Here is a 57,671-nt window from a genome sequence, read left to right as displayed (position 1 = left end):
GCTGCCGTCAGGTTTAATTATCTCAGAGGGCTTTTCATTCCAGGGTTTGGTACTGAAATTTTTAATGTCGAGTTTGTTTCGTAATTCCTGGGGCATTACCTCTTCTTTATTTTGTAATACTCCCGTCGCTTCAACAATGTAATTGTTAGGGAATGTCAGCTGAACATCGTAGTTTCCATAATCACCATAAAATTCATGATCCATATGCTGTTGCGTATCCCAGCCGAACTTGCGGTCGTACACCGAAATACGGGGATACCAATGTACCAGGTCGAAGTGTTTATACCCGAATGCATAAAATTGCTTCATCCTATTTCGGATACTTCCATTGTCGAAATAAGTTTTAAAGTCGATATTGAATGTAACAAACTGGTTGGGTTTTAAGGGCTGCGGGAGGTAAACTTTAAGGATCGTATTGTCGAGTTCAGTCTTCAGTTCCTGCCCGCCCGCACTTATTTTTGTAATATTAGTACCTAGTTCCTGCTGCTGGTATTTGCCGTACTTAACGGTATTGTTATTGTTCTTATAGAGGTCGGATAAATAAGAATTCTTCACCTGGGCGTTATTGTACAAATGAAAATATACGTAACTCAACTCATCCGGTGAATTATTCCAGTAAGTCAATTCTTCACTGCCATCAACAATGTTTGTTTTATCATCAACACTTGCTTTGATCTTATAGTAAACATCCTGCTGCCAATAGCCTTCAAAGGGTTTCCGGTTTTTCCAGTATTGAGGATTGTCAACGCTGCGAAACAGCTTAGAATTACTGTTTGAGTTTTCTGATTGGGCCATGACAGGTAGCACTCCCCTGCATAGAAGGGCTATCAATATTATAAACAGGTGCTTTTGCATGACAGTTAAATAGGGTAGTGAAAGTACAAAAATGTATCTAAACTCCGGAAATATTATGATAAGCGGTTTTTAGATATTTTCACCAATCCCGCAGTATCAAACAGCAGAATTAATTTAGGAGATGTGTGATCGTGTTTTTTTCGCAGAGTGTATACTTACATTCAGTTCGAAGCCCAGCAGCAGTACAATAGAATTAAAATAGATCCACAGCAGAACAATTATCAATGTTCCGATGGAGCCATATAGCTTGTTGTAAGTGCCAAAGTTATTGACGTAATAGGCGAATCCCAATGAAGTAAGTAATGCCAGTATGGTTGAAAAAGTTGAGCCGGCGGAAACGAATTTCCATCTTATTTTTTTTACGGGGCCCAGGTAATAAATAAATGAAATAATACAGAAAAACAAAAGAAAGACGATTGCAAAACGGCCAAACAGGATGAGATAATAGGAGGCCCGGCCCAGCGGAAATTTTACAAGTATTAACTGGCTGTATATGATCAATGCAATGGCAACAATAAGGAGGGTGGTAGTTATTAGCACAAGCGCTAATGCTATTAGCTGCTGCTTGATAGCACTCCGCGTCTCAATCTGATGATAAGTGTTGTTAAATCCTTCTATCATGGCGTTAAAACCATTCGTTGAAAAATATAATGCACTTATAAAGCCGATCGACAATAAACCGCCATGTTGATTTTTGATAATATCTACAATTGTCCCCTCTGCCGCCTCAAACGCGGCTTTGGGCATTACTTCCTTCAGTAATTCAAATAAGGTGACCTGGAAATTATCAATTGGTACGTAAGGGATAAGTGTAAAAAGGAAGATGATTGACGGGAATACTGCTAAAAAAAAATTGAAAGCCAATGAGGATGCACGTGTGGTTATTGCACCTTTCTGAAGTCCTTTAAAAAAGAACAGTAAAACATCATATAAGGGCAATCCTTCAAAGCCAGGTAAAATTATGCGTCGGCTGATTTTTATAAATGAAGCCACTAGCTTAGACTTAGCTATTTTATGCAGGAAGTTACCGGCCATTGATATAGATCATTTGGAAACTTGATTTTTATTACACAGAGTGCCACAGAGAAGACACAGAGGTTCACTGAGGTTAAAGTTTATACCTTTTGAGCCCATTTTTTAGTAATGTGACATTAAAATTAATAAGAAGGCCAATGCTTTTTTTGGAAAATTTCATATAGGTAAGTATCTGCGCCTCATGCACTGGATTGAAAGCATCCACCGTTTTCAATTCAATAACTACAATGTTTTCAACTAAAATGTCAATTCTGTACCCACAATCTAATTTTATTTCCTTAAAAACAACGGGTACAGCTTTCTGTCTTTCAATTGTCAAACCTGCATTTGTTAATTCAAAGGCAAGACATTCTTCATAAGCCGATTCCAATAGACCGGGACCAAGATATTTATGAACCTCAATAGCACATCCGATAATTTTTTCTGTGATTTGATTTAGTTCCATTTTTTTTCTCTGTGTGGCTCTGTGTCTTCTCTGTGAAACTCCGTGTAATTTTTTAATTGTTACGCATAAGATTTAAGACTCAGATCAAGACTTTTTACACTATGAGTCAAAGCACCGATTGAAATATAATCAACTCCGCAAAGTGCATAGTTGCGGATATTTTTTTCGGTAATACCTCCTGATGCTTCTGTTTCGTATTTTCTGTTTATTAATTTAACGGCTCTTTTCAGGTCGGAAATTGGAAAATTATCAAGCATGATACGCTGTACTTTCCCAGCTGTAAGTATTTGCTTTACCTCAGTCATGTTGCGGGCTTCAATCTCTATTTTAAGTTTTTTCTTTTTTTGATACTTGTTTGCAGCTTCAATAGCCTTTTCAATACCGCCTGCAAAATCTATATGATTGTCTTTTATTAAAATCATATCATAAAGGCCAAAACGGTGATTGCTTCCTCCTCCGATCTTTACGGCCCATTTTTCGAGGAAGCGAAGGCCGGGTGTTGTTTTTCGGGTATCAATAACTTTTGCTTTAGTTCCTTTGCAGAGTTGTACCAGTTTGTTTGTTTTGGTCGCGATGCCGCTCATACGCTGCATACAATTCAAGATAAGGCGTTCAGCTTTTAATATTGATCTCGCAGAGCCTTCAATTGTAAAAGCGACATCTCCCGGTTTTACCGTGGAACCATCTTTTATAAGTTGCCTGATCCGAAGATTCCGGTCAACTTTTTTTACAATAAACTTTGCCAGTTCAATGCCCGCAATAACACCATTTTCTTTTACCAGCAACCGGGCCTTTCCCTTTACTTTTGCAGGGATGCAGGCAATTGAGGTGTGGTCGCCGTCACCAACATCTTCACGCAGTGAATTTGCAATAAAATCATTAATGTATTTAAGGTTCTTGGGATTATTGAAAGTAAAGATATTTCTCTCTTTGTTTGTCCTGAGTGAAGTCAAAGGAAGAAGAGCAGGAGAGGCGCTTTCACTCATTTTCTGGTTCAATACGGAATTGTTGTATCTGGAGTTTTTCAGCCGATTTTTTCAAAAGAAAATAAATCCTGTATTTGCCGTTGGTGGTTTCCAATGTGCCAATGGCAAACTGCGAATCATTCTTAGAGCTTTTATGAGCTATACTGAACGATTTAACCGGGTGTTTTGTGAAAAAGTCTTTTACAATAAGTTCAGCCTGTGCTTTGCTGTATACATCTTCCTGATCGAGCACTTTCAAATCCACATTATCTGTAAACCAGGCCGCTATAGCCTTACTGTTTCCCGCTTTAATAGCATTTGCTATATCATCATTGATATCAAAGGCAAACGATGTTTTAAGCCCAATCAGCAAACAGGTTATGAATAATTTGAGGTTCATTTAATATGTTTTAACCAATTAATCAATAATTAAGCCAAAAATAATAGAATTAAGCGAAAATATGCTTTTTTTGTAGAGTATATTAACAGGTTGTTCACAATGAAGATCAGGCTTATTGTAATTTCTCCTACCGATTCCGCCTATTTAAAGGAAGGAATAAGCGGCTATATCAGCCGTCTAAAGCATTATGTAACCTTCGAGTATGTGGAGCTGCCAGCTGTAAAGCGATCGGGAAATTTTACATCTGCTGAGGTTAAAAAGAAAGAAGGGGAGGAATTGCTTAAACACGTTGATCCTTCATCAATACTTATACTTTTAGATGAGAAAGGCAAAGAATATACATCAACCGACTTTTCTAAGTTTATCCAGAAACAGATGAATTCGGGAGTTAAAACAATTGTATTTTTTGTGGGTGGTCCTTTTGGTTTCCCGGAAGAGGTTTATAAAAAGGCCAACTATAAATTAGCACTTTCACAAATGACCTTTTCACATCAAATGGTGAGGTTGTTTTTTGTGGAGCAGCTCTACAGAGCTTTCACTATTATTAAAGGTGAATCGTATCATCACGAATGATATTTATTTTTCTTTTAACAGATATTGTTCCCACTTCCAGGCCGTTTCCATCATGGATTCGATGGAATGTTTGGGTTTCCATTTCAGCAAATTCAGCGCCTTAGAGCTGTCAGAATAAATAGCGGCCACATCGCCTGCGCGGCGGCGAGCGATCTTGTAATTCAATTTTTGTTTTGAAATTTTTTCAAAGGCACTTATGGCTTCAAGTACGGTTATTCCGTTGCCTGTGCCCAGGTTAAATAATGAATAGTTTGCATCCTGCATTCCTTCATTCAGAAATTTCAATGCTTTCACATGCGCATCAGCAATATCACTTACATGAACGTAGTCCCGTATGCAGCTGCCATCGCGGGTTTTGTAATCATCACCATATACACTCATTTCTTTTATCTTGCCAATGGCGGTTTGTGTTATTATTGGCACAAGGTTATTTGGCCGGTTAGCCGGTATTTCTCCTATTTGTCCCGTTATGTGTGCTCCAACAGGGTTGAAGTAGCGGAGTGATGTGGCTTTTGCTTTCAGGTTGATCTTCAGAAAGTCCTGGATGATACGCTCTCCGACAATTTTGGTATAACCATAAGGAGATTCGATGATGCCGATAGGCGTATTTTCATTTACAGGTAATTTGTCGGAATTGCCATATACCGAGCAGGAAGAGGAGAAGATAAGATCACGCGTGTGAAACTCCTTCATGCATTCGAGAATATTAAGCAGGGAGTTGACATTGTTGCGGTAATAAAGCAGGGGTTGTTCAACAGATTCGGGAACTGATTTTAACGCGGCAAAATGAATGATACCTGTTATGGAGGGATTTTCGGTGAATATTTTTTTTGTCAGAGCAGAATCACACAGGTCAACTTTATAATGTTTGACATCAGCCCCCGTTATTTTTTTTATGCGTTCATATGTTTTTTCGGAGGAGTTGCTGTAATTGTCGGCAGAAATTACAGTATATCCTTCGTTGATCAGCTCAATTATAGTATGTGAGCCTATATAGCCGGCGCCGCCGGTGACGAGGATTGTATTCAACTTTTGCATTATTTTTTATTAAGAGATTATTTTTTGAAACAGTGCAAGATATTTTTCTTTATTTGCATTAACCGAATATTTTTCTAAAACCGTTTTTCTGCCGGCCTGCCCAAGTTTTTTGCGGAGTTCAGGTGATTCGATCAATCGGGAAATTTTTTCTACCCATTCATCTTCTGTGCGGGCAAGAAATCCATTAATACCATCTTGTATTATTTCTGTATTTACACCAACAGGCGACATGATTGTTGGTATTTCAATCGACATGTATTGCAATCCTTTTAAGCCGCATTTACCTTTGGACCATTTATCGTCAGGTAATGGCATAATTCCAATGTCAAACGTATTTAACTCATCAACTTCATTTTCTTTATTCCAGGCAATGCCCACTACTGACAGATCAGTATTAACATAGTTTTTATCACCTATAACTTTAAATTTTACCTGGTCACCATATTTTTTTTTGATCCTTTTCAGTACAGGAATTGCATGATCATAATGTTTGATTGTTGTGATACTTCCGCTCCAGCCAATACAAATAACTCCTTCAGGTAATCTGGAATACGCTCTATACAGGTCAGTATCTATTGTAGTTGGCATTAATTCCACATTGTTGTTAAATCGCCTGGCATAATCGGCAAGGTATTCGTTGCCTGCAAAAATAACAGTTGAAAGGCTGATTATATTAGCAGTTTTACCTGGATTTTTCATCCAACTGAATTTTTTATTCGCATCTGAAACATCTAATAGCCATATGGAGTCATCAAAATCATAAATTATTTTTTTTCCAAGAAGTCTCCATATTTTTTCAAAAAAAACAGTGCCGGTAACAAAAGCCTCTCTTTGAATAAAAATAATTTCGTACCCGGAGGAGAGCAGAACATCCGACATTCTTTTAAAAAAAGATTTTACAAGTATCAGAAGTTTTGTCCCTATTTTTCCTTTGCTGTAAAAATGACTATCATCGCTTTCTGAGAGAAGAGGTGAGAAATGGTATGAAATGCCTTCCTTTTCCAGGAACTTCAAATACTGTTCGAACCTGAAACGTTGACTGGGAGATCTGTCCTGTCTGTGGGTGGCTACAAATAATATTTTTTTCATTATGTTATTCCAGCCAGACAGGAGGGAGTTTTTCTACGATCTCAATGTTGCTGAATTTTTGACTTTTCCGTGAACCTGATTTAACTGCCCATGCAGCCATTTTCTTTAAGCCCTCAGGTAAGCTTGTTTTTTTCTGGTTGCCAAATAGCTTGTCAGCTTTAGTGTGATCAGCGTAAATGTTTATCACTTCATTTCTCGCTTCGAGGTGCCTGATATTGCCGGTGATGTTCATAGATTTCATTACTTCGCGGGCAAGTTCATTTACCGTATAGCTGGAATCGGCACCGATGTTAATGATCTGGTTATAAGCGGCATTAATGTTTACTGAATTCGCAATTGGCACTGCCACATCGGCAATATAGCTGAATGCCCGTGTTTGATTGCCATCTCCGAAAACAGTAAGTGGAATTCCCTGCATTAACTGGTTCATGAAAATCCCTACAACGTTTCGATATTTGTCACCAATATTCTGGTATTCTCCATAAACATTATGCGGACGGAAAATAATATAGTTCAATCCGAACATTTCATGCGTTACTTTAAGATCCATTTCAATAGCATACTTTGCTATTCCATACGGATCTTCAGGTAAGGGCGTATTGTTTTCAGTTACCGGCGATTTTTGATTTCCATATACGGCAATTGAGGAGGTAAATACAAAACATTTGACCTTATGTTTTACCGATTCATTGATCAGATTTATACTTCCAACAACATTATTCGTATAATTAAAACGTTTTATAAAATGACTCAGCCCTTCGGCTGCGTATGCAGCCAGGTGATATACATAATCAAACCTGTTTTCAGAAAAAATTTCAGAGATGAGTACATGGTCAGTAACAGAGCCCTTAATAAATTCAGCTTTCGGGTTAATGTTTTCAATAAAGCCACCACTAAGGTCATCCAGCACTATGACTTTGTGACCTTGTTTTAACAATTCATTAACTACATGAGCGCCTATGAACCCGGCCCCTCCGGTGACTAGTGAAGTTGGTTGCATGCGAATGCTTTGTAAGATAAAAGTAATAATAATTATTGCAGCATAGGGCTCTGTGACGGATAATTGTTAGATTTATGTATCGGAGGATAAAATAAAGAATGCGGGACTATTATGATATAACGTCGATCTGGGATTTGGTATTAACCCCCTTCTATCTCATTGTCATTTTTATTGTTATCAGGGTGGTCAGGATAAATAAGGGCAATAAGGGGCATTGGAGTTATTTTTCATCAGGTTTATGGGTAAAGGTATTGGGTGCTCTGGCCTTCGGGCTGGTATATGCATTCTACTATTCGGGCAAAACGGCAGATACCCATTATTATTATCACTGTTCATCGATCATGAAGGATCTTTTGTTCAAAAATCCTTCCGGTTTTTTTTCAATAATGTTTGACTGGGATATTACAGATGAGGATATTGTTAACTCCTTTTCAAATACCGATGAAGTTCCTGATTTTATAAACGACTCCTATGCCTTTAATGCAACCAGGTTATACGTGTTAGTCAATATTTTGTCTCTTGACCTGTTTTTTCCAATGTGTATATTAACAGCATTGTTTACCTATTCGGGGATTTGGAAGGCTTATGAAGTATTTGTGAGCGAATTCCCCAATTCTTATAAGAATCTTTCCTGGTCGTTCTTTTTTATTCCATCTGTGTTTTTTTGGGGATCGGGGGTGTTAAAAGATTCCATTACAATTAGTGCTTTAGGATGGTATGTTTATGCTTTTTATTTTGCATTAATAAAAAGGAAGTTCGTTTTTTCAAATAGCATCAAGTTGTTTCTGGCATCTTTTATTTTGGTTATTATAAAGCCTTATATATTGGCTGCAGCACTGCCGGGTTCATTCCTTTGGTTATTTTATGATTACCTGGCCTCCATGAGGAGTAAATTAGCAAAATTTATTTTTTTACCAATAATATCTGTATTGATTTTTTCGGTTAGCTTTTTTGTGCTTGATCAATTGGGTAATGCTTTCGGACAATATTCATTGGATAATGTGTTGAAAAAAGCTGTTTCAACTCAAAATGATTTGAAAAAAGATTATTATGGGGGAAACCATTTTGATATAGGCGATTTTGACGGGACCCTGGGTAACCTTTTGGTAAAAGCTCCTGCCGCTATAAATGCTGCTCTGTTCAGGCCTTATATATGGGAAATTAAGAATTTTGTTATGCTGATTTCCGGGATTGAAAACTTGCTGATAATGGGAGTTGTTATATTTCTTCTTATTCGTCTCAGGTTTATTGGTTTTTTCAGATACATTGGGGCTCATCCACTGATATTGTTTTCGGTCTTTTTCTCTGTTTTCTTTGCATTATCAGTAGGAATATCCATATCAAATTTTGGGGCCCTGGTAAGGTTGAAAATACCGTGTTTGCCTTTTTTGGTTGCCAGTCTTACTCTCATGCTGGGATTCTCTTTAAAGAATAGAATGAAGACATAGCGTGTATATGTTCACTGGAAATTTTTAACCCGCGTAAATATATTTTTTAAAAAATTTAGCCATGAGCTTGTTGCTGTTTGGTGGATATATTATGATCGCTTTAATCAGGTAAATAATCGTTTTATACCAACTTGTCATCAAGTCTATCAAAATAAAACGCGGACTTGATGGCTTAGTTGGTATTATGCCCCGCGTATTTGGCATTCTTGTTAGCGGCTTGGTATTAATTATATTGCCGCCAATAGACCACCATCCACCGGCTAATATTATATACATGTTCGAAAAGCATTTGTTTTTAAATAAATACGATTTGAATAATTTATTGTTTTCTGCTTTCCTGTACACATTATAGTGATCTTTTGAAACAACTCTCATGTCTTTACTCATGCTATTTGTTAACTGCCTGTATTTAAAAAGGGGGGCGGCAATTCGTTTGCCCTCATATCGTGCACTTAAATAGAAGCAGAAATCCTGATCTGCAGCTGTTGAAAACATTGGGTCAAATCTTAGGCCTGTATTTAAACATTTTCTTTTTAGGATAATATTGCTTGACGGCCCGGGTACCACCATTCGATCCCATAGCAGGTAATGTTCCAATATTAATTTGTCGGTCCCGTCAGGAGCCACTATAACATTATTGTTTTCAAATAACAGGAGAGCATCGCTAAATACCCAGTCAATAGTGTCGGGTTGCAATGCCATTATTTTTTTTTCAAGATTCATGGGCAGCCAAACATCATCGGCATCCAGAAAAGCTATATACATGCCTTTTGACAATTCAATCCCTCTGTTTCTTGCAGCTGATACTCCTTTGTTTTTCTGATAATGATATTGTATCCGTTTGTCGCAGAGATAAGGTAAGATAGTTGCAGGGGTATTATCCGTAGAACCATCATCAATAATTAATAATTCCCACTCATTAAATGTTTGTTGTTTTACAGATTGAATCGTTTCTTCAATATACTTTCCTGAATTATATGTCGGAATTATTACGGAAACAACAGGGGAAGAGGGATTAGAGCTCATTTTAAAAATATTTTATCGTCTATCAAACTATTCAGAGCTTTTACAAAGGTCGGATATAAAACAGAAAACCCCCTGTATTCAATACCATATTTCCTGCACCTCATTCTTAACTGCTCTTTGTTTTCTGATAAGATATCCATGATTTTAGGATGAACGTAATTCGCGCTTGAAGCAGACATTCCTTCAACCACCACGCCGATTTTATAGCGTTCAGCATAAAGGTCATCATCGGAAACGCCTCTGCAAACTATGTATGGAATACCAGAAGCGAGGTATTCGCCGGTTTTGATCGGGGAACGGTATATTTGGGAGGGAGTTGAGGGAATACCTACAATGCCAATGTCAGCAGCAAAATAATATTTATGGATAGCATCATGCGTTGATCCGGTGATCGTCAGGTTATTGGAAGAGATTTTATGTTTGATGCATAAATATTCGAGCTCTTTTTTGTCGTTAGGAGTAACAATAAGTATGTAGTATAACGGGTTTAATTTTAAAAGTTCGCCCAGAAATTCAATGATTTCTTCCTTGTAATATAGTCCTCCGAATTTTCCTGTATATAATACAACAGTTGCGTTTTCAGGTATGTTGAGTTCATTTCTTATAAGACTCCTTTCTGCATTTGAAAAATTAAATTTATTTTCATTTACTACACTGGGAATTTTATAAATCATTCCTTTTGCGCCCCACTGGCTTAATGTTTGGATCATTGCGTTGGTGCCAGTACTGATAACCTTAGCCTTTTTGACAGATTTTTTTTCGAGCATGTTAAGAGTTTTGTACTGCAGGCTGCTGTGTTTGTACCTGTTTGCATCTACTTCAAAATCTGAATGGGGTTCAAATTGATATAAATAGTGGTTGAAGCCCAATACCGCTGAGTATAGGTAGGCAAATGAACCGGATACAGAAGCGAGGGATACTATTGAATTATAGTTATTTGATTTCAGCATAATAAGAGCGGGCAGGGGGGATATTAAATCTAAAAATTTGTTCACTATGTTCAGGCCGGGTCTCCATTTGAGGCTTATCCAATGTATATTCAAAAGGGTTAGTTCGTTAAGTATTTCCTGGTTATGTTCTGATGTGTAAAAATCAACTTGATTTTTTTCTTCGTATGTTATGAAGGTGAATTCATATTTGTCTGGCAGCGTTTGGGAAATGGCCCTGATATACAGGTATATGTTTGATTGGATCAATGGGTCAAAAAGAGAATTATACAGGAAGATGATAATTTTGTTCCTTGCAGTTTCAGACCTGTATATAACGGAATATATACTATTGGCAATATTAAAATTGCGGTAATGATTGGCTACATCAATGATCTTTCTCTGGAGGTTTGATCCGGAGGTATTATGAATGAGTTGGTCGATTTCCCTGATCGCTGTTTTATATTCTTCCTGATTAAGTTGGGATAGTACTGCACCAATTTTATGTTTTTTTATTATTTCTGAATCATTCGAAATATTATCGGGAATAATTACAGGCAAGCCCATTGCCCAGTATTCTCCATCTTTAATGGACGTACAGAATCTTTTGGTTGGCACAGGTTTAACAGGATTGATGGCAAAGTCTGCTACAGATAGGTATGAAGGAATTTGTTCATGGTCCACAAATTTAATTGTTATGGAAGAGCTGTTTATGGAAAGCTCCCTGATGTAATTTTTTACAAGTGGTTCAGGTGCACTGGTAAGCAGTATCATCCTGAATTTATCTCCCCAATGGTCTTGTGCAGTCTTTATTATTTCAAAAATTTCCCTTTCCAGGTATATGCCACCTATTTTCCCGGCATATATTCCCACTACTTTCCCTGTCAGTCCAAGTTTATTTCGTATTTCCTCTCTTTTTGAGATAAGTTTGTCATGATCAAATAATCCAAAATCGATGCATGCCGGTTTCGTGAAGAAATTTTTAATTACAACCCCGTATTTATTTTGTCCATAGTTCCGCATACCCGGAGTTGTTCCAATTATATACCTGGCCCGTTTTGTCTGGCACTTTTCAAAAAAGAATAACACTTTATGCTGCAGCGAATTTTTTTTCCATGTACCGTTCTCTACCATGGCTTCGGCATGTGGTTCGTAACTGTCAATTACAAGCTGTTTACGTGATATTACCGACAAGAGGTATCCTATAGCTCCGGCAGGTGTACAAAAGCAATGAATAGTCGATATTTTTTTGAAAAGGCTAATCCAAAGCAAGCTTAACGTTATCGGGATTATTTGTATGAATGCTTTTATCCCGAAATTTATATAGGAATGGGAGAGAAGATAAATTCCTTCTTCACTGAGTTCCTCTTTAATTTTTTGCTTTTCAGGTACTGTTATTTGATGGATGCTACTTTCAAATGTTACAAGATATATTTTAGCTCCTGGTGGTAATTTACTCCTGATGATCCTTAGATATGGCAGTGTATATGTTTGGATAAGCGCATCCTTATAGCTCCAGTATGTGACAACCAATACGTTATTCATTTTTACCGGTTTGTTTAATCAGAGCTTTTGCAATTTTGATAGAATTGGGCGGATAACATAATATACAAAGAGCCACATATTTGATCGTTTTGTATTTATTTTTTTTTATGTATGATCCTCCGAGCATCCAGTACATATTGGAATAACACTTAAGTTTGAAAACGAAAGATGGGAATGAATAATTCACGCTCAGTTTTTTAAAAATATATAAAATGTCTTTTTCCAGCAGGTGAATCCCAGAATGCATGTTGTTTGAATGTAACCTGTAGAGCCATGTTACCTTATTTACTAATCCTATTTGGAACGGTCTGGCATATTGTAAGAAAAAGTCCCAATCGGCAACATTTGATAGGTTAATATCAAAACCTCCTGTTTTATTAAAAGCTGTTCGTGTAACCATAGTTCCTGAAATTCCGGAGTAATGATCATACTTGCCGAGTAAAAGGTGCCTGAATATATTTCCACCTTTGGCATTGGATTGATAGTTTAATTTTTTTGAGTTTTGGTCTATGGTTTGATAGTTCGACTGAACAAATTCAAGTTTGTGCGTCTGTAATTCCTGAATCAGCAACTCCAAATGTTCCGGAACCCATATATCATCGGCATCTAAAAAGGCTATATAAATTCCGGTTGAGTTCGTCGCGCCTGCGTTCCTGGCTGCAGAAACTCCCTGGTTTGCTTGTTTGATTAATCTTATTCTCTTGTCAGATTTGGTTAACTCTTTAACTATGCCAGATGTTGAGTCTTTTGAACCATCATCCACAACAATACATTCAAAATTTTTATAGGTTTGATTTAATACGGAGTCAATCGTTTCTTTAATGAACAACTCCGCGTTATATGCAGGTATTACAATCGATACTAAATGGTTGCTTATGTGCATATGCGTTTTAACTGAATAAGCTTGTCGATTTAGCTTTATCGGGATAATTTATTAGTACACCCTTGTTCACTCCATGATAAACAAACATACTGCCAACACCTATTCCATTCGCATTTCCGGAAGAGTAGACTTCTTTTAAATGTGACAGTGAGCCGGCGCCGCCTAAAGCTATTATCGGAATTTTTACGGCATCGGCTATTTTCTTCGTTAATTTAATATCGTATCCGTTCATCATTCCATCGTTGTCAATTGATTGTATGATAAGCTCGCCGGCTCCTTTTTCTTCCATCAATTGAGCAAACTCAACAGGGTCGTAGTTGGTGGATTCGGTGCCGGAATAAATCCAGGTGCGGTCTTTTCCTAAAATTTTTTTCTTAACATCAATACATACAATAATTGTAGAACTTCCGAAGTTTTCTGAAGCTTGTAAAATGAAATCAGGGTTTCTGGCAGCATGAGTATTTATGACTACGCGTTCAGCTCCGGCTAAAATGATTTGCCGGATGGTTTCAAGACTATTGATCCCTCCGCCCACAGAAAATGGCATATTGCTCTCTCCTCCAATATTTTTTACAAATTCAGGTGAAATAGTTCTGTTTTCCTTTCCCGCCGTAATATCTAAAAATGTCAGTTCGTCAGCCTTTAGATCATTAAATATTTTTACTGCATTAATTGGGTCGCCAATGTATTTATGGTTTTTAAATCGCACCGATTTTACCAGGCCATTATTACTGAGCAACAGTACAGGTATGATCCGTGGTCTGAACATGGTTATATACGTGCAAAATTTTTAAAAAGTGTTGAGCCGGCATCATGACTTTTCTCAGGATGATACTGAACTCCAAATATATTCTCTTTCTCTATCGCTGATATAAATTGATATTCGTATTCGGTCGCATTAAGGATATCATCCTGGTTGTTAGCAATAAAGTGGTAAGAATGAACAAAATAGAATTCAGTTCCGTCTTTTATCTCTTTCATTAACACGCTGTTTTTTTTAATGTTCACCTGGTTCCATCCTATATGTGGAATTTTATATTTTCCGTAATTACTGATGTTGAATTTTACTACCTGTGAATCAAACCATCCAAATCCGGCACAACTTCCTTCTTCGCTGCTTTGTGCCATTAGCTGCATACCCAGGCAGATTCCCAGGATAGGCTTGCCTTTTATTTTAACGGCTTCGTTTATCGTATCGTATAGGTTCTTTTTTTTTAAACTATCTATTGCTTTGCCAAAATGACCAACACCTGGCAATATAATTTTATCGGCTTCGTTGATAAAATCTGGTGAAGAGGTTATTTCAGAATTTATATTAAGCCAGTCAAGTTTCTTTTTAACGGAGCACAGGTTACCCATTCCCATATCGACAATAGCTATTTTTCCTGATTCCATAAATAATCAACTGCTATATAATGAACCTAGCTTTTTGTATGTAGTGTAAATGAAATTCAGAAATTTTTCCTCATTAGGATAATCAAGATAAGTTTTTGGCGGCAGTTCCATAATTTTATTAAACTCATCGGTGCTAATGCCCAGTTTTTTACATACATAGATCATATCCTCTTTTGATTTCTCTTCTGAGTATGGCTTTTCTTTTAGCTGTTCAAGCGCATTGTCGCGGGTTATTTCACCATTTATTATCTGCATAGAGAGTGTTATTTTCCTGTAGTCGACATTAAACTTATTCGGGAGAATGTATCCCTGAACAAAGCGTGTATAGATGGATTCGTAGTGTTTTCCCCCATAATATTTCCATGTAAACTCCTTTTCAAGCAGTTGTTGTGATTCTTTCTTGGAGTAATTAACGTAGTTTAACGGATACACAATACGGATTCCCTTTACAAGTTTGTAATAAAACTCCATTTTCCAGTTGAAGAAGGGATATGTTTTAAGCGGCTTTGAGCCGAATATTTTTTGGATTGCGCGTATATATTTTGAGTCTTTTGCATTGTATTGAAAAAATTTCGGCAGAAATCCTTCGGTTGCATAGTTACCGCCGCTGATAATGTATTTTATTCCGTATTGAACAGCGGTTTTATGGAGTGAGCCTATAATTGCACAATCGGTAGGATTTTCCATATCCGGAACAGAGGCTTTTAAGAAGGATAACTGGAGATCTCTGAACTCTTCCCAGTCTAAAACAAAACTTTCATATTCAAACCCAAGCTTATCAATAACATACTTAATATTTTTTACGGATGTATCCGAATCCCATCCGTTATCAAGATGCATTGTAAGTACTCTTAAGCCATTCTTTTTTGCCAGGTATGCTGCATAACAACTGTCAACTCCGCCGCTAATACCAATCAGGCAATCATAACGTTTACCTTTTCCACTTTCTTTTATTTTATTAAATATGCTGTTCAGTTTTTTGTCGCTTTGTTCACCCTGGTAAGCTCTTTTCGATGTTTTATTTATATATTCAGAACAATGATTACAATATCCGTTTTCATCAAAAAAAGTGCCGGGCCGAGCATCATCCATAATGCATCTCTTACATAATTTCAAACTGGGAATCATCTTGGCTTTTATTTATGGACTGTGACAGAAATTTTAGCGAATTTTTTTTCAATGAAATATACACCTATGAATAAACCGGCAATTACAGCCGCTTTGATAAGAAAAATACTTTCAAAGAAATAAACAACTGAGTGGGGCAGATAAATCTTTTTTTTGTTTTTCAGGAATGAATTGAATTCGAAGAAACGTATGCGGTGATAATCAAGCCATTCATTTGTTTCGTCTGTATTTTTAAGTAATTTGAAATCCGGGGAGGGTATTTTTCCTATCATATCGCCGGTCATTTCAATGAATGGGTCATTATGGGCATCAATCAAATACCATTTTCCGTCAATTTTACATTCTGTGAGTACGTGCTGCCATTGTTCACCATACAGATAAAAACGCCTGGCCGGTATGCCAACCTGGTCTAATAATTTGATCATTACACGTACATTTTCTCCGCAAAATCCTTTTCCGGATTTCAGCGTCTCTATTTCACTGGCTCTTAAAATAGGCCTGTCCATATTCACATCCAGGCCTTCAAAGCCTATATGAGACTTAACATAAGCGTGAATTTTTTTTACTCTTGTGATCTCATCCAGTTTCCTGGCTTCATCAAGAGAGGTGTTAAATATCTTTTCGTCTGTTTTTTTTAATTCGTACTGGTTGTATATATGATGGCCTAAGCAGTATATAAATAACAACCCCAGAATCAATTTAATGCTTACAAACAGAAGTTTTTTTAATTGCATAATAGTGAGAAAGATCAAAAAATAAAATAACGTTAATAATTTTTAAAGGCAGTTTCAATTTCTTCTTTTTTAAGATTTATTTTAGGAATGTTTAGATGACATTCTTCAAATTCTTCGGTAATTTTTTCTCCCGCACTGTATTTTTTTATCCACTTTTTGGCAGTATCATTTATATCGTTCCTGGATATAAATGAGTTTATAAAAGTATAGTCATCGAAACCTGTTTTCTGGGCAAAAGCAAGCATGTTCCTGATGAAGTTTTCGTTTGTGCCCTCCGGATAGTGCAGCCTTTCCCGGAGCGCTTTCACTTTTGAATTTTCGATGTAAAAGTCGAAATATTCAACATAATTAATTCCTAATATTCTTTTTAAGCCAAGCAGATTGATTAAGTGGGATAAAGTGGTTTTGTATTTTTTTAAAAACGAAAATTGTTTTAGAGACTCTGTAAGTTGTTTTTTTTCATTACTCCACAAAGCAATAGTTACCGATGTTTCAGTAGGGTAAAATACTACATGGGGAGTCCAGGAATCAACGAATTCAATGTTATAAAGTGGGTTATAATAAAACCGGTCAACTTCCATTTTTGTTTCGTGCGTTTGTTTGTTGATCTCAAACCCTTTTTTAAAAACAAAAGCACTATAACCGGGACCTAACGCTGACACAGTTGTGAGCAGCATTCCTCCGTGATGGTGTATGCTTTGGAAGGTTACATCCGCTGCCTTATCGGGAAGTGCAGGAAATATGTTAACGACGATATGAAAATCGGATGTTACAACTACATCAAACATCAATGTGTTATACAACCTTTTTCTATTCCAATAGCCGGGTTGTGAAAAGTTATGGCGGATCACATCATGCATAAAGCTTTTATCCCTGGACATTTCAAGTAGTATTGGAGCAGCCAGTTTATGGGCTTTATACCGGTTTGCCGTACCGGCGAAAACGGAAACAATCTTTTTGATATAAGGATAATCCTTCACTTGAAAATTAAATGATAAATATTAAAACATTGCCATGAAGTTTATACGAAATGGGGGGCATTATTTGATCAGGTATTTGTATTGATCTAATTTATCCCTGTGTATCAATATATAATTAGCCATCCATACTGCATTCAAATCAACATTTTTAATCATTTTCTCTTTGGGGTCATATATGTATATGTTATATCCCAATTCTTTATTAATCAGATCAAGAAGGTTATTTATCGTTAATCCATAACCTTCCAGAAAGAAATACTGTATTTCAACAATCACTACTGGTTTGAATTTTTTCAGGAGTTCTTTCATGCCTTTCAGGGCAAAGTATTCGGCACCTTCAATATCAATCTTGATGAGCGTTACATTCTTTACTTTTGATAACAGATAACTGTCAAGTGAAATCACTTCTGCATTTATATATTCGTCGCTGGAAAAAGCGTAATACAAATCTCTTTCTTTAAAGTCATTGTTCCGTTTGGCAATATGTGACAGGCCGGCACTTATAGCTCCAAATGATTGCCTGGGGATCCTGAACATAAGTGTTTCATCTTTTTCACCTACACCTTTTTGAATGTATGTAACATTACGCAGGTTAAAAAGATCAAGCAGTTTTATGGCAACATCATAAGTAAAAGGTATGGGCTCAAAGCTGTAAACATGTCCGTCAGGACCTACCAGGTTAGATAATTTTTCTGTATAGTAAGCATAATTTGCTCCAACGTCAATTACCTCAGTGCCAGTCTGAATCAATCTTGGAAGTAATTCCATTTCAGGCTCTTCCACCATCTTGAATTTGATATCGCGGTATTTCGCACGAACTTGTATTTTTTTATAGAGAAATTCAGGTAATAACTTATATAATAAAGGTTTTACAATATCTCTTATAGGAGAGTTAACGGCTGCCATACATTAAGTTTTACCGGTTAATAACTGGTTCGGGTTTTCAATATTAATGAGAGATTTTTGCAGCGCTTTTAGTGCACAAAGGTATGCAATTTTCTTCAATTTAAAGGGGTGTCGGTCATCTTAAAAGAGATGGCGTCCCCAGGAAAGCCTTGATCAATAATCAGTTATGTATAAGGGAGGTAACATAAATTAGCTTTTAACATAATAACCCTTTAGGGTAACTCCTACTCCGAAAACAGTCAATAGAAAATTAACTACGCGTTTGGCAAATCGCCCGATCCACCTGTCGTTAATTCTTTTCCTCAGCTTTTCATCGGATGTATCCGGAGAAACAAGGTTTTCGTTTGAGATACCCTTTGATGTTTTGATTGCAGATAGGCTAATACCGGTAGATAAGAATTTTACCGGACGGAAATGATGTTTTATTGCCAATGAAGTCAGTGTTTTCTTGGTGTAATACGATAAATGTTCCGGATATTCAATTATAGAGGTGTAGTTTTCTTTCAGGTAATATCTTAAAAATGAATTGAAATTAGGTGTAGTACAATAAAATAATCCTCCGTTTCTGAGCAGCGTAGTTATGTTGGCCATTTCTTCATTAGGATTATTAATGTGTTCAATCACCTCAAACGAAGTGATCACATCAAAATCTTTTTCAATGAAGTCATCCGGGTTTAGTTTCCCGGATTTCATGTTGATGTCTTTTTTTTGGCAAATTTTCAAAGCGGCATCAGAGTATTCTGTGCCAAAAACTTCCCAACCTCTTTTTTTTGCTTCCTCTAAAAACCAACCCCGTCCGCATCCTACATCCAGTAAACGGTTCGATACTCTGTATTTTTCAAATTCATCCAACAGTAAGTTATAACTGTTAATAGTGAAAGGGGATAAATATCCGGTTACGTCATATGAGTATTTAAAGTAATGTTTACTGAGTTCCTCGTCAGTAGGAATTTGTTCCATGAATACAAAACTGCAATTACGGCATTTCACTAATCCATGTTTTTCATAAAATTTGGGAAGTTTAAGTAATCTTTCAGATCCGCAAATCAGGCAGAAGGTATGCTTGTTCATATCAGCTTGTAGTTAACGATGTGTATATATTTTTTAGTTTGTATGCGCGCCTATTTCATCAGTGTATATTTTTTCGTAGCTATTTTTGATATTATTGAAAAATAAAACACACCGGCGCAAGCATAAATAGGTGTATTTATTCGAAAAAAACAGTTTAATTATTTTTTTCATCTTTAAAGTTAAGGGATCAGCCATTTTTACCGGAGTATATTCTAAATATTTTGAGCTGTTTTTTTCTTTGGGAAATAATTCACATAGTACCAGGAAGCTGATCATGCCATTTTCTTGTCGTTCTAACCATGTATCCATATCCAGGTTAAAAAATTCATTATGGTAACATATATTTTTCTTGTCATATATTAATTTAAATCCTTTGGCGGAAGCCCTCCAATAAAAATCAAGATCTTCATTACCTGCAGCCGGGAATTTTTCATTGAAAAGACCGATTTGTTCAAAACATTTTTTTGTCATACTGCAACTGAAGCCCGCTAGTCCGGCAAGTTGTACATATCTTTCGTCAATATTTTTTACTACGTCAGAACCTTCATACCAGGTGTAATCCATTCGTTCCTTATAGCTACCGAAGGGAGTTTTTCTCATTTCAACTATCAGGGCAGGAGGATATTCCCGGTGCGCGGTTACTATACAATCCCTAAATTTCAGGTGAGTGTCGACGTGGTTTTGAAGGTGATCACTTTCAATAAGTATGTCATCGTCAAGAAAAAGAAGCAACTGATTGCGAGCGTTTAAGGCCCCCGTATTTCTTCCGGCAGCTAATCCACTGCCTTTATTTTTTAATATTTTGAAATTATTGCGGGCAAATAATTGTGCAATATCATCTAAATTATCATCTCCGTCATTTACAACAATGTATTCGACTTTTTCGCCGGGGTATGAATTTTTTTCGAAGAAACAGGTAAGTGTTTGAGTAAGAGAAGTCCTTCTGTTTTTAGTGGATGTAATAACCGATATGGTCATTGAGAATTATTTTGTCAAACTATTAGTCAGGCACAACAACTATAGATCAAAAGATTCATAACAAATTTGACTCCGTGATTTTGTCTGAATAATTGTTTATAATTTATAGTATTGATGATTAGTTATTTATCTGTCCCTTGCAATTTTAATATATTTTAAAATTAAGCTCTTCAGCCTTTGTTTTTAAGGCCGGAAGCACGCCTCTGTTCTTTAAGTTTGAATAAAATGGTTCTTTGCGGGAGAGTATAAAATTATAGTATTCGTTACAGGTTTCATTATCAATGCTAAAAGCATTAAAAATGGCCAGCTTTTTCTTTGAAAATGGTATTTCTTCAGTTTTATATCCAATGGGCAAAGAGGCCCTGTGATTGGTAAGAAAATTAAATATTACAAGATCGCCTGCTTTTGAGGGGATATCAAATATGTCTCTATTATATGGATTAACTACTTTGTCACTTCTTTCATTATATAAGGCCAGTTTTTTTTTTATTTTGTTGATTAATGTGGGTTCGGATAGGTTGATGTCTTTAAAGTAATCAGGATCTTTTTGTGAGCCGGGCATAACGGTAAGGCCACCTCCATACTCATCATTATCCTGCAGATAAATGCCTGCTTCTACCATTAACGCATTTGGTTTCCATTGAAACATGTGTCCCATTTTTTCCTGGGTTGTTGTATCTTTATGCCATGATGTGTATATGTTATAATGAATAGTTGTTTCGGGCAACAGTACGGGTTTGGAGTTAAATATTTTAGATAAAACATTAATAAGTTCTTTGTTTATTATTAAATTGATGATTTCAGGAAAAGTTTCATAAACATTATTTATTACATGTTTAGTGTTGAATTGGTATTTGGACCAGGAGCCATTTTCAAAATAGGGTTGTATTGTGCTTCTGAGTTGATTTATATCTTCCTTTGACACAAAACCGGGAATCAATAGGTACCCATCTTTTTTAAATGAATCAATAGTAGCGTCTGAAACCATGGTTTTCAAATGTATTTACTTTCCTTTCACAAACTTACGTATTATTTTTATTCAGCTGTTATATGAGATACATAAAAGAGTTAGATAGTTTAAGAGGTATAGCAGTGCTTTTTGTTATTGTCAGCCATTGGCTTTCTGCCGATAGCCCCATAAATTATCTGCCTAACGGGCCAATAGGGGTAAACATTTTTTTTGTGCTGAGTGGATTTTTGATTACAGGAATATTGCTCGGGAAAAAGCGATCCATTGAAAAAGATAAAGAGTCTCCCTGGATTGCATTAAAAAAATTTTATATCAGGCGCTCTTTGAGGATTTTTCCCATTTACTATCTTACCTTGTTATTGCTTTTTATATTCAGGAGGAGTTTTGATTATAATTTTAATGAATCCTGGTTGTATCTGCTTACCTATACAACCAATTTTTATTTCATTAAAATTCAACAGTGGGATGGTGTAATTTCTCACTTATGGTCACTTGCAATAGAAGAACAGTATTATCTTTTGTTCCCGCTTACTATTTTGTTTACAAGTAAGAAATATTTGCCATATGTTATTGCAACATTTATCATTACTGGTTTTGCAAGTCAATTGTTGTTAAGTGATATTAAAATGAAAGACCAATTTACTATCACCTGTTTTGATGCATTTGGTTTGGGGGCGATATTAGCATGGCAATATGCATATTTGCCAGATAAGACGAGAATTGTTAATCGTTATTTAATGTTCGGGGCTATTGTTTCCCTGGTTCTGTTTGTAATTGGGTTGGAAAAACAAATGTGGCCTTTTATTCCCCTCAGAACTCTTGTGTCAATTATTACTTTATTTATTATCAGCTATATTTTAAAATACCAGGAATCCTCCAATCCACTGATGTCATTATTTAAGAATAGAGCGTTGGTTTTTATCGGGAAAATCAGTTATGGGATGTATCTATATCATCCTATATTCCCGATTGTTATTCAGTTGAAGTTTTTTGACAGCTATATCAATCCATTTATACCTGATGTTTTTTACAGCAATAATAAAACTGCAATTGTTTTTGTTGAAAATTTTCTGATCCTTACAGCAATTTCGTATTTGTCTTATATTATAATCGAAAAATATTTTTTACATCTCAAAAATAAATATGCATAGCCGGAGTGTTTTTCACGTAGTTGTGGTTTGTAAAATTTTTATTACAAGTTCCAATAATCTTTGAGAAGCTTTGCCATCTGTTTTGTACAAATATCTTTCCGATAATAATTCCAGTTTTTTTGTGAAAGTTGCCGTGTCATTTCCATACATAATGGACTCGCAGAATTGTTCGAATTTTCTGAAGTCGGAAAAGGTTTCAATAATTTTCTCTTTTTTCAGAATTGAGAATGCGGTTTGATTGTAGTTTGTGCTGGTGGTGATATAGCAAAAGGGTTTTCTGAAATAAATACATTCCAAAACAATACTCGACATCTGATTGGCAACAACATCACTATAATATATGGCCTCATATATTGATATCTGGTGATGGCTGAAACTTTTTTGGCATGGAAAATTATTTTTTTGAAGTGCGTCTTCAATTATACTATCGGTTTCAAGAGGATGTTTCTTAATAATTAGATTCCATCTTTTTTTATGGCACATATTTGAAAGAAAAGTAATAATTGTTTTTTTTTCTTCAGAGTATGTGTCATTTTTTGATGTGTTACTGGTGCTGGCAAAGAAAATTGTTTTATCATGAATAAGATTGTGTTTAGTCATGAAATTTTCTTTGTTAAATTGTGAAAAGTTAATTTCATCAAATTTGCAAAAACCTATCGGTACATGGTGCAGAGAAGGGTCGTTACAGTGTTTCCATACTTCAATTGACGCTTGCCCAAGACAGGCTCTGTAATCGAATTTTATTTTACTGTCCATTGATGGATCAAAACTAAATAATCCATAATCAATGCTTATGCTTGGTGTCTTAAAGTACCTGGCAACATCACTTAGGGCACGGCCATAAAAATGTGTTCCGATATTAAGGCAGATATCTGGTTTTAATGCTTTAAATACATTTCCCATCCATTCATAGATAAGATTGAAATCATATAACGGATCAGTTATGATCAGATTTTTGCGGTTCAACCCAATTATAGAAGCCGACTTGTATATCTTATGCCTGTTTGTAAAAGTGCCTTTGCAAAAGGCAGAAAACATATAAAAATGCATGTCGTCAAATGTGTAAGGAGGAGAGTAGTTCTTATAGTCAGGATTAATTCCTGATGACGTTATAACTAATGAGATTTCAAACTCTTTTGTTATACTTAGCAAGTGTATGAAATTTTTAAGAACATGTTGATGATGATCAAGATCATTCAGGATTAAAAGTATATGTTTACGTTGGCTGCCGGTTTTTCTTTTCCAGGAACGGGTCATATACTTCAATTGGTAAGCAATGTTTTTAAAACTTTTGTTAATGAATCCGATATAAGTTTTATAATTGTAGTAGTAGTCAATTGTATAAACTAAGTTCACTTTTATCCTATTTGATTTTAGGAATGTAAAAAGCTGAATGTTCTCATCACTTAAATGCAGATTGTATATTATATTGTTGTTCTTGCCGGATTTTAGTTTTAAGGAAATTTTTTTTAGGAGTAAAATAATTTTAATAGAGTCTTTAAAATTTTCACGCAAAAAATAATTACAGGAAGCGTATAGATTGTACTCCGGATTGTTTATACTCAGATAACTATTGAAGCTAAATTTATTTTTGTTTAACAGATAAATTATTCTGTTTAGGTATCTTATTGCAATTCTTTCTGCAATAAATTCTGCTCCGTTCATTAAGCTGTTAACGGCAACAATGTCTTCTTTTTTCAGAATACTCGTCTCTAAAATATTAGTATCTTTGACCAGGAGGTAATGACCATTTATTTTACTGAAAGTCAGGGGCTTATCGCTTACGAGGATGTCCAAAGCTATGAAGTAATTTGATAATCAATAAAACACAGCTTCAATAAAACCAGCATAGCAACTAAGGTATCGCTTTTTGAATAATTTACAAAACGTATATTGAAATCCTTTTTAAAATCTACAATCCTATATAGCATAATGGCTTTTTTGCCGATTGCTGCGCGTGTTATAACACTTCCTATCTTGCTTTTATATTTATCACCAAAAGATATGGGAGCGATAGGGTTGGCCAGTACGGTAGCTGTTTTTCTTCCCGTTTTTTTTACACTAGGCCTTGAGAACGGATTTTCATATTATTATTTTACATATAATAAATCAAAGAAACTTCTCAATGCTTATTTTACATCTATATTACTTACTATTACCGGCGCAGCTGTATTTTTTCTGGTGATTCTGATTTTTAGCGGAGAATGGATGTATCAAATGATATTTAGTGATCCTAATTATACATTTGAAAAGTACGGTTTAAGCACTGTCTTATTGAGTGCTTTATCGGGGATCAATTCACTTTTATTATTATACTATAGAAATCAGCAGAAGCCTGTTTCTTATACTGTTATATCTGCATCAATGTTTTTAGTAAGTGTTGGAGTTGAGCTCATCGGAGTATGTTACTATAAGTCGGGTCCTGAAACGATATTATGGTTGAGATTTTTCAGCTATTTAATTGTCAGCGCGATTGCATGGGCAGCGCTTTTACTTAAGATGAAATTTGTGTTTGATTTTAGATTTATTAAATATACATTTTCATATTCTATTCCTATTATGTTCTACATTATATTATCCTTAATCTATATGCATTATGATAAAATTTTAGTTGAAAATTACCTTACCCTGGAACTGGTAGCTGTGTACAATCTTGCTGCTGTTACTGCTTTTATTGTTGAAAATATTCTTCAAGCTTTACAAAGTGCAACTTTGCCCGATATTTATCAAAAATCGAAACGTTTAATGGAGAATGTTGAAGGGATAAGCAGAATATACAGGGGGATAGGAAATGTGATTTTATTTACCATTGTTATGTTATGCGTATTTTATCCATTTGCAACTATTCATTTGCTGAGTGAGGTATATTTTTCTTCATTTAAAGTTTTGCCTTTATTATTGATTGGACAAATACTTCGATATTTTTATTGCGTGTATGTTGAACCATTGTTTTTCCTCAAGGAAACTAAAAAATTGCCGCTGCTTAATTTATTTGCGGCTATTGCATCAATAGGATTAAATATATTATTAATACCCCGGATGGGTCTTGTTGGAGTAGGAGTAGCATCTGTTATAACAAGGGCCGGACAATTACTATTAGCGGTTTATTATTATAAAAGGGTATCCGAATTCAGGTATAAACTGAGATATACTCATATATTTATGATTGGCATTATATGCACCTTGTTATTAATCATGATATTTAATTATTGGGGCATTAGCACACAAACTCAAATGTATATATATCTGATTCCTTTTGTCGTTTTTTCAATTATGTCTTATAGGGTATTTTTACGGGGAATTACTTTACGAAATACTTTCTCTAAATCGGTATTTAAAACTATACAGGATAGAATGTAGCCTATATGAGAAAAATACTTTTTCCCAACCATTTTTTTGCAGGCATTGATAACATGTAATAATTGCAGTCGATAGTTCCGGGATATAAGGTCTGTATTTTATTCTATGCCTATTTTTTACGTCCAATGGCCAGCATATTTCCAGACATATTATTTTCTTTTAGAAATGTTTGGAACTTCTCTCCATACTGATTCCATTTTTCCACCAGCATATATCTGAACAGCGGATGATGGTTTAACAAAGTATTGTTTTTGATCAGCCGGTTTTTTACAATATCGGTGTCTAATAATCCGGGAGTTTCTACATGCAGGGTTTCAAATCCGGTTCTCTCAAACAGTATTTTTACGGAATCCGGATTGATTAATGTGAGATGCTCAATATCAACTGCGGGTGCATATTCCTGCAGCAGGAGGTTGTCAAACCCCATTCCATTCGGACAAGTGAGATATACAATGCCTCCTTTATTGAGGAGAGAACTGCACTTGTTTAGAAACTTAACCGGACTTAGCATGTGTTCAAGAACTTCAAAGGCCACAACCACATCCCCCTTTAAATTTATAGAATCATCTTCAATAAATTTTTCGACTACATCAAACCCCTTATTGCGGAGTAACTGAGCTAAATGAGGCGTGGGTTCAATGGGAACAATTTTATTGAAAAAATTACGGGACTGAAGTTCTACACAAAATGTTCCGAATCCAGTACCTATTTCAATTAATGTTCCGTTATTTATATTATGTTCTTTACAGATTTCTATAATCGTATTCACCCTTGGAAGAAATATTTTTTCTCTTCTTACCTGTTCTGTTAAAGGGAAAATATTTTCAGCCCAGAATTTATAGTTCTGAGAGTGGACGTAATAATCTTCAACTATTGATAATGTAGGACGAGGATTGGCAAAAACGGTGTTGCAATGATTACATTTGGAAAAACACATGCCATATTTTGAATATACGCTTATGTGATCGGTGGAATCGCATACAGGACAATCAGAGTTTATAAACTGATCTGAATGCTTCATCATCCGTTCAACATCAAGTGCAAACAATCGTTCTTGCTCTGCCAGCAGATTTTCAGGTCTTATATCATTCTCTTTAAACATGCTTAATTCCAGATATTATCTTTTACCCAATTGTCATTTTTGTCTTTCCACCAAACCCTGGGGTCACGGAAGGAATCCGCCACTTTGTCAAAATATTCTTCTGTCCACCCTACATAGGGAAGCCATCTATAAAGATCCCTGGGTTTTATATGGTCTAGTTTTTTCACAATCTGAATCCCTTCTTCTCTGGTCATTTTACCTGCCCTTATATCTTTAGAAACATGGTCAGTTGCCCGTCCATAGCCAAACTTAATGTATTTCAAATAATCATGAATGCCATTCTCATGCATATCGTCAAGGTTTGACATTTTTCTGTAAGTTCGTTCAAATGGTTCTTCGGCTTCTTTAAAGCCATATAATTCCTGCATAAGCTTACCATGCTCATTGGCTTCCCATTTAAAGAAATTTGAAATGTAAATTCCCCGAACCCCAATTTTCTCTATATCCGTGTCGCCCGGATACATCCATGGAAGAAGATTTTTCTTTTCCAGTTTTTCTCCATAGTTTTTTGCTTTTTCGAGAAAGTCAAACCATTCAAATCCCCTCAGGCAATGTTCATGTCTGTATCGGTATGTAAATTCAACAAGGTCGGAGTAAGAGTGCATACCTCCCAAATCCATAAAGCCGTGTTCGCCCCAGATCATTAAAGGAATATTTTGTTGAACGGCAACCTGGATGGGATAGGTAAAAATGCCTGCATGCGCATGCCAGTTCATGTCTCCCATTATCAGCATTCCCAATCGATTCATTGTTTTTAATACTTCTATACTTGGGGTAAAGAAAATATGATCTACCCCAAATACTTCCCTCATGTTAAGAAGGTTCTTCATGCCTGTTGGCGTGTAATTATTACCATGATAAGTAACGAGGAGCGGGTTAAGGTTATATACTTTTTTAATTATGTGAATCTGAAAGTAGCTGTCTTTTCCTCCACTTACCGGAATGATACAATCATAATTGGCGCCATCTTTATTCCGATAATCTTCGATTAGGCGTTCAAATAATTTTTTTCGTCTTTCCCAGTCAATTTCTGTTCTTTGTCCGGCAGTATTACAGGCAGAACAAATTCCCGACTTATCAAAGGCGAGAGGTACGGCTGAACTTTTCGGACAAACGCATTTCCTGCAATATAACATTTGTGCTGGTCGGTTAGGCTCTATGTGATATTTTTTATCTGACATTGATACCATTCTTCTTTAGTACTTGTTTTACCCTGGAATAACTGTGTTCAACAAAGTGAAACCAATTTCCTGCTGCAATAGCTGAAACTTTAGTGGTCTTTGCAAGCTCCAGAAAGTCATATTCACTACCGGCTCCTCCGCATGCAATTACCGGTAAAGATGTGTGTTCAACAGCTGATCCGATAAAATCAATGTCAAAGCCGCATGCTTTTCCATCTCGATCAATTGAATTTAAAAATACTTCCCCTGCACCTAATTTTTCGATCTCTTTCATCCAATCGAGCGGATTAATAGACGTATTGTTTTGTCCAAAATTAGTAAAAATTACCGGCTTGTTGTCGATGACACTATAATCGATTGATATTACGATGGCCTGTGAACCATATTTTTCGGCTGACTTTTGTATTAGATCAGGATTATTTATTGCAGCCGAGTTTAATGTAATTTTATCCGCACCATTTTTTATTAAAAAATCTATTTGATTCAGACTTCTGATTCCTCCGCCGAAGGTCAATGGCATAAAACATATTTCAGATATCTTTTCAATGATCTCTTCGATAGTCTTGTAGGAGCTTATTTTGTGATCGTCCCTTCCCAGGTCATAATCCGATGTTCTGCTTATATCAATATATATAAGCTCGTCAACATTCCATTCATTGTACCTGGTGGCTTCATTTATGACATTCCCTATCACCTGATGACAGGAAAATGATTCGCTGCGGACTATCAGGCCATTTTTAATATATAGAACCGGAATAATTCGTGTTTTAACCATTTTATTGATTATAAAAATTAGCCAGAACTTTTAATCCGCTTCGCTGGCTTTTTTCGGGATGAAACTGGCATCCGTAGAAATTTTCTTTTTCCACAGCTGCAGTGAACGATTTGCCATATACGGTATTGCTGCATTTTGCTTTTTCATCTTCCACTTTACAATAATAACTATGGACAAAATAGAAAGCCATTTCTTCCGGCTTGATGTTTTTAAAAAGCAAAGAGGAGGGATGGGCAACGATTGTATTCCAGCCGATGTGAGGAATCTGAAGTTTATGAGTTATGGAAGAAAGCGGTTCGACTTTTCCCTTCATGAATCCTAAGCCTGTGAATAGCCCATGTTCCTGGCTTTCATCAAAGAACAACTGCATGCCTAAACAAAGTCCCAGAATTGATTTTTTCTTGATAAAACACTCTTCAATTAATGTATTATAATAGGGCGCATTTTTAATATTATTTATAGCCATTCCAAACGCACCAACGCCAGGGAGTATGTATTTATCACACATTTTAAATGAGTCCGGGTCATTAACAATTTTGTTTTTTATTTTCAAAAAATTTAAAGCATTTGTTACAGACTTCAAGTTCCCCATACCATAGTCAATAATTCCCAGCATTTCATTAATATTTTGAAGTGAGTTTAAACGTGATAATGCAAAGTCAGGTGAATAAAAAATTTATGTATTCATTTTTCTGAGCAAACTATATTTTGTTTCAGCCATCTTCCAATCTTCTTCATTATCTATGTCCTGTACTTCTGATTCAGGAATAATAATAGGTATTGTATTGTCAGAAAATATTTTTTTATTTTTCATAAATTTTTTTACGTCAAGGAAATAAAATTGTCCACAATCATGGTAAGCTTTTGGAAGATCCTGTGAGCGTTTGTTTGAGTACCCGGGCCATATCATTTGCAGTTTATCATTCTCAATTTTTAATGACCTGAATATAGGATAGCTGAATAAAGTTACGGGTACAACAGAATCAGATTTATTATTAATCAGCAATTGCCTGGCTTCATTTAAACGTTCAGGTGTTACAAACGGAGCGGTGGGATAAATGCAGCATGCATAAATAAAATCATTATTTTCTTTTTTGTAATATTCCAGTACTTCTATCAATACATCAGCTGTAGTGGAATGGTCGTCAGAATTTTTTTCAGAACGCATGAACGGAACCTTTGCTCCGTGTTTTTTTGCCACATCAGCTATTTTATCGTCATCAGTCGATACCATCACCTCATCAAAACAGTTCGATTCAATAGCTGCCCGTATGGAGTAGCTGATTATAGGGGAGCCCATAAAATTCCTAATGTTCTTGCCGGGAATTCTTTTACTGTTTCCGCGGGCAGGAATTATGGCAAGTGATCTGTATTTCATGGCTATAATATTATGAGATCAAATCCCATGTTATAGGAGTTCCTCTGTTAATATTTGTATTCGCGGTTTTACCAATAATCTCTTCGTAATATTTGGGTGCTAAACCAAAACCAGGTCGTATGATCCGGATATTATTATTTGTTATATTCTCTCCATTCTTTATATCTGACGATGCATAGATCGATCTTTTAAAAGTTCTTGATTTTTCTTCCTCTTTGCTTATTTCATAACTAATGTGACCAAGTGAAAGCCATGCTCTTTTCGTTTCTTCAACCAGTTGTTTCAACTCGTTAGGTTCCATGGAAAAGGCGCTGTCAACTCCTCCTTCGGACCGGTCAAGCGTAAAATGTTTTTCAATAGCGACGGCGCCTAATGCAACTGCAGCAACAGCTGTTCCGATACCCAAGGTATGGTCAGACAAACCTATGTGACAATTGAAAAATTTTTTCATGTCAGGGATTGTGTTGAGATTGCTTGCTTCAGGCGACGCAGGATAGCTGCTCGTACATTTGAGTAAAATAAGTTCTTTACATCCATGTTTCTTCAATATGTCAACCGACTCGGAAAGTTCATTTTTCGTACTAATACCCGTTGACATGACAACCGGCTTACCCGTTTTTGCAACTTTTTGCAATAAATGCTGATAGTTGTTTTCAAATGACGCGATTTTATATATTGGGTTACCAAGCTTTTCAAGAAAGTCAACTGATGACTCATCAAAGGGAGTGCTAAAACAAATTATATCTTTTTCTTTAGCCCTTTTATAAAGTGCTTCGTGCCACTCCCAGGGGGTGTATGCTTCCTGATAGAGATCATATAATTCTTTTCCATACCATAATGAATTTTTATCGGCTATAGTATAAGATCCTTTGATCGTCAGGGTGTCAGCGGTATAAGTTTGGAGCTTTATTGCATGTGCTCCGGCGGCTGCGGCTGCATCCACAATCGAGATAGCCCTTTCAAGCGAGCGGTTGTGGTTGCCACTCATTTCGGCAATGATAAAAGGCTTATAATCAGAACCGATTTTAATATTGTTAATGTTGATCTCCATTTGTTAAAAATAACCTTAAACACTCTGATTCATTTATCCAGAGCTCTTCACCAATGGTAAAGTTTGCCTTTAAAAAAGTTTTTATTGAGCCTGAATTAGATTTTTTTATATAAGCAAAAATGCTCTCAATTTTCTTTAAATCAAAGTAGTTGTTTGTTGCCAAAGTTAGCATTAATGCACCATATCCTTTTCCCCTGAATGTCCTATCTACTGATATTCCTATTACAGTTTCATTATTTTTCAGTCGGATATTTACAGTTCCAACCGGAATATCTTTGTTGCTGAATATATAAATCAGGTCTGTAGCCGAATTGAGTATAGTATTTAGCCAGGATGTATGTTCGGTAATGGTTATTTTATTCTGGTTAAATGAATTTTTTCTGACAAAATCATCATTAGCCCAATTGAGTAACAAGTCGGAATCATTTATTCCCGCATATCTGAATTTAATCATTTGATTCTGATAATGATTCAAAAATTGCGAGTAATCTTTCAGGAGATCTCCCATCAATTAATTGTTTCTGGTTATTTATATTGTTTTTGATTTTGTTTTTATTTCTGATATATCTTCTGATTTTTCCTGACAAAACAAGTTCTGATTGATTGTTAATATTGCCTATGCCAAATGCGCATTTTGTTTTAATCAAACTGTTATAAATATCAGTTTGATTGTAAGCGGTTATTCCTGTGATCAGTCCTATTCCAATTGCACACGATTCAATAGAAATGGTACTGGCCGGGCATATGGCAACTTCACATTTTTGTAATAATCGGGATATCTGATCCGGACTAATATCGATATAAATCATAATTTTTGATTTGTATCTGTTCGCTAAATCAAACAATTCTTTTTTGTGTGGATATAATTTTCCAATAACAACCCTGATCTTCTTCAGTTTGTCAAATCGCAGGCAAGCTCTGATTATTTTATATGTATTATTCGGCGAATCCGATCCCCCCATATTTATAAAACATTCTCCCGGTTGTTTTGTAATGGTATTTGTTTTCTTTCCCGCTGCCTTTAGAAAAACGGGATTAATGATGGCATATTTGAATCCTAAATAGAGTGCGGTATGTTTCTCATTTGAATAAGCTGTCTTTTTAATGCTTTCAGCATGGTTTATCACAGCATCCGAAATAAAATGGGAATCATGAATATCATCAATGCAAACAATCTTACATTTTTTTTTCAATAATTCTTTTTGGTAAATTGTGCCGAAATCATAACCATCAAGTACAACAATGTCTTGCGGTTTAAGCCTGTTAGCGGTTAACTTTGCATCCAACCGGATATCATCCGTTAAAGGTATTTTACAAACGAAGTCGGCTGATAATCTTATCTTTTTTTCCAGAGACGGGTTTATTCCATTTGTGATAAACCCGGTTTTAAATTTTTTCCTGAGAATAGATGCTAAGGCAATACACCTGCTTACGTGCCCTAAGCCAATTATTGCACTATAATTGGCTCTAAAAAGAACTCGTTTCATGTTTTTTTATTAAGAGCAAGCGGAACATAATCAAATCCGGGTATCATCAGATCCATTTTTGCATTGCAATGTAAATTGTTGTAAATTTATGAAATTTTCACATGAAAAAGCCTTTAAAGATAATCATATCGTTTCTTTTTCTATTCCTTTCCGATATTGCTTTTTCTCAAATTTCAAAAGTCAATATGCTGCTTTGGTTGAAGGCAGATAGCGGAGTTACTTATGATGGCTTTAAAAATGTTCAACAATGGAATGATTATAGTGGCAATAATAACCACTTTGTTCAGGGAACGATTGGAAATATGCCCTTATGGAAGGATTCTGTATTTAATGATAAGCCGGGCCTTCTTTTTAATGGAACATCAACATATCTGGAAAGTTTATTAAAAATGGATTTAACACAAGGCTTTACTTTTTTTATAGTTGGCAAAAATAATTTGCGGAAAAATTTCAACGGATTATTCAGAGTTGCCTCAAGCCCGGTTGATAGTTCTGTTTTGGAATTGGGATTTGAAATTGGAGGAACTGATAACGGTAGTGGCACATTTAATTATGTGGCCAATCGGAATTTTGGTATAGATTATCGTCAAATCAGCAACGCTCCTCCTGCGGTTAGTAATTTTTATTTATATGAAATTGAAGTTAGATCAGACAGTCTGAAATTATTTATAAATGGCATATTAAAGTTTAATATACAGTCATCCGCATCTTTGATTCCTAAATTTATTTTAAATGGATTTTTAGGTTTTGATTATTCATCACAGGCAAATTTAGATGGTGTAATAAATGAGTTGTTGATCTATAAACAAAATATTACCACTGTCAATAAAAGCAATATTTATAAATATTTAAGCGACAAATACTATGGTAAACCTGATCTTGGAAGAGATACAACGGTTACAACATTCTGTCCTTCTCTCGGACCCTATGGAAAATATAAAAGCTATGTTTGGTCAACAGGCGATACTACAAAGTCTATTAAATTAACTAACTCAGGAACTTATTGGATTAAAGCGTTGGACGATTTTGGTTTTTCTCATTCTGATACCGTTCAGGTAGTTATACCTTCAATAAATTATTCAAGTTCTTTCAATGATACTATTTGTGTTGAATCGCCGTTGGTATGGAATACACAATTAAGTAAATTATATTTTACATTTAAATGGCAGGATAATTCAACAGATTCTTTATATACTGTTTCCCAGACGGGAAAATATTCTGTTAAAATAACTGATTGGGCAGGTTGTACTGTTCTTTCGGACACAGTGTCGATTTATACTGACAATTTTTCTCAACAGGTTTCCCTTGGTCCGGATACTACTTTTTGTTCCGGTAATTCAATTGTTTTAAAATCCGGGGCATTTCCCGGAAACATATATACCTGGTCAGATAATTCTACAGGAAGCTCATTAACAATTATAAGTCCTGGAAAATATTGGGTTAATGTATCGGACAAAAATAATTGCACAGCAAAGGATACTATTGATATTTCCATTTCAGGTATTGCTCCTAAAGCAAGCTTCAGTTATCTTTCAAGCGGTTGCAAGGGTGATTCAATTAAATTTACAGATTTTTCTTTACCTCCGGGCGGTAATTCAATAACAGGTCGTTTATGGGATTTTGGCGATACAAAAACTTCTTCATTAACAAATCCTGTGCATCTATATCAGGCACCTAATGACACAGGAGTATTTAATGTTAAACTATCTGTTACAACGAACGTTGGCTGTTCCAAAGACACAACGTTGCAGCTGCATATATATCCGAAACCATTGGTGTTCTTTTCAAATTCATTGGCCTGCAGTGGCGATAATGTTGGCTTTACTAACCTTTCGGACCTGAGAGGATACTCTGCTCAAAGCTATTCCTGGAATTTTGCCGATCCTGCCAGTGGGGCAAATAATACAAGCACGCTTGCGAGTCCCAATCATAAATTTACCGCTTCGGGTGTGAATGCTGTTAAGTTTGTTGTTCTAAACAATAAAGGATGTGCAGACTCTTTAGTGAAGTCAGTTACTGTTCAGCCGGCACCTACGGCTCAATTTTCAACCTCGCTGACCTGTGAAAAGCAAAAGATATTTTTTACTGATAATTCCACCATTATATCGCCTTCTGTAATTCAAACCTGGAAAACTGATTTCGGAGATGCAGGTTCTTCAACGATAAAAAACCCCAATCATACCTATAATATTGCATGGACCTATATCGTAAAGTATATTGTAGGAGCGAATAATGGCTGTTATGATACAGTAATTACACCCCTTACAATTTACAATACCCCTTTGGCTAAAATCGGTTTATCCGGTCCGTTTTGTGTGAACGATAGCATTAACTTAATTGATAGTTCAATAGTGAATAGTTCATCTTTAAATGGTTGGCTATGGACAGTTGATGGTGCCCAGAATTTCACCGTGCAAAATCCTAAGAACCCTTTTTCTAATACAGGAAGCCATAGCGCTAAACTCGTTGTGACTTCTTTGGAGGGTTGTAAGGATTCAACAACAAGATCATTTACAATTAACGCTCTTCCAACTGTCGGATTTACATTCTCTCCTACCTATGGCGATCCTCCATTAGCTGTGAGCTTTACCAACCTGTCAGCCGCCGGCACTTCGGCATGGGATTTTGGTGATACTTTTCAAAGCGGCCTTACTTCACCTACACATACCTATCAGGATTCAGGAACATACACAATAAGTTTAGCGCTTACTGATAATAATGGTTGTGTAAATTCCTCATCTCAGACATTTCAGCTGCAATATGCGAAATATGATATAGCATTATTGCAGGTGCAGGCGGATGTTGATGCGGATAATTTTTTAAATGTAACTGTCAGCTTCGGTAATGCATCCACCCGGCCGCTGACCGCCGCTGATTTTATTGTGGATATAGATGGAGATAACGGGTTTAAAGAATCGTGGACGGGAAATTTAAGTATTGGGGGTATTTCTTCATATACGTTCAAAACGTCTCCACGGTTAAACACTACAAGCGCGCATAATTATATTTGTGTTACTGCCAAAAAACCAAATGGCTTTCAGGATGCTAATTCTACTGATAATGAAATATGTATTGGATTAAAGAGCAATGAATTTATTTTGCCTGAACCAAGCCCAAATCCGGCATCAGACTACATTACAATACCGCTTATTGTTCCTTCAGATGCGGAAGTTGAATTAATTGTTTATGATAAACTGGGACAAGCGGTCAGCGATCGGTTAAAATATTCCGCCATCAAAGGTTTCAACACTATAAAGTATTATACCTATAATTTAGGTGATGGTGTTTATTCCTATGAGATCACCTATAAAAGTGCTAAGGGGGTTAAGAAGTTTGTAAAGTTCCGCAATTGATCTATCTTCCGATCCTTCTGTATCAGTAGTAGTCGAAACTAAGCCTTAAAATCCGGATCGATTTCAGCCTTGATAAGCTTCCTGAGTTGAGTTACAGATAACCATTCGGAATTAGTGCCGGAGTTATACCTGAAACCCTCAGGCACATGCTTGCCTTTATATTTTTTGAGGTATTCGGCCTTATCCCAGGTAGGCTGGTGTGGAAGAATAGCATAATATTTTCCGATGTCAACCGTCAGCATTGCATCCGATTCAGTGATCATTTCCTCGTGGATTTTTTCACCGGGGCGGATGCCAACTATTTTTGTCTTGCACTCAGGTGCTATAGCTTCTGCCAGTTCTGTAATTCTAAAGGAGGGTATCTTAGGAACAAATATTTCTCCACCCCAGGCATATTGAATGGCATATAAAACGAGGTCAACACCTTCCTGTAGTGAAATGTTGAACCGGGTCATTTCTTCATGTGTTATAGGCAATGTTCCGCTTTTTCTTTTTTCGAGAAAAAATGGCATGACAGAACCTCTTGAACCCATAACGTTTCCGTATCTGACCACTGACAAACGAATATCCCTGCTTCCTTTTATGTTGTTAGCAGCTACAAAAAGTTTATCGGAACATAATTTTGTGGCGCCGTATAAATTTATAGGCGCAGCGGCTTTGTCGGTTGACAGGGCTACAACCGATTGCACTCCCGCATCAAGAGAGGCACTTACAATATTTTCAGCTCCTATAACATTTGTATTGATGAACTCGATTGGGTTGTATTCCGCTGCAGGTACTTGTTTCAGTGCGGCAGCATGAATGACAATGTTCACGCCTTCAAAGGCGCGCTTAAGGCGTTCTTTGTCCCTGATATCACCTATAAAAAAACGAATCTGCGGATATTTTGATTCAGGAAAAGTGTGCGACATTTCAAATTGCTTCAACTCATCCCTTGAAAAAATAATGAGTTTTTTCACTTTATATCGCTCCAGGATAGTTTTGGTTAAATGTTTACCCAGTGATCCGGTCCCGCCTGTTATCAGGATAGTTTTATTGTCGAAAGAAAGGTTTTGCACAGTGTTTTTGTTTTAATTACCAAGCGTATTGATCAAAATGCGCTTATAATAGTTCTTTGCCAAAATTATGTAAAAAATGGGGAACTTCTTAATAAAAGCTTGTCAGTTAATAAGGTACTTGTTTTTTTGCCACTAAAACCTGCCGGCAGCCACGCACGAAAGCACTAAATTTCACCAAATTTTTTCGCGGGTTTTGGTGATTTGGTGGCAAGGGTTTTAGCTTTCGTAACCTAATCGGGTTGGAACTATACGACTATAATCTTGAAAAGATCCGTTATTAGTTATAAATTTTTTTGATGTTTAATAAAGGCGGCGATGTCGCTATTTTTTTCCTTACTTAACTCAGTCTCAAAATAACCACGCTGCGAATCGTAACGGACAAATTCCATAAAAAATGCGTTCTTACAGGTTAGCGCACGTTTACTAATCTTAAAATATTTTGTTTTGTTGAACAGGTTAAGTTTGCTCACTCCCAGGACAATATTGATGATTATTTTTTCCTTCAATTTTTTTTTCTCGTCAATACTTGTCCCTGTGTTAAATGATTTATAGAGCGCATCTAATTGTTTCATGCTGTTCAGCATGTACTCGTTGTACATTAATTCATCATGCTGATCATTCATAAATGTGATGTATTCTTTTGAGTAAATTCCGAATTTGTGAATAAGGAATTTTTTTGCGCCAACATCGCCTACAAAGCTTGCCAGGTTTTCATTTCGCTGAACATCACTTTTCATAAATATGGAAGAATGTGTGAGTTCATGAATGATCAGGTCGGCAAGTTCGCCTTCAGATTGATAAAGCATATTAGATAATATAGGATCCCTGAACCAGCCGAGTGTTGACCATCCGCTGGTTGTGCCCAGTTTAGTGTCGTAACCTTCACTTAAAAGTGATATCTGCTGGGCTTTTGCCTCTTCTTTTTTGAAAAAGCCCTTGTATGGCACGATGCCAACGATCGGAAACTTCCATTCCTTTGCTTTAAATGCAAATGGTTCACAGGCTGTTACTACCCATATTGCAGGTTTGTTCTGCTGGTCATAAACAGTAGCATAATTCGGGGAATTGTTTAATCCTAAACTGTCTATCGCGTATTGCCTGACCTCTTTTATTAAAAGCAACTTTGACTTTAACGAATCGGGAAACTGTTTGTCATTCAGGCAATCATCGATCGGACGGGTATTCAATACAATGTGTAACTGACCCTTTCCCATTTTTAAACCATAAATGATCAATTGATTATAAGCCATTAATAATCCAATGATGAATACCAGGGAAATATCAAAAAAAAATTTAAACATAAATTTAAATTTCATTTTTTAGCTTTAAAATTTGAAAGTGTTTATACATCAACAAAATTAATCATCTAAGCCGGCACTTATTCGTAAATTACTTACAATCTTTCATTAATTTTAATGTGTTTGTGAATGTCTCGCGTTTCGTATTAATTACTTAAGATATGTTTTTTTTAGTTTCTAAAGTATTTTCATTTTTTATTAATCCCGTCGTATGGATCCTTGCTCTGTTGTTATATGCGTGGCTGGGTAAACGTGAACATTTAAAAAGGAGTTTTTTGAAAATTGCCATTATCCTTTTCGTTGTGTTTTCAAATCCGTTTTTGTTTGATGAGGCCATGCGTTTATGGGAGGTGCCGGCGCTATCTGCAGATCGGTTACCAGTATATGATGCCGGCATCGTGTTGGGCAGCACTATCCATTTTGATCCCAAAATTAACAGGATACAATTTTTACAGCAAAGCGACCGGCTCTTCCAGGCTGTTGAATTGTACAAAAAGGGTAAAATAAAAAAGATCATATATTGCGGCGGCTCCGGAAGCTTGTTGCATCCGGATGAGAAGGAAGGCGTTTGGATAAAACGGTACCTGACCCTGATAGGTATTCCGGAACAGGATATTATTATTGAAAATGATTCGCGCAATACACATGAGAATGCGGTTTTCACAGCGCCCATTTTACAAAAAGAAGTGCCGAATGGTAAATACCTGTTGATCACATCGGCCTGGCATTTACGAAGGGCTGTAAAATGCTTTGAAAAAGAGAGAGTAAAGACAGACCCATACAGTGCCGACAGAATGAGCGGACCACGCAAGTTTGAATTAGATCATTTGCTCTTGCCCAATGCTTATACATTGGCCAATTGGTATATCCTAAATCATGAATTGATAGGATACTTTAGTTATAAAATTACCGGATATATTTAACCCAACTTATGCAGTAGAAGGCGAAGAATGAGCCGAACTATCTGCATTAGTTGGGTTTATCCCGACTTAGAAAATCACCTTTTCGGTGAAACAAAGTGCAGCCGAAACGGTTGATTTTCTTAATCGCTATGCATTAGATTTTTCTAATGCATAGTTGGGGTTTAAAGGTTGGTTAACTGCTCTTCGATGGCTTTTATTTTTGCTTCTGCGTCTGCCTGTTTCTGTTTTTCAGTTTGTATTATTTCGGGTTTGGCATTGGCAACAAATCGTTCATTTGCCAGTTTGGCGTGTACCGATCTTAAAAAGCCTTTGTTGTATTCCAGTTCTTTTTGCAGGCGTTCTTTTTCAGCTTTTGGGTCAATATTTGCTAAAACAGGTATATGGCATTCAAATTGTTTAACAACAAAGGAAATGCTGTTAGACGGTTTATCTTCGCTGTATATTATTTCGGATAGGTTACAAAGTTTGCAGATCAGGTTGTCCCAATGCCTGCTTGCGTTTTCAGGTAGAACTTTAATTGTTAGGCTTCTTATCCCTCTTATCGAATTCACAACTTCGCTGATCACAGTAAATTCGTTCAATCGTGATTGATCTAATTGCCCATTGGTTGGCCATTCGGCGACGATAATACAATCCTGTTCAGTTCGTTCATTCAGTAGATGCCAGATATCTTCTGTAATAAATGGCATGAAAGGATGCAATACTTTTAAAATATTCTCAATGAAACCAATTGAAGCGTCATAAGTCGTTTTATCGATAGGCTTACTTTGTCCATCAACGAATTCCGGTTTGATCATCTCGAGATACCAGGAGCAGAAGTCATCCCATACAAGTTTATAACTGCTCATTAAAGCCTCACTCATACGGTATTTGCTGTAGTGGTCGTTTATTATTTCCAATTGCTCATTAAAGCGGGCATTGAACCATTCAATGGCTGTTTTATTGGCTTCGGGTTGTTTGGAAGAGGGATCAACATTCCAACCTTTGATGAGACGAAAAGCATTCCACACCTTATTAGAAAAATTCCGTCCCTGTTCACAAAGCGATTCATCAAAAGGCAGATCATTGCCGGCAGGGGAGGCGAGGAGCATGCCTACCCGAACGCCATCGGCCCCGTGCTTTTCGATCAGATCCAGTGGGTCAGGAGAATTGCCCAATGATTTGGACATTTTACGGCCTTGTTTGTCGCGTACAATCCCGGTGAGGTATACATTTGAAAAAGGCTTTTCACCCCTATATTCATATCCGGCAACGATCATCCGTGCAACCCAAAAAAATAAAATTTCGGGAGCGGTTACAAGGTCGTTTGTGGGGTAGTAATACTTAATATCAGCGCCTTCAGGATATTTAAATCCATCAAACACGCTAATGGGCCAAAGCCATGAGGAGAACCAGGTATCTAAAACATCTTCGTCTTGCTTTATATTTTCAATTCTTAATTCTCCATTCTTAATTCTTAATTTTTCAATGGCTTGTTCTTTTGTTTTTGCAACAACGTAATTTCCCTTTTCATCGTACCAGGCCGGGATCCGTTGTCCCCACCATAATTGACGGCTGATGCACCAGTCATGTACATTTTCCATCCAATGTTTGTATGTATTGATAAATTTATCCGGGATCAGTTTTACATTTCCATTCACTACATTTTCCAATGCAGGCTTCGCTAATTTATCCATCTTTAGGAACCACTGCAGGGATATCCGGGGCTCAATAACTGCATCAGTTCTCTCAGAATAACCTACTTTGTTTTTGATCTCTTCAACCTTAACAATTTGGCCCATGGCCTCAAGGTCTTTCGCAATTTTTTTACGAACAACAAAGCGGTCTTCGCCTATATAGAAACCTGCCTCAGGACTCATTCTGCCATCAAGAGAAAGAGTATCAATTACTTCAAGTTTGTATTTAATACCTAGGTTATAATCATTAATATCATGTGCCGGTGTAACCTTTAACGCGCCTGTACCAAAAGCTAGGTCTATATAGGAGTCAAAAATTATCGGAACAAGCCTATTTACAATAGGCACGATCGCTTTTTTATCTTTCAGGTGTTTGTAGCGTTCATCGTCAGGATGAACACAAACGGCAGTATCGCCTAAAATGGTTTCAGGACGAGTTGTTGCAACGGTTATCCATTCATTTGTGCCTTCGATTTGATAGCGCACATAATATAATTTCGAATTTACCTCTTTGTGGATCACTTCTTCGTCCGATACAGCGGTTAATCCGACCGGATCCCAATTCACCATGCGATGGCCGCGGTAAATATGACCTTTTTTATGCAAGTCAATAAATACATCAATAACTGCTTCACTCAGGTCATTCTCCATCGTGAAACGGGTACGATCCCAATCGCAGGAGGCCCCAAGTTTTTTCAATTGTTCGAGAATGATCCCTCCATATTTTTCTTTCCATTCCCAGGCATATTTTAAAAATTCTTCACGGGTCAGATCAGCTTTTTTTATGCCCTTTTCTTTGAGCATGGCAACAACTTTAGCCTCTGTTGCAATGGATGCATGATCGGTACCCGGAACCCAGCAGGCATTTTTACCCATCATACGGGCCCTTCTGATCAATACATCCTGTATAGTATTATTAAGCATATGCCCCATATGCAATACTCCCGTAACATTTGGAGGAGGAATAACAATTGTATAAGGTTCGCGCTTATCCGGAACCGATCGGAAGAATTTGTGTTTCAGCCAATAGCTATACCACTTGCCTTCGGTGCTTTTGGGATTATATGTTTTAGGGATCTCCATAAATAGTACTTTTTCAGAGCGGAAAACGGGACTCGAACCCGCGACCCTCAGCTTGGGAAGCTGATGCTCTACCAACTGAGCTACTTCCGCTTGATTTTATCAAAGCAAAACTACTAAAATTACTTTGTTTTGGTAATATGGCATGATTTTGGCAGAAATATTTTGTGTGGAATTTTTATTACTTTTGAGTTGCTAAAAAAATCAATCATGAAGTCAGTTTTTTTATCGTTAGCAGTTGTTTTTGCTGGGTTTCTGAAATTGAGTGCGCAGGAGAATGTACCGCCTAATCCAAATGCTGCAGAAATAGTTTTTGAAAGCGACCAGCACGATTTCGGTACTTTAAAACAAGGGGCCGAATGCGCCGTTGAGTTTAAATTTAAAAACACCGGAAAGGAGCCCTTGTTAATAAGTAATGCGCAGCCATCCTGTGGTTGTACAGTGCCCCAGTGGCCTAAAGAGCCCGTTAAACCCGGAGACACGGGGGTGATAAAAGTTAAGTATGATTCGAACAGGGTAGGGCCGTTTGAGAAAACGGTTACCGTTACCTCAAATGCGAAAACACAGCAAAAGGTGGTCAGAATAAAGGGTAAAATCGAAGCCAAACCTGTTGAAGAAGCTTTTCCAAGTAATGGTATGAGTAAAAGTGGCATACCTTTTGAGGGTAAATAAGTAAAACAAATCAATAACCATAAAAACACACGCAACTATGAAAAAAGTAATCTTGTCACTCGGGTTTATGTTGAGCATGGCCCTGGTAGGAGTAATACAAGCGCAGGGTACAACTACAGCTGATCCGACCAATCCAAATGCAGCTGATATTGTATTTGAAACTGAAGTTATCGATTATGGCACTATTGAGCACAATGCGGATGGGAACCGTGAGTTTAAGTTCAAAAATACTGGTAAAGAACCGTTAATCATTTCTAATTCCACAGGCTCATGCGGATGTACAGTACCTACTTGGCCTAAGGAGCCCATTAAACCGGGAGAAACAGCTTCAATTAAAGTTCACTATGCTACAGATCGTATCGGCGCATTTGAAAAGACAGTAACTGTTACATCAAATGCTAAAACACCATCAAAAGTGTTGAAGATCAAAGGGACTGTTAAGCCTGACCCAACTCCTGCAGCTCCGGCCGCACCAGTTACTCCGGCAACAACAACTACACCGGAGACCCCGAGAAAATAATTCAGAGAAATTTATCCGAACAAAACCGTTCCGATATGATCGGAACGGTTTTGTTTTTAGGCATTTTCAATAAAAATATGAATCTTTGCATTTCCAAAAACAATATAAACAATGCCGAAAATTTCTAAAAAGGGATTAAGTATGCCCGCTTCGCCAATACGTAAGCTGGTTCCTTATGCTGAAAAAGCCAAAAAGGATGGACGTATTGTCTATCACCTCAATATTGGTCAGCCAGATATTGAAACACCTAAAGTAATGCTTGATGCTGTTAAGAAAGCCGATATTCCTGTCATAGAATATTCTCATTCGGCAGGTAATGAATCATACCGGAAGAAACTGGTTAGCTATTATAAGTCTTATAAGATTGATCTGGATTTTTCCGAAATCATGATTACTACCGGAGGCTCAGAAGCATTGTCAATAGCAATGATGACCTGTTTTAATACAGGTGATGAAGTTATTATTCCCGAACCATTTTATGCCAACTATAATGGATTTGCCTGTGCCGCTGACATAGTTGTCAAGCCGATCCGTTCATATATTGAAACGGGGTTTGCGTTACCGCCGATCAGCGAATTTGAAAAGTTGATCACTCCTAAAACAAAAGGAATAATAATTTGTAATCCCGGCAATCCAACAGGTTATTTGTATTCAAAACAAGAGTTAGAGTCATTACGGGAGTTAGTGCTGAAGTATGACCTGTTCTTATTGTCTGACGAAGTATATCGTGAGTTTTGTTATGATGGGAAGGAATATGTTTCAGTAATGCATTTGAAAGGGATTGAGCAAAATGTTGTTATGCTCGATTCGATATCCAAACGTTACAGTGCCTGCGGGGCCAGGATAGGAGCCCTTATTACAAAGAATAAAGAAGTGATGAGTGCCTCTTTGAAATTTGCGCAGGCCCGTTTAAGTCCGCCTACATACGGACAGATAGGTGCGGAAGCAGCAATTGACACACCAAAAGAATATTTTGAAAAAGTTAAGAAAGAATATGTTGGTCGCAGGGATTTTGTGATTGAGGCGCTCAATAAGATGGAAGGTGTGCTGTGTCCCAGGCCAATCGGCGCTTTTTATTGTATTGCCCGTTTGCCGATTGATAATTCAGATAAGTTTTGCCAGTGGTTACTTGAAGATTTTAACCACAATGATCAAACAGTAATGATGGCGCCCGCTACCGGTTTTTATTCTACACCGGGTGCCGGTACTGATGAGGTACGCATTGCGTATGTTTTAAATAAGCAAGCCTTAAAGAATGCGATGGAGTGCCTTGACGCGGCATTAAAGGTTTATCCGGGAAGGAAAATTGTACAGACAAAAAGTGCTATTGCATAGCTATTGGTAAATTGTTTTTGCCTGTTATTTTACCATATAACCTTCCTTTTTACATATTTGTCGGATTAATCAGTAGATAGGGCTATTTTTTGCCAAATCCCTTGTTGTTTAAGGATTTCTTTTCTAGTTTAGAAATTCATGCAAGGACCATTCAAGCGACTTTTTACAACCCTTTTTTGTTTTCCTCTGATTGTCTTTGCAGGTGAAAAAAAATCTTCTGCTCCTGTCGATACAAGTGTCCGTACTATTAATGTTGAACAAATAGCGGCCGGAGATTCTGTCCGCAGTTTCATTCGGTCCATGAATCAGCAGCAGCTGTATTCACTGGTTGATTTTCTGTTTGAAATGGATTCAATCCCGGTTGAGCTGGTTGATGAGATTAATTCCGTTGTAAAAAAGCATAAGTGTGAACTGGTAGCGGCGGTCGAGAAGCAGAATGACTGGGACGAAAAGCATATTTTTTCAGTGAAAGAATTGACAGAAAGGCTGGATACAACCTGTGTTATCAGTCTTATAGATGAACAGCATATGGGATACTCTTTGCCGATCGTAGGGGTTATTACTTCAAAGTTCGGATGGAGAAAAACAGCCAACCATAACGGTGTGGATATAGATCTTAACAAGGGGGATAAAGTGGTAGCTGCCTTCGATGGTGTTGTACGTTTTGCAAGATTCCAGGGAGGATTTGGTAACGTGGTTATTGTAAGGCACGCCAATGGCTTGGAAACGCTATACGCGCATTTAACAAAGATAAAGGTGAAACCAGGCCAAGTTGTGAATTCAGGGGATTTGCTGGGACTGGGTGGGTCAACTGGGCATTCAACCGGCACTCATTTACATTTTGAAATTCGCTTTAAAAGTAAACCAATTAATCCAATGTATCTGTTTGAATTTGCTGAGCAAAAATTGGTAAGTGAAAGATTGATCATTAAAAGTACCCGTTTAGGTTTGTCGGCATATCCTCCTGATATTAAGGAGTATATAGCAAAAAAAGGGGATACTGTTTTTGATGTGGCCAAACATTTTGGCGTTTCGGCAAAAGCACTTGCTTTGCAAAATAAAATAAGTCAGTGGTCGCGACTGAAAGCCGGTCAAAAAATTGTAATAGGATAAATATCATTTTACTTTCCTTCCTGCTGCAGTTTATTCAGGCATCGCATGAACGCGTCTCTTATCCCTTCGTATTGCGATTCTCTTCCGTAATTATGCGATTGATGTGATTCGTGGATCGCTTCATTTGCGTACTCGATCTGGTCGTTCAACCATTTGAGCACTTCCTGCAATTGTTCCCTGTTCATAGCATATAGGGTGTTTAGTTTATTATTTTCCGGCTATTTTTCAAGCCTTGCTAAAACCGGCATTTGCTCCCGTATACGTAAAACATTGCGGTAATGTTCCACTCTGATCAAAATTTCTTTCACATAATTATAAGGCTCTTCACCGCGGCAGTAGCCATACTTAACAATATCATCATTATAGTATTTTGGTTTGGCTTTATTAAGCAGGTAAAAGTCTACATTGTTATCCCAAAGGTCCGGGTCTTTGTCATACTTGGCTGCAAGGTTGCGGGCATCTATTACGTGGCCAAGCCCTACATTATAGGAAGCCAGAACAAATTTTATACGTTCAGCTGAGTCGGATATAAAATCTCTCCAGTATTTGTTTAAATGTATAAGAAAATTTGTTCCTGCCTCAATATTCTGAACCGGTGAGGCGATCAGGGTGTCCATGCCGAAACGTTTGGCTGTAGCCGGTATCAGTTGCATAAGGCCGGAAGCCCCTGCCCATGATTGCGCGTCGGGATTAAAATTCGACTCCTGGTATATCATAGCTGCCATAAGCCGCCAGTCCCATCCTAATTTTTTGCTGTATTTCCGTATGGCATGGTCGTAAGGTGAAAGGGAGCCTCCGTTTGAACAGAAGAATTCGCTCTCCATGCGCTCGCCGGCTGCTCTTTGATTTATATAGTACTTGGTGAATATTGCAGTCTGCAGCGACCTGTTCTTTTTATTGATAAGCCATTCATTTATGCTGTTTAACAGTTTTGGAGATCTTTTGCTGACAGCCCAGGCTATTTTTTGCGGAAAACTAATGGCTGTTTTTATATCAATATTATCATAGTAGGTTTGATTGATCATGGCTACATTTTCGTCCACAACAGTATAATCGATATATCCTTTAGCAACGAAACTGATGAGTTCTTCGCTATCCAGATTCCCGGTTGCTTCAGTGATCCTGATTTCTCCGCCTATCTCTTCCGAAAGACTTTGCAAGCGTGTATAAAATGAAGAGGCCTTTCGTACATGGATATTTTTACCTATCAGTTCATTCAGGTTTCTGATAAATTTCTTTTCGAGAGCCGGGCTTGTCATCTTTTGCCAGCCATCAGGTTTGCGCTGTACCAATACTTGTCTTGTTTGCAGCAGGGGGGTGGTAAAGTTGACTATTTTGTTCCTGTCGTTGGTAACAGTGAGGTTAGCGGCGGCGATATCAGCCTTACCCGCATTTAGTTCGTCTAGGATCGTATTCATGTCATTTATAACGATCATTTCCAACTCAACACCAAGATATCCGGCATAGGCCGAAAGCATTTCATAATCGTAACCCAAAGGTTCTCCTTTATAAACGAAATAGCTGGTAGAGTTATTTTCGGCCAACACAACCAGTTTGCCCTTATTCTTTATCAATTCAATATCTGAAAGCTTGTTCATGCTGGCAGTATCTGTTGTTCTGCTGAGTTTTTTTATTCCTCTTACACACTCGCGCGTTTGTACAACAAGGATCACCATCATTGCCATCAGAACATGTCGTATTTTAAGCAGCTTGATAACCATTTTTCCATCCTTTTACTTCAATACTTATTATTTTTTACGTATTAAGAATGGGTGGAGTTTCACTAAAGTGTGTAAATCAGTAGAATGATTACGATGAAAAGAGGAGTTAAAGAGACGTGCATCATTGCAACTACCTGGTATTGAGGATAAAATATAATGACACCTCTTAAAAGATAAGGCCAGGATTTATATATTAAAAATTATTCACAAAAGGGTGCTTTTTGGGTGTATTATGCCATCAAGATATTGTAATTCAAATAGTTGCAATTATATATTCCGACTATAACGGCACTCATAGCGACAGGTAAGTTTTTCGGGTGGAAAAGCGTGAAAACACCCGATTCCAGATCAGATCCGGTGGAAGTCCGACAGGTTATTACTTTCCTTAAACAGAAATTAACAACCTGTTAAAAAAGTATTATATATTTTTTGATCTACACCATAAAAATGGCCTACATTTGTCAAATTAAGTTCATTATTTTAATGTACCCCCTAAAAAATAGGGGGTAAAGTATAGAAAAGTCATTTTTTATAAAATAAGTCGTAAATTTTTAAATCTTTAATCCTAAATCTTTTCTACTCATGGCCATTCACAGATTTAAAGCATTAGAAGAAGTGTTGAGTCGTACACCAATTAATATTGAGCTGCCATCCGATAATGTTTCGGATTATTATGGTAAGAATGTTTTTGGTCGTGATGCTATGCGCGAATACCTTTCGGGCGAGGCATACAGCAGTGTGATGTCGGCAATTGATACCGGCAGTAAAATTGAGCGCAAAATGGCGGACCAGGTCGCTGCCTCCATGAAAGCCTGGTCAAAAACAAAAGGTGTAAGTCATTATACGCATTGGTTTCAACCATTAACAGGAACTACTGCTGAAAAACACGATGCGTTTTTTACACCAATCGAAGGTGGTCGTGCTATAGAAAATTTTGGCGGCGACCAGTTGGTGCAGCAGGAGCCGGATGCATCCAGTTTTCCGAGCGGAGGTATACGCAACACTTTCGAGGCGCGCGGTTATACTGCTTGGGATCCAACATCACCCGCATTTATCATTGGTAAAACACTTTGCATCCCCACGGTATTTGTATCCTACACAGGTGAGGCCCTCGATTTTAAAACACCTTTATTAAAAGCTCTTCATGCGCTTGACAAAGCCGCTACTGAAGTGTGCCAGTATTTCGATAAGAATGTTAGCAAAGTATCTGCAACCCTTGGATGGGAGCAGGAATACTTTTTAGTTGATACCGCCTTGTTTAATGCGCGCCCGGATCTTATTATGACGGGTCGTACGCTGTTCGGTCATGCGCCGGCAAAGGGTCAACAACTGGAAGATCATTATTTCGGAAGTATTCCCGACAGGGCCACATCATTTATGCGCGAGTTGGAAGTGGAGTGTTGGCTGCTGGGTGTTCCTATTAAGACCCGTCACAACGAAGTTGCACCAAATCAATTTGAGTGCGCTCCTGTATTCGAAGAATGTAATCTTGCTGTCGATCATAACCAGCTGTTGATGGATGTGATGGAAAAAGTGGCAAGGCGTCATAACTTCCGTGTGTTACTGCATGAGAAACCTTTTGCCGGTGTTAACGGAAGCGGTAAGCACAATAACTGGAGCCTGGGCACCAATACCGGTAAAAATTTATTGAGTCCGGGCAAAACGCCTAAAACGAACTTACAGTTCTTAACTTTTTTTATTAATACGATCAAGGCGGTAAATGATAATGCCGATCTGATGCGCGCAAGTATCGCTTCGGCGAATAATGATCACCGCCTGGGTGCCAACGAAGCGCCTCCGGCTATCATGTCCATATTTATTGGTTCGCAGTTAACGCAAGTGTTTAACGATTTGGAAAAAAAGGTTAAGTCAGGAAAAATGACACCTGACGAGAAAACGGCTTTGAAATTAGGTATCGGTAAGATCCCGGATATTTTGCTTGACAATACCGATCGTAACCGCACATCTCCATTTGCGTTTACAGGTAATAAGTTTGAGTTCCGTGCTGTCGGCTCATCAGCTAATTGCGCAGGAGCGATGACGGTATTGAATGCGATCATGGCTGATCAGCTGGTTGAATTTAAAAAAGAAGTTGACGTATTGATAAATAAAGGCGTTGATAAAGATGAAGCGATCTTCCAGGTATTGGTAACATATATCAAGTCATCAAAAAGAATATTGTTTGAAGGCAATGGTTATGGCGAAGAGTGGGTGAAAGAGGCGGCCAAGCGCGGTTTGAACAATATCAAGACAACTCCGCAGGCGCTTGATGCATATGTCAGCAATAGTTCCGTTAAGCTGTTTGAGCGTCACAGTATAATGAGTCAACGTGAGCAGGAAGCCCGCCACGCTATTTACCTGGAAACATATACCAAAAAAATTCAGATCGAATCGCGTATCATCGGCGATCTTGCTTTGAACCATGTTATTCCAACCGCTATCCGCTATCAGAATTTGCTGATCGACAATGTAAAGAAAATGAAGGATATTTTTGATGGAGTAGAGTTTAAGAAAAATGCGGCGACCCAGCTGGAAATGATAAAAGAAATATCCGAACGCATATCAACCATTAAAAACAGTGTTGATAATATGACGGAAGAGCGAAAGAAGGCCAATGCAATAGAGGATCACAAGAAGCAGGCTGTTGCCTATTGTGAGAAGGTTAAGCCGCACTTCGAGACTATACGTTATAATGTGGATAAACTTGAGTTATTGATCGATGATGAGCAGTGGCCTTTGCCGAAGTACCGTGAAATGTTATTTACGAAATAAGGAAATTCAGCTAACCTTTGCCTTTAGTTCGTTCATGTAGCTGCTTTCCACTTTGTATCCCATGCTTTCCGCTTTTAGAGCATCAGCAAGAGCATCCCGGTATTTTCCCATTGCCTTATTAATTACGGAACGGTTAAAATACGCGTTCGCATTATTCGGATTTGATTGTATATAGGTCACATAATCTGCAAGGGCCTTTTCATTCTCCCCGGTTCTGTTGTATGCCAGGCCCCGGTAAAAATAGTAATCAACAGCCGGTTTTAGGGCGATCAGTTCATTCAGATCCTGAATGCCTTTCCTGTAATTGCCATTTTCAATGTACGCGTAAGCCCTGTTTTGTTTTGCGGAATTCAGATCGGGTTGCTTTTGCAAAACTTTTGTATAATCTGCTATTGCTTTGTCGAATTGTTTCATTAAACTATATGTAATACCCCGGTTAAAAAATGTTTTTGTATCCGTTGAGTCCAACTGCAATGCTTTTGAATAGTCACTGAGTGCCAGGTCGAACTGATTTTTAAGCCCGTAAATATTCGCACGATTGGTATATGCCTTTACACTGCCCGGATTCATTTGAAGGGCTATGTTGAAGTCATTCAGGGCTCTGTCATACTCGTTTTCACTTACGGCTTTAATTCCTTTATCGTATGCCGCTTTGTTTACAAGGTAGCTTCCCCTGTTCAGGAAGGTCTCGCCGCAGGGATATTTGCTTAATGCATCAGTCCATAACGTATCTCCGTTCATCCATACTTTGGTTCGTTCATTGGTCATCCACATACATGCTATAACACAAACCGGCAGCAGTACCATCGTTATTCGTTTATACAGCATAAATCTTTTATCCGTGTTTTGCTGCAGCCGGTCATATCCGAGTGCGATAGGAAAAAGTAAACCTATATAGGGTACATACGAATACCTGTCGGCCATAATTACCTGGCCCACAGAAATGAATTGCAAAACCAGCGCGATCGTTGCACAAAAAAACAGGAAGCCGAATACGATCGCCTTGGTGAATTTTGTGCTGAAAAAAACAAGTACAAATAACGCCAGCACAATAAATGGTGAAATATAAAATATAATGGGCAGGCGATCTCCTATTAAGGTAGGATAGGGATAAAAGCAGGAGAGATTGATTGGAACAAACAGATTGGAAATATAATTGATGAATCCATAAGAGGCAAAGGTGAAGCGTTGTAATACTGTAAATGTTTCAAATTTAGCAATGGCGCCCTGTTGGATCTGAGTGGTGAGCAGGCCAAAAAGGACGGATAATACAAAAAGAGGAAGTTTTTCCAATAGTGTGTATTTGTCAAATTTGCGTCCTGAATAATAATCAACTAACAATAAAACCGCCGGTAATACCACCGCCATTGCCTTTGATAATATTGCGAGTATGAACAACAATAAGATCAGGATATAAAGAAGAAATTTATTTTTTCCGGTCTCATGAATGTATTTATAATAGATGATCAGGGCTGACATGAAAAAGAAGGTGTATAACACATCTTTTCTTTCGGAGATCCAGGTCACGGATTCAACATGCATGGGATGTATACCGAAAAACAAAGCGACAATTACAGCAACCTGTATTTTATTACCACTAAGTAAATAAATGAATACAAATACCAATGCGGTATTTAATAAATGGAATAATATATTGGTCAGATGAAATGTTCGGGGTGCATACTCTGAAATATTGTAATCGATTGCAAGGGAAAGTATAGTTATAGGGTGATAATTGAATGATACATGATTCTCTGTTTTGAATATTTCTTTTATGTTTTCTGACGACAGGCTTGTGATCAGATTATTTTCGGCGACATAAACATTGTCATCCCAATTGGTAAATCCGTTTTTTAATGAAGGAGCAAATGAAATATAGGTGAGTATGAGGATAATTGTAAGCCAAAAGGCGGGGCGTTTAAAAAGACCTTCCGTTTTCGTTGAACCGGAGGTGCTCTTATTATTTTGCTTTTGTTTCGGATTATTTTTTTTGCCACTGCTCATACAGCAAAATTTAGTACAAAGATAAAAAACGGGTGAAAATTATTCGTTTTAATCCAATTCCGCGATAAGCACCATCAAGCGCTCCAGTTTTCTTCTCATTTCGCTTGAGGAACAATCAAAATTGTTGGCAATTACGGAGAAACAGAGCTGCTCACCACTTTTGTTATTTACATAGCCTGCGAATGATCGGACTTTATTTATGCTACCGCTTTTCGCATGCAGGTTGTTTTCGGCACATGAGCCGCGGCACAGGCCTGACATGGTACCTGTTCTACCTGCTACAGGCAGTGAATTATAAAATGAAGTGTAGGTGTTATCAAATACCATCACATGAAAGAGCTCTGCAAGTTGTTTTGGCGTAATTGTATTGGCTCTTGCCAGCCCGCAGCCATCATACAGGTTGAGTCCTTTTGTATCAACACCTTTAGCTGACCAGAATCTGATCACTTCATCAATTCCGGCGCTTTCAGTTCCATATCCGCGCTTTTGAAAAGAGATCGTTTTTAAAATGTGCTCCGCAAAAAGATTGTTGCTGATAAGATTAGTGATGTAAACGATCTTACTCAGTGGAGGAGATGTATGAACATAAATTTTTTTTCCTGGTTTTTCTGTGTAATGGTTCAGGAGCTTCATCAGGCGTACAGTTGTTGAAGTTCCTGTTACTTTAATGCCGTTGCCGGCTAAGGCTTGTGTCAGGTCATGGGCAAGCAGGAGGGGAGGGTCAGGTAAAGAACCTTTTACATCAAAATCAATTTTATTTGCGGGTATTGTTCCAGTTACATACCTGTTGTGATTGTAGGGTGCGCCGTATATATAGGCATTGTCATCGGTGCCTCCTGCCTTCACATAATTAGTGATCTTTAGGTTAGGAACATCGGGGGTGATTTTAGTAATATGTGTGGAGTCGCCGGTTTTGCCGGAGCGGAAATAAAGCTTGTACATATTATCCATATAGCTGAGTCCGGATGCCCCGGCCCCATAGTAATTACCCATATCACCCCATATCCAGTTAGATGGAACCATTTCCTCATCAAATACAGAGGCATCTGCGATCACATCTCCTTCAATTATTTTAATGCCTTTTGCTTTTAAAGCAGTAGCCCATTTATTTACAATCGGAGTAGTATCATTTTTGTCTTTAAAATATTCCGATCCAAGTGTGGGGTCACCGGAGCCCTTTATGTACAGGTTGCCTTTTATGATACCGGTTATAGAATCAAAATTGCCGTCATATTCCAACGTAGTCTGATAAGTGTAGTCAGCGCCAAGCAAACCAAGTCCTGCGCCTGTTGTAACAATTTTTTGTGTTGATGCGGGAATTAAACTCAGATTGCTATTGTGTTCTGTAATTATTTCACCGGTTTTAGCTTTCATCACACAAATGCCCCAGGAGGCGTGAGTCATATCGGCATCATTTTTCAACGTTTCAATTTCGGCTTTCAGTTTAGTAAAGCTTTTGGATTCTGCCAGCGCTTGGGCATAAGTTGCCGAAGAAAGAGAGAATGCTAAAAAAAAAATTAGTGTTCTGTTCATCAGAAACGAGTATGTATAATTTACACCAACTTCATTTACATAAATTACGAGTTCCACTTGACCTTTAGCATCTTATAAAATATGTTCAAGTGAAATAGTCCGGTTTTTCTACGAATATACAAATTCAGCTTATTAACTTTACGGGATGATCAGTCCACGCGAACTTTTTATTAAGCACGTTGCTCAAACAAGCCCGTTTCCCTTGGCTCTTGAAATTGACAGAGCGGATGGATGTTATATATATGATACATCCGGCAAGCAATACCTCGATATGATCTCGGGTATTTCGGTTTCCAACCTTGGTCATTGTCATCCCAGTGTAGTGCAGGCCGTTAAACAGCAGGCCGGTAAATATATGCACGTAATGGTTTATGGAGAATACATTCAATCACCGCAGGTGCAGCTGGCGGTTTTACTTTCATCACTATTACCTTCTGCGCTTCAAAGTGTGTATTTTGTTAACTCAGGTGCCGAAGCTATTGAAGGAGCGTTAAAGCTGGCAAAGCGTTATACAGGACGTACTGAACTGATATCTTTTAAAAATTCGTATCATGGCAGTACGCAGGGAGCATTGAGTTTGATGGGGGATGAACGGTTGAAGCAGCCATTCCGCCCTTTGTTACCGGATGTGGGACACCTGGAATTTAATAATGTTGAGGATTTAAATTTTATTACAAAACGAACTGCCGCGGTTGTGATAGAACCGGTACAAGCTGAAGCGGGGGTGATATTACCCCGGGAAGGATTTTTACAAAAGCTCCGCGAACGATGCACTGAGACAGGAGCGTTGCTGATCTTTGACGAGATACAAACCGGTTATGGCCGTACAGGCAAACTTTTCGCTTGCGAACATTATAATGTCATTCCGGATGTTTTATGTTTAGCCAAAGGAATGGGTGGTGGTATGCCGCTTGGCGCTTTTGTTTCTTCTCAAAAAATAATGTCGGGTTTGGCAGCGGATCCCGAGTTGGGGCATATTACTACTTTTGGCGGTAACCCTGTATGCTGTGCTGCCGGGTTGGCAACCTTACAAACAATTGTCACAGAAAAATTGGTGAATGATGTGGAGAAAAAGCACGACTTGATCATTGATCACCTTAAACATCCGTTGATCAGGGAAGTGAGAAGTAAGGGCTTGTTAATTGCAGTCGAGTTTGAAAGTTTCGAACTGAATAAAAGGATAATTGATGCATGTATCCAAAAAGGAGTGATCGTTGATTGGTTTTTATTCAATATGAAAAGTATGCGTATTGCGCCGCCGCTGATCATTTCGGTGGAGGAGATAAAGAAGGCTTGTCATACAATTCTGGATTGTATGGATACAATAAAATAAAACATTCTGTTTTTAATAATTCCCGATCGACAGTAAAACCAATGTACAAGCCTCCTGCACTTCAATTCCCTTCGAGGCCGCCATTTTTTCGAACGCCGGATTTTCAGTGCCTGGGTTAAAAATAATGCGTTTGGGTTTAAGGCTTAGTATATAATCATACCAAAAAGGCTGGTTTTGCGGACCAACGTACAGGGTAACAGTATCAACATCTTTAATAAGAGGCTGTCCTTTAAGTACGGAAATAGTGCCGATCATTCCCTCCTTTAAACCAACTGGAATTACCGGGTGACCATGCTTATTTAGCTGAATAGTAGCCCTGTAGGCATAGCGTTCGGGATTATCAGAAGCGCCTATAACAACGGTTTTTTTTGGCATATTCAATAATTTTGAGGTTAAATAATATAACCAGGCTGCAACATAAAGGTAATACAGAATAGTTTTCCCTGTAATAAATTTGCTTTACATAAATAAAAGGTGTTATATTTGTGCGGTATTAGAAAAATGAACCTGAACAAAACATATTACTTCTTCTTTTATTTTTTTGCGGCCCTGTTGGGACATCGCAGAGGAAGTCTTATGTAAATGAACATAAAAACTAAATCTGAGAGAGTCCCGATAACATCGGGACTTTTTTTTTAACTATAATAATTATGCGCAATTTTAAAGTGGCAATTTTCGGAGCAGCGGCATCTTATCACGACATAGCCGCGCAAAAATTTTACGGTGAGCAGGTAGATTCAATCGAGTGTTATACCTTTCGTGAATGTTGCGAAAAACTCGTCAATAATCACGTCGATTATGCGGTATTGGCCATAGAGAATTCGGTGGCGGGCAGCATTTTGTCGAATTACAACCTGGTTGATGAGTATAAGCTCCGCATAATTGGTGAACAATATCTGAAAATCGAACTGCATCTATTAGCGCTTGAAGGTGTTAAGATAGAGGATGTGAAATTCATCCATTCACACCCAATGGCATTGGCACAGTGCAATACATTCCTCCAGAAATTCCCGCATATAAAGATTATTGAGGAGCGGGATACTGCCTCCTGTGTGAAAAATATTCGTGATAAAAATTTGCGGAATACCGCAGCCATTGCGAATGAATTTGCTTCAGAAATGTATAATGTGCCGAAGTTGTTTTCCAACATTGAAAGCATCAAGCGGAATTTTACACGTTTCATGATCCTTTCAAAGGGTGATTCGGGGCCTGCGAACCCTGATAAAGCATCCATCTGTTTCCGGCTTAAACATGAAGTTGGCTCTTTGGCGGGAGTGTTGAATGTCTTCCAGCAAAATGGAGTGAACCTTTCGAAAATACAGAGTGTGCCCGTTTATGAGGAGTCTTCTCAATATTCTTTTCATGCGGATCTTGAGTGGGTAAAATATGAGAACCTTCAGCAATCGTTGAAACAAATAAAAAGTTCAACGATCGGGCTATCTGTATTGGGAGAATATATGAAAGCAAGCATACCAAGTTATAATAACTAAAAGGCAGGGACTTATTATATGAAATTTTTTAAAAATATTTTGGATGAAAACATGGTGTTTGCATGCGGGTTTGGAGCTTTTGTGCTTTAGTGGCTAAAATCCAATTGCCACTAAAGCACCAAAACACCAAAGCCCACCAAAATACTTATTCGAAATAACCTTAGTATCTAAATATTAAAAACAAATAAATATGAAACCTACATTAAACATCACCCCGGTATCCGGATGGCTTAAAGGTGCAAAACGCCCTATTATTATCGCAGGCCCATGCAGCGCCGAGTCTGAAACTCAAATGCTGACAACAGGTAAAGCGATAGCGGCTATTGACAAAAATATAATTTTCCGGGCAGGCATATGGAAGCCCCGCACCCGTCCCAATGCTTTTGAAGGCATTGGCAGTATTGGCCTGAAATGGATGAAAACGGTGAAAGAAGAAACCGGCATGTTGACTGCAACCGAGGTGGCGAATGGAAAGCATGTGGAAGAATGTTTGAAAAATGGATGTTGCCGACGCGTTGAAGGGTGTGGATATTCCGGTGTTTGTGAAAAATCCTATCAATCCCGATCTGCAATTATGGATAGGAGCGCTGGAACGTATCAATCAGGCCGGTATCACAAAACTCGGAGCTATACATCGCGGGTTTCATTCTCACGATAATCAATCGTTCCGTAATTCTCCCAAATGGGAGCTTGCAATTGAATTGAGGACATTATGTCCGGACCTGCCTCTTATCTGTGATCCAAGTCATATTTGCGGAAACACGGAGCTGATACCCTACATTTCGCAGAAAGCATTGGATATGGATATGCACGGGCTCATGATCGAAACGCACTGCACGCCGGCCGTCGCGCTGAGTGATGCGAAACAACAGGTTACGCCCGCGCAGCTTGACGTGATACTTAAAAAATTAGTGG

At 37.5% G+C, this 57,671-nt stretch carries 50 protein-coding genes, 1 tRNA gene and 1 pseudogene (1 of these 52 running past the window's edge); 14 read left to right on the top strand and 38 right to left on the bottom strand.

All coding sequences use genetic code 11. The features are described from left to right. The 5 genes from HYU69_02485 to HYU69_02465 form a co-directional block, all read right to left on the bottom strand. Positions 1-795, bottom strand: the start of a protein-coding gene (locus tag HYU69_02485; GenBank protein ID MBI2269204.1) for a M1 family metallopeptidase. Its footprint begins 2,355 nt before the window's first position; 795 of the gene's 3,150 nt are visible here — the first part of the coding sequence; it begins with the start codon at positions 793-795; its stop codon lies beyond the left edge, outside the window. 174 nt (positions 796-969) lie between these two features. After that, the gene (locus HYU69_02480) at positions 970-1,890 is read right to left on the bottom strand and encodes a YihY/virulence factor BrkB family protein (protein MBI2269203.1); all 921 of its coding nucleotides are present in this window, start codon (positions 1,888-1,890) and stop codon (positions 970-972) included. Positions 1,891-1,963: 73 nt separating this feature from the next. Beyond that, positions 1,964-2,335 (bottom strand): GxxExxY protein, encoded by a 372-nt coding sequence (locus HYU69_02475; protein MBI2269202.1) that lies wholly within the window; start codon positions 2,333-2,335, stop codon positions 1,964-1,966. A gap of 59 nt (positions 2,336-2,394) precedes the next feature. After that, the gene (gene nadC, locus HYU69_02470) at positions 2,395-3,321 is read right to left on the bottom strand and encodes a carboxylating nicotinate-nucleotide diphosphorylase (GenBank protein MBI2269201.1); all 927 of its coding nucleotides are present in this window, start codon (positions 3,319-3,321) and stop codon (positions 2,395-2,397) included. Then, entirely contained in the window at positions 3,314-3,700 is a 387-nt protein-coding gene (locus tag HYU69_02465) for a DUF4783 domain-containing protein (protein MBI2269200.1), read from the bottom strand. Before HYU69_02465 ends, nadC begins: the two co-directional genes overlap by 8 nt. Positions 3,701-3,799: 99 nt before the next feature. Here HYU69_02465 and rlmH point away from each other — a divergent pair, with 99 nt between their 5' ends. Then, positions 3,800-4,273 (top strand): 23S rRNA (pseudouridine(1915)-N(3))-methyltransferase RlmH, encoded by a 474-nt coding sequence (rlmH, locus tag HYU69_02460; GenBank protein ID MBI2269199.1) that lies wholly within the window; start codon positions 3,800-3,802, stop codon positions 4,271-4,273. Positions 4,274-4,276: 3 nt separating this feature from the next. On the opposite strand, the gene galE is transcribed toward rlmH, so the two are convergent. Genes galE through HYU69_02445 form a run of 3 tightly spaced genes read right to left on the bottom strand, consistent with a single transcriptional unit; the run spans position 4,277 to position 7,400 of the window. Beyond that, positions 4,277-5,311, bottom strand: coding sequence for a UDP-glucose 4-epimerase GalE (gene galE / locus HYU69_02455; GenBank protein ID MBI2269198.1), 1,035 nt, complete (start codon positions 5,309-5,311; stop codon positions 4,277-4,279). Positions 5,312-5,320: 9 nt separating this feature from the next. After that, positions 5,321-6,400 (bottom strand): glycosyltransferase family 4 protein, encoded by a 1,080-nt coding sequence (locus HYU69_02450; GenBank protein MBI2269197.1) that lies wholly within the window; start codon positions 6,398-6,400, stop codon positions 5,321-5,323. 4 nt (positions 6,401-6,404) lie between these two features. Beyond that, positions 6,405-7,400, bottom strand: a complete 996-nt coding sequence (locus HYU69_02445; GenBank protein ID MBI2269196.1) for an NAD-dependent epimerase/dehydratase family protein — start codon at positions 7,398-7,400, stop codon at positions 6,405-6,407. Positions 7,401-7,498: 98 nt separating this feature from the next. Between HYU69_02445 and HYU69_02440 the strand changes: the two genes are divergently transcribed. Continuing rightward, a complete protein-coding gene (locus HYU69_02440) occupies positions 7,499-8,848 on the top strand; it encodes a hypothetical protein (GenBank protein MBI2269195.1) in 1,350 nt (449 codons plus the stop codon). Positions 8,849-8,872: 24 nt separating this feature from the next. Here the strand turns inward: HYU69_02440 and HYU69_02435 are convergent, their stop codons facing one another. From HYU69_02435 to HYU69_02380, 12 genes are all read right to left on the bottom strand, one after another. Then, positions 8,873-9,874, bottom strand: coding sequence for a glycosyltransferase (locus HYU69_02435; protein ID MBI2269194.1), 1,002 nt, complete (start codon positions 9,872-9,874; stop codon positions 8,873-8,875). Then, positions 9,871-12,345, bottom strand: coding sequence for a hypothetical protein (locus tag HYU69_02430; protein MBI2269193.1), 2,475 nt, complete (start codon positions 12,343-12,345; stop codon positions 9,871-9,873). Before HYU69_02430 ends, HYU69_02435 begins: the two co-directional genes overlap by 4 nt. Continuing rightward, entirely contained in the window at positions 12,338-13,228 is an 891-nt protein-coding gene (locus HYU69_02425; GenBank protein ID MBI2269192.1) for a glycosyltransferase family 2 protein, read from the bottom strand. The genes HYU69_02430 and HYU69_02425 overlap by 8 nt, the downstream gene beginning before the upstream one ends. Before the next feature lie 7 nt (positions 13,229-13,235). Further along, on the bottom strand, positions 13,236-13,997 hold the full coding sequence (gene hisF, locus HYU69_02420; protein MBI2269191.1) for an imidazole glycerol phosphate synthase subunit HisF: 762 nt from the start codon (positions 13,995-13,997) through the stop codon (positions 13,236-13,238). Positions 13,998-13,999: 2 nt separating this feature from the next. Next, positions 14,000-14,623, bottom strand: a complete 624-nt coding sequence (hisH, locus tag HYU69_02415) for an imidazole glycerol phosphate synthase subunit HisH (protein ID MBI2269190.1) — start codon at positions 14,621-14,623, stop codon at positions 14,000-14,002. A 6-nt stretch (positions 14,624-14,629) separates the two neighbouring features. Continuing rightward, positions 14,630-15,751, bottom strand: a complete 1,122-nt coding sequence (locus HYU69_02410; protein MBI2269189.1) for an N-acetyl sugar amidotransferase — start codon at positions 15,749-15,751, stop codon at positions 14,630-14,632. 8 nt (positions 15,752-15,759) lie between these two features. Further along, positions 15,760-16,437, bottom strand: a complete 678-nt coding sequence (locus HYU69_02405; GenBank protein MBI2269188.1) for a transglutaminase domain-containing protein — start codon at positions 16,435-16,437, stop codon at positions 15,760-15,762. A gap of 80 nt (positions 16,438-16,517) precedes the next feature. Further along, positions 16,518-17,465 (bottom strand): hypothetical protein, encoded by a 948-nt coding sequence (locus tag HYU69_02400; protein MBI2269187.1) that lies wholly within the window; start codon positions 17,463-17,465, stop codon positions 16,518-16,520. 60 nt (positions 17,466-17,525) lie between these two features. Next, the gene (locus tag HYU69_02395; GenBank protein ID MBI2269186.1) at positions 17,526-18,371 is read right to left on the bottom strand and encodes an FkbM family methyltransferase; all 846 of its coding nucleotides are present in this window, start codon (positions 18,369-18,371) and stop codon (positions 17,526-17,528) included. 189 nt (positions 18,372-18,560) lie between these two features. After that, positions 18,561-19,442, bottom strand: coding sequence for a class I SAM-dependent methyltransferase (locus HYU69_02390; protein MBI2269185.1), 882 nt, complete (start codon positions 19,440-19,442; stop codon positions 18,561-18,563). Between the two features lie 33 nt (positions 19,443-19,475). Beyond that, entirely contained in the window at positions 19,476-20,420 is a 945-nt protein-coding gene (locus HYU69_02385; protein MBI2269184.1) for a glycosyltransferase, read from the bottom strand. A 145-nt stretch (positions 20,421-20,565) separates the two neighbouring features. After that, on the bottom strand, positions 20,566-21,408 hold the full coding sequence (locus tag HYU69_02380; GenBank protein ID MBI2269183.1) for a phytanoyl-CoA dioxygenase family protein: 843 nt from the start codon (positions 21,406-21,408) through the stop codon (positions 20,566-20,568). A 62-nt stretch (positions 21,409-21,470) separates the two neighbouring features. On the opposite strand from HYU69_02380, the gene HYU69_02375 reads away from it, so the two are divergent. Then, positions 21,471-22,541 (top strand): acyltransferase, encoded by a 1,071-nt coding sequence (locus HYU69_02375; protein ID MBI2269182.1) that lies wholly within the window; start codon positions 21,471-21,473, stop codon positions 22,539-22,541. A 12-nt stretch (positions 22,542-22,553) separates the two neighbouring features. On the opposite strand, the gene HYU69_02370 is transcribed toward HYU69_02375, so the two are convergent. After that, positions 22,554-24,338, bottom strand: a complete 1,785-nt coding sequence (locus HYU69_02370) for a hypothetical protein (GenBank protein ID MBI2269181.1) — start codon at positions 24,336-24,338, stop codon at positions 22,554-22,556. Between the two features lie 96 nt (positions 24,339-24,434). Between HYU69_02370 and HYU69_02365 the strand changes: the two genes are divergently transcribed. Continuing rightward, the gene (locus HYU69_02365) at positions 24,435-25,901 is read left to right on the top strand and encodes an oligosaccharide flippase family protein (GenBank protein MBI2269180.1); all 1,467 of its coding nucleotides are present in this window, start codon (positions 24,435-24,437) and stop codon (positions 25,899-25,901) included. 109 nt (positions 25,902-26,010) lie between these two features. Here HYU69_02365 and HYU69_02360 read toward each other — a convergent pair whose 3' ends face one another. Genes HYU69_02360 through pseG form a run of 8 tightly spaced genes read right to left on the bottom strand, consistent with a single transcriptional unit; the run spans position 26,011 to position 32,875 of the window. Then, on the bottom strand, positions 26,011-27,003 hold the full coding sequence (locus HYU69_02360; protein ID MBI2269179.1) for a class I SAM-dependent methyltransferase: 993 nt from the start codon (positions 27,001-27,003) through the stop codon (positions 26,011-26,013). A 2-nt stretch (positions 27,004-27,005) separates the two neighbouring features. Next, entirely contained in the window at positions 27,006-28,139 is a 1,134-nt protein-coding gene (locus tag HYU69_02355) for an N-acetyl sugar amidotransferase (GenBank protein MBI2269178.1), read from the bottom strand. Positions 28,140-28,173: 34 nt separating this feature from the next. Further along, positions 28,174-28,959 (bottom strand): imidazole glycerol phosphate synthase subunit HisF, encoded by a 786-nt coding sequence (gene hisF / locus HYU69_02350; protein ID MBI2269177.1) that lies wholly within the window; start codon positions 28,957-28,959, stop codon positions 28,174-28,176. A gap of 1 nt (position 28,960) precedes the next feature. Then, positions 28,961-29,575: an imidazole glycerol phosphate synthase subunit HisH gene (gene hisH, locus HYU69_02345; protein ID MBI2269176.1), complete on the bottom strand. Its 615-nt coding sequence runs from the start codon at positions 29,573-29,575 to the stop codon at positions 28,961-28,963. A 60-nt stretch (positions 29,576-29,635) separates the two neighbouring features. Continuing rightward, positions 29,636-30,337, bottom strand: a complete 702-nt coding sequence (pseF, locus tag HYU69_02340) for a pseudaminic acid cytidylyltransferase (GenBank protein ID MBI2269175.1) — start codon at positions 30,335-30,337, stop codon at positions 29,636-29,638. Between the two features lie 10 nt (positions 30,338-30,347). After that, positions 30,348-31,388, bottom strand: a complete 1,041-nt coding sequence (gene pseI / locus HYU69_02335; protein ID MBI2269174.1) for a pseudaminic acid synthase — start codon at positions 31,386-31,388, stop codon at positions 30,348-30,350. Continuing rightward, complete coding sequence (locus HYU69_02330) at positions 31,372-31,842, bottom strand: GNAT family N-acetyltransferase (GenBank protein MBI2269173.1); 471 nt, start codon at positions 31,840-31,842, stop codon at positions 31,372-31,374. The genes pseI and HYU69_02330 overlap by 17 nt, the downstream gene beginning before the upstream one ends. Next, complete coding sequence (pseG, locus tag HYU69_02325; protein MBI2269172.1) at positions 31,835-32,875, bottom strand: UDP-2,4-diacetamido-2,4,6-trideoxy-beta-L-altropyranose hydrolase; 1,041 nt, start codon at positions 32,873-32,875, stop codon at positions 31,835-31,837. Before pseG ends, HYU69_02330 begins: the two co-directional genes overlap by 8 nt. 101 nt (positions 32,876-32,976) lie before the next feature. Between pseG and HYU69_02320 the strand changes: the two genes are divergently transcribed. After that, the gene (locus HYU69_02320; GenBank protein MBI2269171.1) at positions 32,977-36,228 is read left to right on the top strand and encodes a PKD domain-containing protein; all 3,252 of its coding nucleotides are present in this window, start codon (positions 32,977-32,979) and stop codon (positions 36,226-36,228) included. Between the two features lie 38 nt (positions 36,229-36,266). Here the strand turns inward: HYU69_02320 and pseB are convergent, their stop codons facing one another. Both pseB and HYU69_02310 read right to left on the bottom strand, forming a co-directional pair. Then, positions 36,267-37,286, bottom strand: a complete 1,020-nt coding sequence (gene pseB, locus HYU69_02315) for a UDP-N-acetylglucosamine 4,6-dehydratase (inverting) (GenBank protein ID MBI2269170.1) — start codon at positions 37,284-37,286, stop codon at positions 36,267-36,269. 281 nt (positions 37,287-37,567) lie between these two features. Next, a complete protein-coding gene (locus HYU69_02310; protein ID MBI2269169.1) occupies positions 37,568-38,587 on the bottom strand; it encodes an aminopeptidase in 1,020 nt (339 codons plus the stop codon). A gap of 272 nt (positions 38,588-38,859) precedes the next feature. Here HYU69_02310 and HYU69_02305 point away from each other — a divergent pair, with 272 nt between their 5' ends. Continuing rightward, complete coding sequence (locus tag HYU69_02305; GenBank protein MBI2269168.1) at positions 38,860-39,507, top strand: YdcF family protein; 648 nt, start codon at positions 38,860-38,862, stop codon at positions 39,505-39,507. Positions 39,508-39,668: 161 nt separating this feature from the next. Here HYU69_02305 and HYU69_02300 read toward each other — a convergent pair whose 3' ends face one another. Both HYU69_02300 and HYU69_02295 read right to left on the bottom strand, forming a co-directional pair. Continuing rightward, positions 39,669-42,266, bottom strand: coding sequence for a valine--tRNA ligase (locus tag HYU69_02300; protein ID MBI2269167.1), 2,598 nt, complete (start codon positions 42,264-42,266; stop codon positions 39,669-39,671). Between the two features lie 17 nt (positions 42,267-42,283). Next, positions 42,284-42,356: transfer RNA gene (locus HYU69_02295), tRNA-Gly, on the bottom strand. A gap of 117 nt (positions 42,357-42,473) precedes the next feature. Between HYU69_02295 and HYU69_02290 the strand changes: the two genes are divergently transcribed. From HYU69_02290 to HYU69_02275, 4 genes are all read left to right on the top strand, one after another. Next, a complete protein-coding gene (locus HYU69_02290; protein MBI2269166.1) occupies positions 42,474-42,935 on the top strand; it encodes a DUF1573 domain-containing protein in 462 nt (153 codons plus the stop codon). 37 nt (positions 42,936-42,972) lie between these two features. Beyond that, complete coding sequence (locus HYU69_02285; GenBank protein ID MBI2269165.1) at positions 42,973-43,455, top strand: DUF1573 domain-containing protein; 483 nt, start codon at positions 42,973-42,975, stop codon at positions 43,453-43,455. Between the two features lie 111 nt (positions 43,456-43,566). Beyond that, positions 43,567-44,790, top strand: coding sequence for a pyridoxal phosphate-dependent aminotransferase (locus tag HYU69_02280; GenBank protein MBI2269164.1), 1,224 nt, complete (start codon positions 43,567-43,569; stop codon positions 44,788-44,790). A 138-nt stretch (positions 44,791-44,928) separates the two neighbouring features. Further along, positions 44,929-45,903, top strand: coding sequence for a peptidoglycan DD-metalloendopeptidase family protein (locus HYU69_02275; GenBank protein ID MBI2269163.1), 975 nt, complete (start codon positions 44,929-44,931; stop codon positions 45,901-45,903). A gap of 8 nt (positions 45,904-45,911) precedes the next feature. Here the strand turns inward: HYU69_02275 and HYU69_02270 are convergent, their stop codons facing one another. Then, on the bottom strand, positions 45,912-46,088 hold the full coding sequence (locus HYU69_02270) for a hypothetical protein (protein ID MBI2269162.1): 177 nt from the start codon (positions 46,086-46,088) through the stop codon (positions 45,912-45,914). A 33-nt stretch (positions 46,089-46,121) separates the two neighbouring features. Then, complete coding sequence (locus tag HYU69_02265) at positions 46,122-47,624, bottom strand: transporter substrate-binding domain-containing protein (protein ID MBI2269161.1); 1,503 nt, start codon at positions 47,622-47,624, stop codon at positions 46,122-46,124. Between the two features lie 582 nt (positions 47,625-48,206). Between HYU69_02265 and HYU69_02260 the strand changes: the two genes are divergently transcribed. After that, complete coding sequence (locus HYU69_02260; GenBank protein MBI2269160.1) at positions 48,207-50,396, top strand: glutamine synthetase III; 2,190 nt, start codon at positions 48,207-48,209, stop codon at positions 50,394-50,396. A 6-nt stretch (positions 50,397-50,402) separates the two neighbouring features. Here the strand turns inward: HYU69_02260 and HYU69_02255 are convergent, their stop codons facing one another. Both HYU69_02255 and dacB read right to left on the bottom strand, forming a co-directional pair. Further along, a complete protein-coding gene (locus HYU69_02255; GenBank protein ID MBI2269159.1) occupies positions 50,403-52,400 on the bottom strand; it encodes a tetratricopeptide repeat protein in 1,998 nt (665 codons plus the stop codon). A gap of 48 nt (positions 52,401-52,448) precedes the next feature. Next, on the bottom strand, positions 52,449-53,933 hold the full coding sequence (dacB, locus tag HYU69_02250; GenBank protein ID MBI2269158.1) for a D-alanyl-D-alanine carboxypeptidase/D-alanyl-D-alanine-endopeptidase: 1,485 nt from the start codon (positions 53,931-53,933) through the stop codon (positions 52,449-52,451). A 145-nt stretch (positions 53,934-54,078) separates the two neighbouring features. Between dacB and HYU69_02245 the strand changes: the two genes are divergently transcribed. After that, positions 54,079-55,266, top strand: coding sequence for an aspartate aminotransferase family protein (locus HYU69_02245; protein ID MBI2269157.1), 1,188 nt, complete (start codon positions 54,079-54,081; stop codon positions 55,264-55,266). Between the two features lie 12 nt (positions 55,267-55,278). Here HYU69_02245 and HYU69_02240 read toward each other — a convergent pair whose 3' ends face one another. After that, complete coding sequence (locus HYU69_02240; GenBank protein MBI2269156.1) at positions 55,279-55,641, bottom strand: CoA-binding protein; 363 nt, start codon at positions 55,639-55,641, stop codon at positions 55,279-55,281. A 275-nt stretch (positions 55,642-55,916) separates the two neighbouring features. On the opposite strand from HYU69_02240, the gene HYU69_02235 reads away from it, so the two are divergent. Together HYU69_02235 and HYU69_02230 are read left to right on the top strand one after the other, a co-directional pair. Next, positions 55,917-56,756, top strand: a complete 840-nt coding sequence (locus HYU69_02235; protein ID MBI2269155.1) for a prephenate dehydratase — start codon at positions 55,917-55,919, stop codon at positions 56,754-56,756. A gap of 190 nt (positions 56,757-56,946) precedes the next feature. Next, positions 56,947-57,671: pseudogene (locus HYU69_02230) on the top strand (3-deoxy-7-phosphoheptulonate synthase).

The sequence above is a fragment of the Bacteroidota bacterium genome, assembly GCA_016183775.1.
In the GTDB taxonomy this organism is placed as follows: domain Bacteria; phylum Bacteroidota; class Bacteroidia; order JABDFU01; family JABDFU01; genus JABDFU01.
The sequence above is the reverse complement of the archived record's forward strand: the minus strand, read 5'-3'. Positions and strand labels throughout refer to the sequence as shown.

Coding starts and splice junctions, on each gene's coding strand:
- HYU69_02480 (MBI2269203.1), bottom strand. CDS start 1,890: ATGGCCGGTAACTTCCTGCATAAAATAGCTAAGTCTAAGCTAGTGGCT.
- hisH (MBI2269176.1), bottom strand. CDS start 29,575: ATGCTGGGAATTATTGACTATGGTATGGGGAACTTGAAGTCTGTAACA.
- HYU69_02275 (MBI2269163.1), top strand. CDS start 44,929: ATGCAAGGACCATTCAAGCGACTTTTTACAACCCTTTTTTGTTTTCCT.
- HYU69_02260 (MBI2269160.1), top strand. CDS start 48,207: ATGGCCATTCACAGATTTAAAGCATTAGAAGAAGTGTTGAGTCGTACA.
- HYU69_02240 (MBI2269156.1), bottom strand. CDS start 55,641: ATGCCAAAAAAAACCGTTGTTATAGGCGCTTCTGATAATCCCGAACGC.
- dacB (MBI2269158.1), bottom strand. CDS start 53,933: ATGAACAGAACACTAATTTTTTTTTTAGCATTCTCTCTTTCTTCGGCA.
- HYU69_02390 (MBI2269185.1), bottom strand. CDS start 19,442: ATGAACAAGCATACCTTCTGCCTGATTTGCGGATCTGAAAGATTACTT.
- HYU69_02280 (MBI2269164.1), top strand. CDS start 43,567: ATGCCGAAAATTTCTAAAAAGGGATTAAGTATGCCCGCTTCGCCAATA.
- HYU69_02235 (MBI2269155.1), top strand. CDS start 55,917: ATGCGCAATTTTAAAGTGGCAATTTTCGGAGCAGCGGCATCTTATCAC.
- pseF (MBI2269175.1), bottom strand. CDS start 30,337: ATGAAATACAGATCACTTGCCATAATTCCTGCCCGCGGAAACAGTAAA.
- HYU69_02425 (MBI2269192.1), bottom strand. CDS start 13,228: ATGCACATAAGCAACCATTTAGTATCGATTGTAATACCTGCATATAAC.
- HYU69_02330 (MBI2269173.1), bottom strand. CDS start 31,842: ATGATTAAATTCAGATATGCGGGAATAAATGATTCCGACTTGTTACTC.
- HYU69_02475 (MBI2269202.1), bottom strand. CDS start 2,335: ATGGAACTAAATCAAATCACAGAAAAAATTATCGGATGTGCTATTGAG.
- HYU69_02435 (MBI2269194.1), bottom strand. CDS start 9,874: ATGAGCTCTAATCCCTCTTCCCCTGTTGTTTCCGTAATAATTCCGACA.
- pseI (MBI2269174.1), bottom strand. CDS start 31,388: ATGGAGATCAACATTAACAATATTAAAATCGGTTCTGATTATAAGCCT.
- HYU69_02310 (MBI2269169.1), bottom strand. CDS start 38,587: ATGTTTAAATTTTTTTTTGATATTTCCCTGGTATTCATCATTGGATTA.
- HYU69_02285 (MBI2269165.1), top strand. CDS start 42,973: ATGAAAAAAGTAATCTTGTCACTCGGGTTTATGTTGAGCATGGCCCTG.
- galE (MBI2269198.1), bottom strand. CDS start 5,311: ATGCAAAAGTTGAATACAATCCTCGTCACCGGCGGCGCCGGCTATATA.
- HYU69_02445 (MBI2269196.1), bottom strand. CDS start 7,400: ATGCAACCAACTTCACTAGTCACCGGAGGGGCCGGGTTCATAGGCGCT.
- hisH (MBI2269190.1), bottom strand. CDS start 14,623: ATGGAATCAGGAAAAATAGCTATTGTCGATATGGGAATGGGTAACCTG.
- HYU69_02380 (MBI2269183.1), bottom strand. CDS start 21,408: ATGGTTTCAGACGCTACTATTGATTCATTTAAAAAAGATGGGTACCTA.
- HYU69_02375 (MBI2269182.1), top strand. CDS start 21,471: ATGAGATACATAAAAGAGTTAGATAGTTTAAGAGGTATAGCAGTGCTT.
- HYU69_02465 (MBI2269200.1), bottom strand. CDS start 3,700: ATGAACCTCAAATTATTCATAACCTGTTTGCTGATTGGGCTTAAAACA.
- HYU69_02440 (MBI2269195.1), top strand. CDS start 7,499: ATGCGGGACTATTATGATATAACGTCGATCTGGGATTTGGTATTAACC.
- HYU69_02410 (MBI2269189.1), bottom strand. CDS start 15,751: ATGATTCCCAGTTTGAAATTATGTAAGAGATGCATTATGGATGATGCT.
- HYU69_02265 (MBI2269161.1), bottom strand. CDS start 47,624: ATGGTTATCAAGCTGCTTAAAATACGACATGTTCTGATGGCAATGATG.
- rlmH (MBI2269199.1), top strand. CDS start 3,800: ATGAAGATCAGGCTTATTGTAATTTCTCCTACCGATTCCGCCTATTTA.
- HYU69_02290 (MBI2269166.1), top strand. CDS start 42,474: ATGAAGTCAGTTTTTTTATCGTTAGCAGTTGTTTTTGCTGGGTTTCTG.
- hisF (MBI2269177.1), bottom strand. CDS start 28,959: ATGGTTAAAACACGAATTATTCCGGTTCTATATATTAAAAATGGCCTG.
- HYU69_02270 (MBI2269162.1), bottom strand. CDS start 46,088: ATGAACAGGGAACAATTGCAGGAAGTGCTCAAATGGTTGAACGACCAG.
- HYU69_02395 (MBI2269186.1), bottom strand. CDS start 18,371: ATGGCAGCCGTTAACTCTCCTATAAGAGATATTGTAAAACCTTTATTA.
- hisF (MBI2269191.1), bottom strand. CDS start 13,997: ATGTTCAGACCACGGATCATACCTGTACTGTTGCTCAGTAATAATGGC.
- HYU69_02430 (MBI2269193.1), bottom strand. CDS start 12,345: ATGAATAACGTATTGGTTGTCACATACTGGAGCTATAAGGATGCGCTT.
- HYU69_02450 (MBI2269197.1), bottom strand. CDS start 6,400: ATGAAAAAAATATTATTTGTAGCCACCCACAGACAGGACAGATCTCCC.
- HYU69_02255 (MBI2269159.1), bottom strand. CDS start 52,400: ATGAGCAGTGGCAAAAAAAATAATCCGAAACAAAAGCAAAATAATAAG.
- HYU69_02355 (MBI2269178.1), bottom strand. CDS start 28,139: ATGTTATATTGCAGGAAATGCGTTTGTCCGAAAAGTTCAGCCGTACCT.
- nadC (MBI2269201.1), bottom strand. CDS start 3,321: ATGAGTGAAAGCGCCTCTCCTGCTCTTCTTCCTTTGACTTCACTCAGG.
- HYU69_02320 (MBI2269171.1), top strand. CDS start 32,977: ATGAAAAAGCCTTTAAAGATAATCATATCGTTTCTTTTTCTATTCCTT.
- HYU69_02385 (MBI2269184.1), bottom strand. CDS start 20,420: ATGACCATATCGGTTATTACATCCACTAAAAACAGAAGGACTTCTCTT.
- HYU69_02245 (MBI2269157.1), top strand. CDS start 54,079: ATGATCAGTCCACGCGAACTTTTTATTAAGCACGTTGCTCAAACAAGC.
- pseG (MBI2269172.1), bottom strand. CDS start 32,875: ATGAAACGAGTTCTTTTTAGAGCCAATTATAGTGCAATAATTGGCTTA.
- HYU69_02300 (MBI2269167.1), bottom strand. CDS start 42,266: ATGGAGATCCCTAAAACATATAATCCCAAAAGCACCGAAGGCAAGTGG.
- HYU69_02360 (MBI2269179.1), bottom strand. CDS start 27,003: ATGTTTAAAGAGAATGATATAAGACCTGAAAATCTGCTGGCAGAGCAA.